Source organism: Vibrio sp. 2033 (assembly GCF_033339735.1).
In genome coordinates, this window is sequence record NZ_JAWOVC010000015.1 from 1 (window position 1) to 57,671 (window position 57,671).

Annotated in this window: 52 protein-coding genes (1 of these 52 running past the window's edge); 21 read left to right on the plus strand and 31 right to left on the minus strand. The window is 39.2% G+C overall.

Features of this window, described 5'->3' with window-relative positions:
- Positions 1 to 46: 46 nt before the first annotated feature.
- The 9 genes from R7P74_RS17610 to R7P74_RS17650 form a co-directional block, all read right to left on the minus strand.
- Complete coding sequence (locus R7P74_RS17610) at positions 47 to 562, minus strand: SMI1/KNR4 family protein (protein WP_203347280.1); 516 nt, start codon at positions 560 to 562, stop codon at positions 47 to 49.
- Positions 563 to 913: 351 nt separating this feature from the next.
- On the minus strand, positions 914 to 1,321 hold the full coding sequence (locus R7P74_RS17615; RefSeq protein WP_025767067.1) for a hypothetical protein: 408 nt from the start codon (positions 1,319 to 1,321) through the stop codon (positions 914 to 916).
- A gap of 75 nt (positions 1,322 to 1,396) precedes the next feature.
- Complete coding sequence (locus R7P74_RS17620; protein ID WP_025634012.1) at positions 1,397 to 1,783, minus strand: hypothetical protein; 387 nt, start codon at positions 1,781 to 1,783, stop codon at positions 1,397 to 1,399.
- Between the two features lie 2 nt (positions 1,784 to 1,785).
- On the minus strand, positions 1,786 to 2,193 hold the full coding sequence (locus tag R7P74_RS17625) for a hypothetical protein (protein ID WP_025634011.1): 408 nt from the start codon (positions 2,191 to 2,193) through the stop codon (positions 1,786 to 1,788).
- Positions 2,190 to 3,545: a hypothetical protein gene (locus R7P74_RS17630; RefSeq protein WP_025767068.1), complete on the minus strand. Its 1,356-nt coding sequence runs from the start codon at positions 3,543 to 3,545 to the stop codon at positions 2,190 to 2,192. The genes R7P74_RS17625 and R7P74_RS17630 overlap by 4 nt, the downstream gene beginning before the upstream one ends.
- Positions 3,546 to 3,597: 52 nt before the next feature.
- Complete coding sequence (locus R7P74_RS17635; RefSeq protein WP_203347292.1) at positions 3,598 to 5,238, minus strand: DotG/IcmE/VirB10 family protein; 1,641 nt, start codon at positions 5,236 to 5,238, stop codon at positions 3,598 to 3,600.
- A gap of 12 nt (positions 5,239 to 5,250) precedes the next feature.
- The gene (locus tag R7P74_RS17640; RefSeq protein WP_025634007.1) at positions 5,251 to 6,327 is read right to left on the minus strand and encodes a DotH/IcmK family type IV secretion protein; all 1,077 of its coding nucleotides are present in this window, start codon (positions 6,325 to 6,327) and stop codon (positions 5,251 to 5,253) included.
- A gap of 59 nt (positions 6,328 to 6,386) precedes the next feature.
- Entirely contained in the window at positions 6,387 to 9,101 is a 2,715-nt protein-coding gene (locus tag R7P74_RS17645; protein ID WP_025634006.1) for a type IV secretion system DNA-binding domain-containing protein, read from the minus strand.
- Position 9,102: 1 nt separating this feature from the next.
- Positions 9,103 to 10,725: a secretion/conjugation apparatus DotM-related subunit gene (locus R7P74_RS17650; protein WP_025634005.1), complete on the minus strand. Its 1,623-nt coding sequence runs from the start codon at positions 10,723 to 10,725 to the stop codon at positions 9,103 to 9,105.
- 708 nt (positions 10,726 to 11,433) lie between these two features.
- On the opposite strand from R7P74_RS17650, the gene R7P74_RS17655 reads away from it, so the two are divergent.
- Genes R7P74_RS17655 through R7P74_RS17680 form a run of 6 tightly spaced genes read left to right on the plus strand, consistent with a single transcriptional unit; the run spans position 11,434 to position 15,153 of the window.
- Positions 11,434 to 11,796, plus strand: coding sequence for a hypothetical protein (locus tag R7P74_RS17655; RefSeq protein WP_025634000.1), 363 nt, complete (start codon positions 11,434 to 11,436; stop codon positions 11,794 to 11,796).
- Between the two features lie 5 nt (positions 11,797 to 11,801).
- The gene (locus R7P74_RS17660; RefSeq protein WP_025633999.1) at positions 11,802 to 12,179 is read left to right on the plus strand and encodes a hypothetical protein; all 378 of its coding nucleotides are present in this window, start codon (positions 11,802 to 11,804) and stop codon (positions 12,177 to 12,179) included.
- A 9-nt stretch (positions 12,180 to 12,188) separates the two neighbouring features.
- Positions 12,189 to 12,878 carry a DotI/IcmL family type IV secretion protein gene (locus tag R7P74_RS17665; RefSeq protein WP_025633997.1) on the plus strand — a complete coding sequence of 230 codons (690 nt, stop codon included), beginning with the start codon at positions 12,189 to 12,191 and terminating at the stop codon, positions 12,876 to 12,878.
- On the plus strand, positions 12,875 to 13,495 hold the full coding sequence (locus tag R7P74_RS17670; protein ID WP_025633995.1) for a DotI/IcmL/TraM family protein: 621 nt from the start codon (positions 12,875 to 12,877) through the stop codon (positions 13,493 to 13,495). The genes R7P74_RS17665 and R7P74_RS17670 overlap by 4 nt, the downstream gene beginning before the upstream one ends.
- Positions 13,492 to 14,370, plus strand: a complete 879-nt coding sequence (locus R7P74_RS17675) for a hypothetical protein (RefSeq protein WP_025633994.1) — start codon at positions 13,492 to 13,494, stop codon at positions 14,368 to 14,370. Before R7P74_RS17670 ends, R7P74_RS17675 begins: the two co-directional genes overlap by 4 nt.
- Positions 14,371 to 14,376: 6 nt before the next feature.
- Positions 14,377 to 15,153 (plus strand): TfoX/Sxy family DNA transformation protein, encoded by a 777-nt coding sequence (locus R7P74_RS17680; RefSeq protein ID WP_025633992.1) that lies wholly within the window; start codon positions 14,377 to 14,379, stop codon positions 15,151 to 15,153.
- A gap of 199 nt (positions 15,154 to 15,352) precedes the next feature.
- On the opposite strand, the gene R7P74_RS17685 is transcribed toward R7P74_RS17680, so the two are convergent.
- A complete protein-coding gene (locus tag R7P74_RS17685) occupies positions 15,353 to 17,596 on the minus strand; it encodes an ATP-dependent helicase (RefSeq protein WP_025633991.1) in 2,244 nt (747 codons plus the stop codon).
- 118 nt (positions 17,597 to 17,714) lie between these two features.
- On the opposite strand from R7P74_RS17685, the gene R7P74_RS17690 reads away from it, so the two are divergent.
- The 4 genes from R7P74_RS17690 (at position 17,715) to R7P74_RS17705 (ending at position 21,861) form a co-directional block, all read left to right on the plus strand.
- Entirely contained in the window at positions 17,715 to 18,320 is a 606-nt protein-coding gene (locus R7P74_RS17690) for a transglycosylase SLT domain-containing protein (protein ID WP_025633990.1), read from the plus strand.
- Between the two features lie 2 nt (positions 18,321 to 18,322).
- On the plus strand, positions 18,323 to 20,938 hold the full coding sequence (locus R7P74_RS17695) for a DNA topoisomerase (protein WP_025633988.1): 2,616 nt from the start codon (positions 18,323 to 18,325) through the stop codon (positions 20,936 to 20,938).
- 15 nt (positions 20,939 to 20,953) lie between these two features.
- On the plus strand, positions 20,954 to 21,475 hold the full coding sequence (locus tag R7P74_RS17700) for a hypothetical protein (RefSeq protein ID WP_025633985.1): 522 nt from the start codon (positions 20,954 to 20,956) through the stop codon (positions 21,473 to 21,475).
- 74 nt (positions 21,476 to 21,549) lie between these two features.
- Positions 21,550 to 21,861, plus strand: coding sequence for a hypothetical protein (locus R7P74_RS17705; RefSeq protein ID WP_025633984.1), 312 nt, complete (start codon positions 21,550 to 21,552; stop codon positions 21,859 to 21,861).
- A gap of 635 nt (positions 21,862 to 22,496) precedes the next feature.
- On the opposite strand, the gene R7P74_RS17710 is transcribed toward R7P74_RS17705, so the two are convergent.
- The 3 genes from R7P74_RS17710 to R7P74_RS17720 form a co-directional block, all read right to left on the minus strand.
- A complete protein-coding gene (locus tag R7P74_RS17710; protein WP_025633983.1) occupies positions 22,497 to 23,381 on the minus strand; it encodes a hypothetical protein in 885 nt (294 codons plus the stop codon).
- Between the two features lie 235 nt (positions 23,382 to 23,616).
- Entirely contained in the window at positions 23,617 to 24,048 is a 432-nt protein-coding gene (locus R7P74_RS17715; RefSeq protein ID WP_025633982.1) for a hypothetical protein, read from the minus strand.
- The gene (locus R7P74_RS17720) at positions 24,038 to 24,970 is read right to left on the minus strand and encodes a hypothetical protein (RefSeq protein WP_025633980.1); all 933 of its coding nucleotides are present in this window, start codon (positions 24,968 to 24,970) and stop codon (positions 24,038 to 24,040) included. Before R7P74_RS17720 ends, R7P74_RS17715 begins: the two co-directional genes overlap by 11 nt.
- 669 nt (positions 24,971 to 25,639) lie before the next feature.
- On the opposite strand from R7P74_RS17720, the gene R7P74_RS17725 reads away from it, so the two are divergent.
- Both R7P74_RS17725 and R7P74_RS17730 read left to right on the plus strand, forming a co-directional pair.
- A complete protein-coding gene (locus R7P74_RS17725) occupies positions 25,640 to 26,344 on the plus strand; it encodes a S24 family peptidase (RefSeq protein WP_054574980.1) in 705 nt (234 codons plus the stop codon).
- Positions 26,334 to 27,623, plus strand: coding sequence for a Y-family DNA polymerase (locus tag R7P74_RS17730; protein WP_025633977.1), 1,290 nt, complete (start codon positions 26,334 to 26,336; stop codon positions 27,621 to 27,623). Before R7P74_RS17725 ends, R7P74_RS17730 begins: the two co-directional genes overlap by 11 nt.
- Positions 27,624 to 27,730: 107 nt before the next feature.
- On the opposite strand, the gene R7P74_RS17735 is transcribed toward R7P74_RS17730, so the two are convergent.
- The gene (locus R7P74_RS17735) at positions 27,731 to 28,981 is read right to left on the minus strand and encodes a hypothetical protein (protein WP_025633975.1); all 1,251 of its coding nucleotides are present in this window, start codon (positions 28,979 to 28,981) and stop codon (positions 27,731 to 27,733) included.
- Between the two features lie 474 nt (positions 28,982 to 29,455).
- Here R7P74_RS17735 and R7P74_RS17740 point away from each other — a divergent pair, with 474 nt between their 5' ends.
- On the plus strand, positions 29,456 to 29,710 hold the full coding sequence (locus R7P74_RS17740) for a hypothetical protein (protein WP_203347291.1): 255 nt from the start codon (positions 29,456 to 29,458) through the stop codon (positions 29,708 to 29,710).
- Between the two features lie 214 nt (positions 29,711 to 29,924).
- On the opposite strand, the gene R7P74_RS17745 is transcribed toward R7P74_RS17740, so the two are convergent.
- The 10 genes from R7P74_RS17745 to R7P74_RS17790 all read right to left on the minus strand — a co-directional run bounded on the left by R7P74_RS17745 (position 29,925) and on the right by R7P74_RS17790 (position 41,358).
- Positions 29,925 to 30,722, minus strand: coding sequence for a hypothetical protein (locus R7P74_RS17745; RefSeq protein ID WP_025633971.1), 798 nt, complete (start codon positions 30,720 to 30,722; stop codon positions 29,925 to 29,927).
- A gap of 36 nt (positions 30,723 to 30,758) precedes the next feature.
- Positions 30,759 to 32,264, minus strand: a complete 1,506-nt coding sequence (locus R7P74_RS17750) for a 3'-5' exonuclease (protein ID WP_025633969.1) — start codon at positions 32,262 to 32,264, stop codon at positions 30,759 to 30,761.
- A 121-nt stretch (positions 32,265 to 32,385) separates the two neighbouring features.
- Complete coding sequence (locus R7P74_RS17755) at positions 32,386 to 33,858, minus strand: S8 family peptidase (protein WP_077202322.1); 1,473 nt, start codon at positions 33,856 to 33,858, stop codon at positions 32,386 to 32,388.
- A gap of 11 nt (positions 33,859 to 33,869) precedes the next feature.
- On the minus strand, positions 33,870 to 34,772 hold the full coding sequence (locus tag R7P74_RS17760) for a hypothetical protein (protein ID WP_025633967.1): 903 nt from the start codon (positions 34,770 to 34,772) through the stop codon (positions 33,870 to 33,872).
- Positions 34,773 to 34,908: 136 nt separating this feature from the next.
- On the minus strand, positions 34,909 to 35,529 hold the full coding sequence (locus R7P74_RS17765) for a hypothetical protein (protein ID WP_148299822.1): 621 nt from the start codon (positions 35,527 to 35,529) through the stop codon (positions 34,909 to 34,911).
- Entirely contained in the window at positions 35,501 to 36,499 is a 999-nt protein-coding gene (gene recA / locus R7P74_RS17770; protein ID WP_044129452.1) for a recombinase RecA, read from the minus strand. The genes R7P74_RS17765 and recA overlap by 29 nt, the downstream gene beginning before the upstream one ends.
- 366 nt (positions 36,500 to 36,865) lie before the next feature.
- The gene (locus tag R7P74_RS17775; RefSeq protein WP_138058891.1) at positions 36,866 to 37,741 is read right to left on the minus strand and encodes a hypothetical protein; all 876 of its coding nucleotides are present in this window, start codon (positions 37,739 to 37,741) and stop codon (positions 36,866 to 36,868) included.
- Positions 37,690 to 38,142, minus strand: coding sequence for a hypothetical protein (locus tag R7P74_RS17780; protein WP_138058892.1), 453 nt, complete (start codon positions 38,140 to 38,142; stop codon positions 37,690 to 37,692). Before R7P74_RS17780 ends, R7P74_RS17775 begins: the two co-directional genes overlap by 52 nt.
- Positions 38,132 to 38,452 carry a hypothetical protein gene (locus tag R7P74_RS17785; protein ID WP_025633960.1) on the minus strand — a complete coding sequence of 107 codons (321 nt, stop codon included), beginning with the start codon at positions 38,450 to 38,452 and terminating at the stop codon, positions 38,132 to 38,134. The genes R7P74_RS17780 and R7P74_RS17785 overlap by 11 nt, the downstream gene beginning before the upstream one ends.
- A gap of 44 nt (positions 38,453 to 38,496) precedes the next feature.
- Entirely contained in the window at positions 38,497 to 41,358 is a 2,862-nt protein-coding gene (locus R7P74_RS17790; protein ID WP_203347290.1) for a hypothetical protein, read from the minus strand.
- 189 nt (positions 41,359 to 41,547) lie between these two features.
- Between R7P74_RS17790 and R7P74_RS17795 the strand changes: the two genes are divergently transcribed.
- Positions 41,548 to 42,228, plus strand: a complete 681-nt coding sequence (locus tag R7P74_RS17795) for a hypothetical protein (protein ID WP_025633958.1) — start codon at positions 41,548 to 41,550, stop codon at positions 42,226 to 42,228.
- A 281-nt stretch (positions 42,229 to 42,509) separates the two neighbouring features.
- Here the strand turns inward: R7P74_RS17795 and R7P74_RS17800 are convergent, their stop codons facing one another.
- Positions 42,510 to 42,761, minus strand: a complete 252-nt coding sequence (locus tag R7P74_RS17800) for a hypothetical protein (RefSeq protein WP_025633956.1) — start codon at positions 42,759 to 42,761, stop codon at positions 42,510 to 42,512.
- Positions 42,762 to 43,057: 296 nt separating this feature from the next.
- Positions 43,058 to 43,351, minus strand: a complete 294-nt coding sequence (locus R7P74_RS17805; RefSeq protein WP_025633953.1) for a hypothetical protein — start codon at positions 43,349 to 43,351, stop codon at positions 43,058 to 43,060.
- A gap of 254 nt (positions 43,352 to 43,605) precedes the next feature.
- Between R7P74_RS17805 and R7P74_RS17810 the strand changes: the two genes are divergently transcribed.
- The 3 genes from R7P74_RS17810 to R7P74_RS17820 all read left to right on the plus strand — a co-directional run bounded on the left by R7P74_RS17810 (position 43,606) and on the right by R7P74_RS17820 (position 47,531).
- On the plus strand, positions 43,606 to 44,850 hold the full coding sequence (locus R7P74_RS17810; protein WP_025633952.1) for a ParA family protein: 1,245 nt from the start codon (positions 43,606 to 43,608) through the stop codon (positions 44,848 to 44,850).
- Between the two features lie 10 nt (positions 44,851 to 44,860).
- A complete protein-coding gene (locus R7P74_RS17815; protein ID WP_025633951.1) occupies positions 44,861 to 45,907 on the plus strand; it encodes a ParB N-terminal domain-containing protein in 1,047 nt (348 codons plus the stop codon).
- Between the two features lie 352 nt (positions 45,908 to 46,259).
- Positions 46,260 to 47,531: a phospholipase D family protein gene (locus tag R7P74_RS17820; protein WP_025633950.1), complete on the plus strand. Its 1,272-nt coding sequence runs from the start codon at positions 46,260 to 46,262 to the stop codon at positions 47,529 to 47,531.
- Between the two features lie 62 nt (positions 47,532 to 47,593).
- On the opposite strand, the gene R7P74_RS17825 is transcribed toward R7P74_RS17820, so the two are convergent.
- The 3 genes from R7P74_RS17825 to R7P74_RS17835 all read right to left on the minus strand — a co-directional run bounded on the left by R7P74_RS17825 (position 47,594) and on the right by R7P74_RS17835 (position 50,399).
- On the minus strand, positions 47,594 to 48,487 hold the full coding sequence (locus tag R7P74_RS17825; protein WP_025633948.1) for a DUF4435 domain-containing protein: 894 nt from the start codon (positions 48,485 to 48,487) through the stop codon (positions 47,594 to 47,596).
- A gap of 2 nt (positions 48,488 to 48,489) precedes the next feature.
- Positions 48,490 to 49,608 (minus strand): AAA family ATPase, encoded by a 1,119-nt coding sequence (locus R7P74_RS17830; protein WP_025633946.1) that lies wholly within the window; start codon positions 49,606 to 49,608, stop codon positions 48,490 to 48,492.
- 155 nt (positions 49,609 to 49,763) lie between these two features.
- Entirely contained in the window at positions 49,764 to 50,399 is a 636-nt protein-coding gene (locus tag R7P74_RS17835; protein ID WP_025633944.1) for a hypothetical protein, read from the minus strand.
- Between the two features lie 210 nt (positions 50,400 to 50,609).
- Here R7P74_RS17835 and R7P74_RS17840 point away from each other — a divergent pair, with 210 nt between their 5' ends.
- Positions 50,610 to 51,305, plus strand: coding sequence for a hypothetical protein (locus R7P74_RS17840; protein ID WP_025633943.1), 696 nt, complete (start codon positions 50,610 to 50,612; stop codon positions 51,303 to 51,305).
- A gap of 243 nt (positions 51,306 to 51,548) precedes the next feature.
- Here the strand turns inward: R7P74_RS17840 and R7P74_RS17845 are convergent, their stop codons facing one another.
- Both R7P74_RS17845 and R7P74_RS17850 read right to left on the minus strand, forming a co-directional pair.
- Positions 51,549 to 52,019 carry a hypothetical protein gene (locus R7P74_RS17845; protein WP_025633942.1) on the minus strand — a complete coding sequence of 157 codons (471 nt, stop codon included), beginning with the start codon at positions 52,017 to 52,019 and terminating at the stop codon, positions 51,549 to 51,551.
- Positions 52,020 to 52,026: 7 nt separating this feature from the next.
- Positions 52,027 to 55,734 carry a hypothetical protein gene (locus tag R7P74_RS17850; RefSeq protein ID WP_139351517.1) on the minus strand — a complete coding sequence of 1,236 codons (3,708 nt, stop codon included), beginning with the start codon at positions 55,732 to 55,734 and terminating at the stop codon, positions 52,027 to 52,029.
- Between the two features lie 147 nt (positions 55,735 to 55,881).
- Between R7P74_RS17850 and R7P74_RS17855 the strand changes: the two genes are divergently transcribed.
- The 3 genes from R7P74_RS17855 to R7P74_RS17865 form a co-directional block, all read left to right on the plus strand.
- Entirely contained in the window at positions 55,882 to 57,033 is a 1,152-nt protein-coding gene (locus tag R7P74_RS17855) for a DGQHR domain-containing protein (protein ID WP_077202323.1), read from the plus strand.
- A complete protein-coding gene (locus tag R7P74_RS17860; protein WP_042776211.1) occupies positions 57,030 to 57,371 on the plus strand; it encodes a hypothetical protein in 342 nt (113 codons plus the stop codon). Before R7P74_RS17855 ends, R7P74_RS17860 begins: the two co-directional genes overlap by 4 nt.
- A 116-nt stretch (positions 57,372 to 57,487) precedes the next feature.
- Positions 57,488 to 57,671 carry the beginning of a hypothetical protein gene (locus tag R7P74_RS17865; protein ID WP_025633937.1) on the plus strand. 581 nt of this gene lie beyond the right edge of the window, so only the first 184 of its 765 coding nucleotides appear in the window; it begins with the start codon at positions 57,488 to 57,490; its stop codon lies off the right edge, out of view.

The window sequence follows — 57,671 nt, forward strand, 5'->3', positions numbered from 1 at the left end:
GTTGCCTGCCATACGTTGCCCTCAGAAATTATCGTTATTCATTATATTATACGATAATTCCTTTTGGGATAGGCTCTAAATCCTTCTTGAAGTTAGAAATTAATTCAGCTAGAGAATCGGCAAGCTTTAAAGCGACCTTGTAGTCATAATCTATGAGAATTACCTGTCCGAAACTACCTTCCTCTGTTGGACTTAAATCAACGCAAATTAAACAAGATGAACAGTCATCCGCAATTGGGATTCTACTTTTGCCGAAGGTATACTCTTTATCTATACCTTTATCGGTATAACTGAGTACGTTTCCATCACCATCATGGCTATAGTTTTCTACAAGGCTTGAGGTCTGTCCGATAGAGAGTAAAGCGACGCCATAAGCAAAATTTGCTTGCTTCTCGGGGTCCTGCCCTTTAGATGTTTTGTACAGTTCAACTAAATCTTGTGGTAGCTCTCTACCCACATTACAGCGAAGCAAATTTATTTCTTCTTCCGACGCTGGCTCTAAGAACGCATCAGCAACTAGTGGTGCTTTATTAAGTATTTCTTTTCTTACTTGCTCGAACATTAATTTTCCCTCGTTTTCATTGTAATCTTCGGGTTTGAAAGAATAAGCTTCAAAATCGAAGCGATGGTATTAATCTATTTCTTCTGCACTGCTCCAACTCAAATACCAGAAGTCTTAGTTAGAATGAGTACTAGTTATGCGGAACATAGGAAACTCGTATTACCCCTATTAATTAGAGGTAATGCGAAATGCGGTTAACTTGAGCGAGTATGAGCAAAGAAAGAGCCGTTTCCTAACTTCTAAATTTCTCTGTTTCATGGGCATATTTGGGTCGGAGAGTTTTGACTGCTCATCACCGTGTTGCGCGCATTAGTGTAAAACTGGTAGATTAGAATTTTAATAAAATAAATGTTACATCTCTAGATTTTGAACGAATAACCCTTCACGATTCTTATACTTGTTAACGGCTCTTATATCAGTAGAAACGTAATCACCACCTTTATTATCAACTTGTCTAATCTCGTATCCTCCGCAATGAACAGAAATATTCGCTTCTATTGAATGCTCATTTTTTGTTTCACCATTTACTTTCTTTGCTGACGAAACCCATTGGAAGCAAAACCTATCTTGATTATCTAAATATTCCGTAAGAGCAACTGATGTCCCTTTATCCACTTCGAAATAATCAATTGATAATATCTTGGATATGCCAGGATATTGGTAAGATGGGTTCTCTACTGTTGGTTCACTTAGTTCGGTTTGATTAGCACAGCCAGCAATAACTGATAATGTCGATGCCATAAGTAGTATTTTCTTCATTTTTGTTCCTTGTAGATGATAAAATTAGCCCCACGATCTATTAACGCTTTCGATAGTGGGGTTGTGTATGTTTATCTAATTGTTTACGTTTTGAAGGTCACGATAATCAACAGACTCATCAGCACTTGAGATGCTTGCTGCCTCACCGAACATTGCTATGTAAGCACTTGGGAAAGTCAAAGCGGCCCCTGCTATACCACAGATTAGAACGAATTTTCCTACGCCCTTACTTTGTGGTGAGCTTTCTCGGCTATTCCATGCCCAGGTTGCAAGGCTAATGACAATCATTGCAATACCAATCCATAAGCCTATGGTATATGTAGCACTACCACCTGCAGCTGAAATTGCATCCACGTTTTTTGCAGCTTGCTCTAGCTTTGTTTCATTGGCTGCCATCGTAGTTACAGAGGTTAGTGCTAGAGCGATACCCAGGGCACCGGACCATTTCGTTAGTTTATTCATAGTTACTCCGTGCTATCTCCTTCATCGAAGATATAAGTTGTGTTAGAAGAGAGGTTTGCCCGACCAGATGAGTCGAGTGTTATTGGGTCCACTGTGTCACTAAAGGTAAATACCTCACCCACTAGATCTAAACCACCGTGGAAAGTTAATAATGCGCCAGCTATTGAGAAGGATATTGGCCATAGAACAGAAACATCATTATCCGCTTTGTTTGCTTTGTACCAACCGATGAAACCAAACACGACAAGACCGAGGCCAAGTACTGCTCTCAAATTCCAGAGAACTGCAATCCAAAGTCGAACATGTTTAATTACATTTATTCCGCCATCTGCAATGGTGGAGTTATGCGTTTCTGAAGCGAATGAACTACTGGATAATGTGTAAACAAACATCCAATACCACTTTTTCATCGAAGCGCTCCAATACAGTAAGTATCTGAACAGATTGTTCCGTCAGCCGAGATTTCTCTAACAGTTCCAATGAAGTCGTAGTATTTTCCTTTTTCTACGGAAATAGTTCTTTCGCCAGAGGTCTTGGTAAGATTTACGACTAGCGCACTGTTTAGGTCCTGCGACTTAGTGATCATTGCGTAGTCAGGAAGAAGAATTCGCCCATCCTTGTATGTTACTCCCGTACTTGGAACTACCATTTTTGGCGCTTCTATTGGCTGTACTACAGTCGAGCTAGATGCTATTGCCATCGTTGGCTGTACTACTTTGCTATTTACTTCTGTATTTTTACCAATATGTTGGGTGGTAGTCTTAGCAACCTGTACTGCCGTTGGCTTTGTAATCGATTCTTTAGCAGGTTTTACAACTTTCTTTTTAGACTGCTGAGAGCGTCGAAGGTTGGCTAGTTCAGTCGGCGTGTACTCCTGGCGTTCTTTATCAATAAAGTATTTGCTGCCAATAAGTAAAACTCCGTCTTCTCCCTCACCTTTAATGTTGGTGACTTTATGGTTGCCAATTTTTGATTTGAACGGCTCACTTTTGTAAAGAGTGATGTAATGTGGAGAGTTATCGGATCTATCTGGTGCACGTACAGCAAAAACCCCCTCAGCAATCTCATCCACAACGTTGAATTCTTTTAAGCGTTTACGCTCACTACTTCGCGCTGCTTTCGTATGTCCGTTTGAAAGGCTATTGTTTAATTTAGCAAACTCGCCTTCAAATGAATTTACATCGCTTTCCAATTTATCCAATCTATTGGTTAAACTAACGTTAAAAGTTTCTTGAGCAGAATTAAATTGATGATATGGCTTCAATCTCATTGTAATTGAGTCATCAATTTGTTGCTGTAAGGTCGAACTGATCGTCTGTGTAATATTCTGTGACGCAGCTTTCGAGGTTGACTTCACAATCTCACTTTTTTGCTTACCAAATTCATCCTTTACTTTGCTAGGAATGTCTATTTTAGTAATGATTGATTGAGCGATTTCTTGTCTTTGTAATTCAGTGATAGCACCAAACTCTTCAGACTTAGTAATCACATCTATTTCAGTCTTAATGAGTTCAGGCAATGATTGCCTGAGAGCGGTGATCTCACGCTCAAGATTTCTCTCTAGCTTTTGTATTTCTTCTACTTTGGAAGGGCCTCCAAAATCTGGTATCAAACCCATTTTATGTGCAGCTAAACTAGCACCACCAACAAGCAAAGTAGCTCCTACGACATAAACGAGTAACTTTACTTTTGGCTTTGCTGAGCTGCTTTGGCTTTTATTCGCTTTGCCAGCATTTGCGTCTTGAGCTTCGTTATCGCTCATGATGATCGCTCCTTGTTTTTAATTGAATAATGTATTATATAAAAGATCTAAATTAATTCCATAAACGAGTTTTGTTGTCACTCGGGATTGATACATTTTGCCCAATATTCGATTTGCGAATTTCAGAGCTTAGGTCAGTTTCTTCGGAATTAACTTCTGTTAGTCTATTTTGCTCCGCCATCATCTTGAGAAGATCGCTCTGATTCGGAGTTTGAATTTCATCCGTTTCTTGTACTTGATTCTCAAACAATAAGTACATAGTTTGACCTTTCGGTATCTCTACCTGAACAGGTCTTCTCGCATTATCGTATAGGATAGGTAAAAAGCCTTGTGCAGCTTTGGCGATACTATAAACAATTCTGTCTCTCGTATTATCAATCGCACCTGTCGAAGTTGTTGTTTCCCCATTTGATGTTGTCACTGTCGTATCAATGAGTGAATCCAAAAAACCTGTCATAAACAAACCAGCAAACATGCCACCAAACCTCTGGATGTAATGGTGGTCTACTTCACCTTCTATAAGCGCCTTTTCAGTTTCAGCAGATAATACCCAAGCTTTTACAGGGATTTGTTTCCCATCTCTAATAACAGACGTTACAGTTAAGGCAACACCTGGAGCTTGTTCTATAAGCTCCATTTCACCGAACGCAATACTACCTTCTGCTTTTCCGGTTAATAAACGAATTCTGATTGGGCCAGGAATGTCTGAGTCGATAGGCAAGGTGGTACGGGCATAAACCAACTCACCTGCATCAAATACTATAGACTCTTGGTCTACTTCAACTGGTGGCTGTCTATATTTTTCATTAGAGGTTTCTTTTTCATTGTCCGTATACCCAACTGTGTTTTCTTTCTTATAATAATTAGGATGAATCCCCATTTGAGTCTGACCTCCATCAGAACGATACAATGCTGAGGCCACTTCTTGTTCTGCATCACTCGGGTCAAAAACGAACTGTGATGTTTTACTATAAATGTCAGCCTTCTTACTATAAGTGATTTTGTACTTTTCGCCTGTATCTGGTGCGTAAGGGAGACCTGAAAATAATGCTTGTGCACCTTCTGATATCTTTTTTTGTCGCTCAGCTTCTAATTGTATCAACCGCTGTCGCTCAGCATCGGCTTTGTCGTTTCGATTCTTTATTTCTTGAGCCTTTAAACTCATTTTAGTCGTTGCTAGTTCGTTTCGGAGATCTTCTAGCTGGCTTGAAGTTTCTATATCTTGTTTAGGCAACGGTAATTTTACGTCTCTACCTGCACTATTCTCTTCTGTATCTGAATTTGTCTTTTTAGACTCAGCATCTTTGCCAGACTTAACTTCTTGCCCCAGGGGATCAACCTCCTGCGACTTAGGCTTGTCAACTTCGGTTTTTGTATCTGGTCCCGTTGCTGATTCTTGTACGCGAGTTTTACTGATATGGCTCTCGCCATTAGTAGCAGCCTGTTTACGCGCGTTCTTCTCCCTTTCTTCGGTTTCTTTAGCGATAGGTGAATTTTCAGGAACACTGATTGTCCCATCAGTTGAGTTCTTAATCACATCGTCAGTTTTAACGACAGGTCTACCCGCTGTTTTATCACCTTTGCCCGAAAGGTCTTCTGTAACTTGATTGGAAGCCATATAGATTGCGTATCCAATCCCTCCGGCGGCTACTACAAACAAACCTACAACGATTGCTATTTTTTTTAATTTCATCGGTGAGAAGCCTTATAGTTCACTTGTATCCACAAACGCTTTTACTTTCTGTCGACCATCGCTAAACCAATAGAATGAACGGGGGTAAAGCTTGTAAAGGTTGTAATCACCGACACTTCCCTCTCTTACCAAAGAGCTACCTTTGCTTCTTAAAATGGCTGTTGTTCTGATATAAACAAATTCATTATATAAATAGGCTTGGCCATTGATTCCTTGCAATTTAGTTTCTTTGGCACCAGGCACACCTGTTGTCGTACCTGAAAGAAAAGAAAAGAATTCTGGACCAGCTTTATCAAGATCTACACTTGAAGTAGAACGGTATTGTATTGGCTTGGCGTTCGGGCCAATTAGTGGAATGATCACTTGTCTTCGAGAATTGTAGTAATCTGTTTTTTCAGAACTAATCATGAAAGGAATAGTTGTATCTAAACCCTTCAGCTGAAACCAGCCCGAATGAGTTACTCCAGGTAAACGAGCTTCCAAGCTATATGCGTTACCGGGTGTTTTTCCAGCCTCGAAGGCTCCCTGAGCTCCTAGCTTAACATATACAATAGGCCAAGGAGCTCCTGTCTGGTCGAAAAATGAAATAGACCCAGGGAAGCCAGGGTACACCTGCAAAATTAACTCCTGAGGTAGTGAAGGATCGAATTTAATCGTATCAATTAGACTTTCCGGGGGCCTTACTAAAAGTTTATTTTCTGCAATTAGCCTCTGCCTTTCTATTTTACGCATCCTTTCAATAAAAGCAGGGTCGGAGTTCATTTTCTCACTTTTAATGATGTCATTCTTTTTATTCTCAGCCCTCAGTATCTCAAGTCTGTCTCTATTTTGGTAATTACTCTGGAGTTTCGAGTATTCTAGATCTGTTATGTACGTCTGAATTGCATTTTGTTCATACACCTCAAGTTCACGCATGTTAATCAATATATTTTCTATACTTCCATATTTCTTTAACAATGCATCCGCAATTGCAGCATGACTAACTTGGTTAGTTTGATTAGCTTGAGAAAACGCCGACAATGACAACACCACCGCACTTACTGTTAAGCGGAAATAGGCTTTCAGAGAGGAGATGTTTCTTGAGTGCATTGGTAATCCTTGAAGTTTAACAAGCGTAAATATATTTCATTTGTGTATTAAAAACAACCCTACTCAGACAAACCTAACGATTGTAGTGTTTTCTCTACAATATCACTGACTTCTTCGTCGCCGAGAGGCTCTGATTGGAGTTCTTCTTTAGGATATTCCAATATGTCCTTGACTTGATTGATCGCCGCCTCTGTGGCTCTTTCAGCATTAGGCTCATCTAAACCAGCTAACAAATTTATATCTATAGTAGTACCAGAGATAGTGCCTTTATTGTTCTCCTGAGCGCTTTCAAGAAATGGATCTGATAGGTTAGATGAAACATATCTACTGTTATAAGCGATATCCAACTCGCCGTATGCATCATTGTCAAAATTAGCAAGGTCTACTTCGGAGGTCTCTTCGTTCGTACCTAAATCTTGAGTGGATAAATATGCTGGTGGCGAAACAACTTCTTCGCTAGTACTGTGCTCAAAGGGACCTTCGGCATAGAAGTTGTTGTACTGCATAATTGAATCAAAATCGTGTTCTTCTTCTGGCCAATCCTCATCACTATAGGTGTTTTCAAAGTCATTAAAATCGAGCTCATCATTAAAGGCTGAAACTTCTTCATTATAAGCCTCCATAGAGCCCATAATCTGTACTTCAGCATCTGTTTGTGCAAGACCAACAAGCTCTTCATCGAATACATCTACTGATGATTCTTCAGGTCGTATTTCTTCGACTTCTTCAATGGCGCTCTCCGTTATCAACGTTGCGTCTTCTTTAATTATCCCTAAACCAATAGCCATCATCATTTGTTTAGAGATGTTTTCAGTGAGGTTTAATGCTCTTACTTCAGTTAGATTATTTTTTAGCTCTAAGAACTCCAACATTTCGACATTGCTATCGATATAATCGTTGGCCTGTTGAACATATTCATTGGATTTTACTAACTGCTGCCTCTTAGCCGTTTCTACCTCATCGTCAGAAGGCTCAAGCACCTGAGCAAAATAGTTCAAACGAGAAGTTTCTACATCTGGGAAGTCGAGTTTTAATGCTCGGAATGGGTATACATCACCACCAAAAATGTATAAGCCTTCTCCAGGTTCAGCACTAGCAAGCATCTTAGCGTTTACAGTATCTTTTTCTTCTACTCGGACATCATCGTTATCATGGACCGCCCCAGCCAAATTATTCTCTATTCTATCCTGACGGGAACCAAATACCTTGCCAGTTCGACCAAGCGCCAACTGTAACGATTCACCATGGTCTTCATTTTTAAGAATGAATTTATTGTTTAAGTTGCCCATTAGTGCTTCATATTCATCCCGGCCGCAAACCTTCTGGAACATTCCGGCTGTCTGAGCTCCAAAAAGAACGTGAAAACCATATGAACGAACCAAGGCAACAATCATGTAAAAACCTTTAACCGCATACATTCCGTACTCATCAAAGAAAAGTCGTACAGGATATCTAGCACTGGAAGGTCTATTGTCTACTGTAGTAATTCGAGAACCTTGTAGCTTATAGCCAGCAGCTCTCATTAAAATAGGCCGTAATCCCTGCAATAGAAGCCTACCCAATGCTGCAACGGAATCTGGGTTTTTGGCAATGGAAGGAAGCAGAACTAATAATACTCGCCCCCCTAAGCATACATCCGTCATATTTACTTCCGAAAGTTTTGTCACGAATATATGCCCCATGGTTTCACTCAAGTCAGCCATGGTTTCACTAATCATCATCACACAATATGTGTGCTGTTCATCTGCTTTACTATTAAGATCAAGGTTGTCTATCTGTTCCTCAGTCATATCAAATATGGCATCACTAATAGAAGGCAAGGTTTTTAAATACTGCTGGAGTGGTTGTCGGTACTTTAAAGGCACATCTTTTCGCGCTGCCTTTTTGAGCATAGTTTTAATGACAAGAAAGTTTCGAACCACTTCGATGTTTAAATCTAAGCCTTCCACATCCCTTTCGTAAGCAAGATACTGATATGCTCCCCCAATCATAGTAGAACTACGACCTTCCCAAAAAGAGCTATCCCCTCCATCCGTTTCACGCCCTAACCCCATGGTTATAGTCTTCATCTGGTCAGGGGTTCCCGCATTTAGAATATTCATGTTATTCGAAATGCGATCGTCGTCGTGCATGTTAGTAGTATCTAAGGAGTCCATGGGAGTCAGAAAATTGAGAACCAACAAATCGTGGAGTCTATCTAATCGTTTCAAGATAGCGAAAATTGTCCAAAACAATTTTATATCCGCCTTACCATCAACTATGACTGCTGATGTTCCTCCTGGCTGGAGAAGTGCTTGAAATAGCAATGTCAGTATAAGTACAGTTTTACCCGAGCCCGTACTGCCCATGACGAGTGTATGTCTTGTTTCCATATCCGGGTTGGATACGAGTAACCTACGTAGAAAAAATTCAAACCCGAATATTAATGTACCGTTTCCTCTTTTACGCTGGGGAATAAGATGGCCAGCTTTAACTGCGTCTTTTAACGACTCCTTTTTTGAAATAAACTGCTCCCACTCCGGCGCGTCAAAAGGATATTCATGCTTCTCTCTTGAGTTTGTAAGCTTCAGACAAATTGCAAATGCAAAAATAAAGTCCCCATTTTGAGGGAACATAAACAAAGCAATCCCGCATGCAGCAATTAATAAAGGAAATGACACATTTACTGCTGACTGTATTCGCATCCACATAGTGCGAGAATCACGATGAAAGAGCTCTGGGTTATTCAGTTCAGGGTTTGTGTTTAGAACCGACTGCTTCTTAAAACTGGCCATACTAATCAACTTCCTTGTACTGCTTCATTAACTCAGGAATATCCTCATAAGGGTCATTGAAGACTTTCTCATCCTTTTCTATATCGACACCTAGTGACTTTAGAATCTGTTTTGCCTCATTCTCTCGGCCATCAGCCTTTTTCTCTATCTCGCTGAGATCAAATAATCTACTAAATTCATCCTCATCCATGTTCAGGAGGTCTTCTCCTTTCTTACCTGCTGTTAATATTCTCTCTGCATTAATGTGAAGGTCTTGCACTGCTCCTAGGACACTTGGAATTGTCATTCGAAATCCGGCTTTTCTTTCCATAAGAAAATGCGAGCGAGTACCACTTGCTTCTAAGAAAGGTGTTTCTCTGCCGATAGACTGCAATACCATTCCTAAATTTCGGTCATGCTTAGTTACCCAAGTAAACTCGTTTCCTGCAATACGGTTTACATCTTTAAAGAGAAGCATCAACGCCCAGATTACAGTAGTAGAATAAGCATGCTTCTTTGTTACCATTGCATAGAGGATTTCTTCGAATGTACGGGTTGTCTTTCCATCCATTTTTTCCTTAAGCTGTGTAAGAACCTTTCTTTCAATACCGTTAAATAAAAGTATTGTGTCTTCGATACTGCCAGCGTAAGGGACGCCATCATTCAATAAAGTTGTTGGACGAAAGCCACCTATTATCGCTCCTCCTCTCTTAAACTTATCCGCTTCATTACCCTGTTTATCTACATATTCAATTGGAATGGTTTTCCCATTATCATCAAACAACCGTGCTAGTTTATCTTCCGAATGTAGTTGTTGCGGTAAAGGACAGAGGAGAAGCCTCTCTAAGCTGATAGTCGCTGTTCGAGAGCAAAACTCTATTGTTGAGTCTTTCGGGTTCTCGCAGTAATAGAAGTAACAAATAGGCCTAAAATTGCTAACAAACCCCGTTTCTTTTTGCATTTCTTTGTCACGTTCTATTTCATCTAATGTGACACCCAAAGGAGGATTTGCTGTGAGCATTTCGTAAGGAGATACACCCATAGCGTATCGGTTTTCATAGTCAGAGCGATTTTCGAAATTGTAATCATGTGAATAGTCACAAGGGTTTTCACCCTCTAAACGTTCTTTATATTTAGGAAACATCCAGCCAATGGAATATCCCATCAATTTATCGTAGAAGTTGGGCGGTACTATACGTTTTAAATGAGGATGAACCTTGGAAGCAGCCCGTATCATTGATTCAACGTTGTGTTCTTTTCTGGTTTTAGAGCGTATTGAATATTCTTTACAACCTAAGTAGATCAGAGCTAAAGCGAAGGGCCATTTAAGTATATTTCCGAAAATAGAGTCGTAAGCTCCAATATACTCGGGTGTAATCATCGTATAATGCAATTCTAATATTTGATATAGCCCCTCCTTAAACCCCCATCCTTGAAATCCTGTTAGCCAAGAGGTAGTTACAACCACGAGGTTCTCAAAAGCAAAAAATGTAAACATCTGAGCTATCTTTAGCATTCTCCACACAAAAGCAAGTATGTGGAAAAAGTGCGCGTAAACCCCGTAACCCATACCTATTGCTAATGCTAGAGCTAGGGCGACTGAAGCATTCAACTCTGATTCTTTTTCTGGCGTACGCTGACTCATAACTTAGGAATCCTTAAAAATTATGTTTGTGTCATCAATACGTCGCTCTTTAAGAATCATTTTTAGAGAATCATACTTTCCTTTGGTCAATGGAATGGGTAACACAAGCCGTGCCCTTAGACCTTTTCGATGAAGTATAAAGTTTACGGTTATGACGAAGTAGTAATAGAGGAAGACAACACATCCGAAAGTCGTTAAAACTTTTGCCGAAAAGTTCTTGTCGGAAGCTGTTAACGATTGCATAGCTTGAGTTATTTCGAAGGTTAAGACGATACTGATCACACAAAATATGACCGAAGCTCCGACAATCGCTTGCCCTACTAAATGTGACTTAAGTACTGGATGTATCGTTCTGAACTGTTTCCACATTCCGATATATGTGACGAATAAACTAAGTACCGGAGCAAGAAGAGAAACTCCACCTGAAACAGGCATTAAGAGTAATGAAAGATACTGTAGAAATATTAAAGTTAACATTTTTGCACCGTTGCTTTTAATCCATTTAAGGCATATATTTTTCACATCATAGCAAATTTATCAACGGATGGAATGGTTTTAGCTAAACGAAAACAACCAAATCTAACATCTCGGTCAACCCTCAAAATCAAATCAACCAAACAACCAAACAACCAAAAATATGGCATTGCTTTTCATCCGTAAAAGACATATATTTTTGTGATTATAAAATATGTCATAGGTAGTAGTAGTTTGGAGTCACTGTTAGGAAGCAACGTCATTTTGTTTTCTCAAAAAGAAAAAGAAACTTTATGCATTATCTCGAATGTCGAATATGGACGCCGTGTTGCTGAGTTACAACTATCTTCGGCTGATAGCTACAAACCTGTTTTGAGTATTCTTGTCTCTATTGTCGATAGTAACCATCCAGAGTTGGACACCCTCGATCGCTGCTTCCTTGTTAACTCATCAATCTCTACAGATTCCATTGAATTAACAGAGCTTTTAGAAAAGTTTAAAAGCTCAACCCAGTCATACCAACAAACGATAGAGATTGATGGTGTTGAATTTTCCTATCTGCGCAAGGAAATAGAAAGGTTACAACTAATAGGATAAATGTAATGGAAAACGAAGAGTCTGTTGGCTTTAAATCAGTTACCCAATCTGCCGAGTTAATTATCCATGCAGGGTCTTCTCCCATCCCAGGAGAAGTCAGAAGCCGCCTAGAAAAGATACCAAGTATAAAGCCAAGACCAGCGCGCAGAATAATGGGTGTGAAATTGGCTGAATTGGGTGTCAATAGAAACCCTTATGTTGCAAATAGAGCAACTAAGGCTTTACTTGCACTGACTTCAATTACGTGGGGCCTCACCCTGCTTTTATTGACTGGTTCGCTGGTTAATTTTTACCTGCTTGAAAGAATAAATATCAGCGCTACCTCCCATGACGCAAGGATTGAGCCTACTGGCAAGCCTGTACGCATCGGTAACTTGGATTAGAGGAAGGATATGTTTCGCTCATCCGTAATTAAGAATCATCGAGGGCTCCTATCTGGTTTCGTAGTGCTGGTGGTCATTATCTATTTCTTAGAGTTTGCACTAAACACTCTTACAACAAATAAATCTGGTTACTACAAGATCCCCACTTACAACGATAAGGGCATTACCCGAATAGTTCCTCAGGTCCCATTAAGTGACCGTCTTTTTTCTGACTCTGAAGTTATGGATTTTGTAACTGAAGCTATGTACAACACACTCTCTCTATCTTTCGATAGTTATGAATTGTCTATGACAGAATCAGCATTACTATTCTTTACTACTTCTGGCTGGAAGTCATTCTCAAGCGCAGTTCAAGAAGCAGAAATTTTATCAACCATTTTCTCTAATAAAGAAATTATTGAGTTTTACCCTACCCGAGCGCCTTTTATGGAATACAGTGGCACAGTTGACGGGAAAATTGATGGAAGATTCACAAAAGATGCCTACTGGGTATGGCGAGTTAAAGTTCAGGGCAAGATTATGAAAAAATCTTTGAAGGTTAAAGACGCAACTGAAACTGAGCTCGAGGCTATTCAGAATCAAAGGCACCAGGCCGCTAATGTAACTTTCTGGCTTGATTTACAACGTGTGCCAAAGGGTAAGGGGGCAAGTGCAGTTAAGATCATAAGTTCTTCTAATTGGGATGTTGATTGGTTATGAATATTCCACGACTTATTCGCATACTTAAATTCGACTGGCCATTTGTGCTTGCTATCGTTTTATCTGTTTTAGCTATTTTTAAACTTTCCGAATTCAATGAAGAACTATTAGGGAACCCGGATAGAGTTTTTCTTTATTCTGATGGTAATGGTGGTTACACAAGGGCCTTTGTATCACGTGACCCACGCTATACAGACGAGAAGGTTGTCAGGTTTCTTCGTCGTATGGTGAGCTCATGCTATACCGTCGATTATAAAACCGCTCAACACCTAATGAACGGTGAACGCGATAACGATTATGCCAACTGTATTGAAAAGCACTTTGCGCCAATAGCCGCCACATCACTGTTCAATGTTTATCCTACTGACCCTATGATTGAGGCGATTCTTATGTCAGAAGGTAAGGCTAACGTTGTTGTTCCTTACGATCCTATCGTTACCTTAAAGAACAAACCTGGTAAGCCTTTAGTTTGGGTAGTTGAGGTTCCGATAATGGTAACAGTCCAATCGGTATCAGGAGACCAAACAACCTCATTCATTGCTCACTACACAGTTCTACCTGAACCTAGAGCGGATAACGCAAGTTCATTACTCATCGACAGGGTGGTTTTTAGATGAACGTTAAAGACCTATTCAATTTTATTAGTACAGCTTTGGGGAAGACTCCGTTAACAGGAAGACAAAGTTCGAAGTCTACTGAGGATAGCTTTGTTAAAGGGGATACCTTTAGTTGCCAATCAATACCCTCCAGCGAGGTTAACCGTAACCACGATGCCGTGTTTGAAACAGATAAACGTCATAATTTAATCTATGACAATTTTAAGTCTGTCCAGCGATCTCCATACTACGCTCTGGTTTTATTTTTCTTAGCTATTGTTGCATTTTTATACGCCTTGAACCTGTTCATAGATACCACAAAGATTACTTCAACAAACTACTTTATTGCATCAACGACAAGTGATACTGCTGTATACCCAATACCCACAGATAAGCATATCTTGCCGACTAAGGACCAAGAAAGAAACCCTGGCGAAACTTACTCTGAAGAAGAGTCAGAAGTATTAGTTCGTGAATATCTAGTTGATAGCCTTAAAGACTGTTTTTCAATGAACTACTTAAATGCAGCAACAGTACTGTCTAGGTGCAAGTCCAACCATTTGGACTCTGAAACAGACACCCAAGACATATTTATTGAGCTTCTAAGAGCAAGTAACTATATAAATATAATGAAGAAATACCAGACTTCTGCATTACTCCACGTAGACACAAGCTCTATTAAACTTTTGAACAAAGCAATAGCTCAGCGTGAAGCCGTACCTGGCAGCGGCGTTATGCGTAGCCGCGCTGTCTGGATTTACCAACTTAAGATGCATTATACGATGGAGAAAGTTTCTGTCTCTTCTCCCACCTTGTGGCAAGTTGAGATGATCAGAGAATCTGCTTTCAACAAAGAGTTCCCTGTTTCTATCTTCAAAATACGCGATATCGAGTGAGTGAACATGAAAAGTCAAAATAAAGAGCTTCAAGTTAACCCGAGAAACTTTCAACCGTCTTTGTTGCAAAAAAATTTACATAAATCACGCAAAGGAAAGTCAAAAACTAAAAAAGCGTTGGCAAAAGCTCCAAACTACTATAGAGACCTTTTTCAGCCAATTGAAGGGGTCTTTAGCCGACCTTCATTTGGCGAGTTTCAATTCACTTACTGTGGATACATGATAGCTAACCAGCGTGAGGGTGTTCTCAATATCTATGTACCACAAGAAACAGACTCCCCATTACTAGAGTCACTCGAATCATACGGGTTTTATCTATGTAAAAAGTACCCTATTTCTGTACCCAATAGCTCTAGATCCTCAAGACTTCTTATGAAGCGCTATCTTTCAGAAAAAGTATCAGATCAGCAAGCTGTGGAGACAATAATGCAGTTAAAGATCATGCTAAATGCAGCAATAAAAAAACAACAACAAAGTGAGGATTTAGATATATCGGCAATGCCTAGCCTCAGTCCTACAATATTTAAGTCACTAAAAGATATCGGTATAAATAAGCAATCAGAGTTAAGGAAGGCAGACTTAAATGTTTTGTTCCATAAGATCAAAAGTGGAAACTCGAAGAGCTATAAAGGGGTACGCTTGTTATTTCAGCTACATTGCTTAAGAGAGGATACTCAAGTTCCTTACTTATCTAACGATACCAAACAACGCTTAGTTGATTCTTATAATTTTTTCGCCAAAATTAGAGGATACGCCCCTCTGACTTATATGTTTTACAGCTAGAAAATAACCTTGCATTAGTTTCTTTCGACATGCAATTAAACCATCAGTTACAAGGTAACCAGTCGCTCATTAGGCCTCTATTTATTAGTTAGTTTCAAACAGCAATAGATGTTGAATGTATGTAATTCTCCACAAAACATATGGTGACGTTAGCTAGGTATCGTTCACCATACTACAAGTGCTGATTCCCTCATTAACCCTATATTTTAAATCCTTCGATTCTAGTTTCCTTTACCTCTACTGTTAGCTTGGGGTGTGGTAACTGTCCTCTAGCCAGCATTTGAATAGGATTTCCTGTTCGTTTTGTAGTGGTTTCTTTATTACTTTTTTCATACGCTACTTTGGGTGATATTGAAGACTCCCAGTAAAGAAGGTCTACTGGAAGAGCGCATAGAAATTGTAGAGGTTTCCGTGTCTTGAACTCACCGTGAACTAAGCGCCTTTGTGCATATGAGTAAATTAGATCCTTTTCTGCACGAGTGGTGGCCACATAGAATAGCCTAAGCTCTTCATGAACATTGTCTTTCTCATTACCTTTGAAGTGTGCTTCTTCTTCGCAGCCAATGACATATACACGCTTAAACTCTAAGCCCTTACTAGCGTGTTCTGTCATTAACTGAACCGCACTAGCCCCTTGCTCACCAGAATCCACCAGCATGTTAAGTTCTTTGATACAATCATGTAAGTGTCCATGAACCTCAGTGAAAGCAAAAAGGCGCTTTGTTAAGGTAATGACGTTTTGCTCTCTTTTATTAACTTCTGAGATTACTTCTGCTGTCATCTCTTGAGTTTTATACTTCTTCTTAGCGTTATCTATAATTTTGGGTTTGAACAGCTCGACCCAGATTTGATGCAAACCTTCCTCTAAGCCAGAAAGTACTTCTCCCCACTTATTTCTCAGTTCAGAATCACTAAGTTCATAGTTATTTATTTTTGCTAAGTCAGTGATTGAACCGCATTCGAACAATGCTTCTTTGATAATTGAGTGGCACTCCAACAAAGAGGCAAATCCAAGCTTTCTATCTTGAGATTTTACAGTTCCATACGTGGTCATGTACTTACAGTATTCAATAACTGTTAGGTTTTTATCAATGAGCTTTTGGCGCATAGTTACGCCCTTAGTTTTAAGGCTTGCTGCATCAATGACACGTGAAGCAGCCATAACATCCTTCTCATTAGCACAGAAACGTAGGAATGCACTCCAGTCCTTTACTTCTTTACTATCAAAGAAATCCTTGTCGCCAACAACTCGGTATTCTACCCCATGCTCAATAAGTTGAGCTTCAATTGGGTCTTTGATTACTTTTGAACGATACAGAATGGCAATTTCTTCTGGTTTTAATTCACCAGATTCGATAGCCTGTTTAATCTCATTGGCTGTCGTAATTGCCTCATCCTTGTCATTGGCAAATTGTCGGGCAATTGGCTTATCACCCTGAATATTTGCCATTGCTATCATATGTCCGTCTGTAACCTTTTGGTCTTCATGCATTAAGTCAGCAATAGCATTGGCCACATTTACAACTTGTTCAGTTGATCGAAAGTTCTCTCCCATCTGAACAATCTTCATGTCTCCGAATTCTTTTTGAGCATTTAGTAACTGACCGACATCTGCAGCCCTGAAAGCATAAATACTTTGTTTTTCATCACCAACCATAGTTAGGTTATTGCCTTGACCAACAATAAGTTTTAACAATAAGCCTTGGACTGGGTTAGCATCCTGATGCTCATCGGCAAGTACTGCTTTAAACTGGTTTTGCAACCAGGTTCTAAAACCTACATCATGTGTGAGAATTTTTACCGCATGGACGAGAATGTGGTCGTAATCAATAGCATTCAGCTCAATCATTCGTCTGTAGTAGACCTTCCAGATACAAACGCAATGGCTTAACAAGGCTTTCTCATCAAAAGTCAGATTTGGGTTGGTTTTGGACTGGTGCTCGAACTCAGACTTAGGACCACGACCATAGGACAAGGATAGCCCCATGAAGTTTTGAACATACTTTGCACCACCGTGCTCTTTTAAGAACTCATAGTCTGAGTTCGATAATGTTTTCTTAGCTGACTCATTTATTAGTGTAAGGGACTCAGTTTCATCCAAGATAACTAAGTCACTCGATGTATAACCGCACTTTACAAAATATGGGTGTTGCTTTTTGATGGCAGGTTTTATGACTTGGTTTAGTGCAAAGGAGTGCCAGTTACAGATAACAGCTTGATAAGCTTTGATACCTATACGTAAGTAAAGACGCTCTAACATTTCCGCAGCAGCTTTCTTGGTAAAGGTTATGGCACAAAGTCGACAGGGTTCCAAGCCTGACTCAATGAATGTCGCGGCCTTCTCCACAATAACGCGAGTCTTACCACTACCTGCCCCCGCATTAATCATGCAAGGTACTCCAGTCGTGTTGACTCCTTCATACTGACTCGCGGTTAATTTCATTCTCATCCCTCCCATTTAAGTGTTTATATATGGTATTTTAATTCAACCTCAAAGTCAACTTTAGTCTATTGTTTTTTGTTGCTAAATGATATATTTCATTTAACGGAGGATTGCGTCTATGTTTGAATTTTTGGGTGTAACAGCAGCTGACGGTCTTGAGCAACTTAAAGAACCGGAAAGGTCTTATTACGAATATGTAATAGAGCATGGCGACACGGGGCTGTACAAAGCCATGCCGTGGAAAAGTAAACGAGATTTACTTCTTACTTACAAAGGTGAGATTGAAGAGTGTACTTTAATCTCTAGCAAGCTAAACAATATACATCCTAAATACATACGTACAATCATGAGAAGCGAGAATGGTTGGCCAGGAGCTGACCAGAAAGCCAAGAACGGTTCTGGTGATTTAGGAATAATACAAGTTAACCCTAAGGTTTGGGATCAAGAGTTTCGTAAGCTTGGTGTGACTATAAACTGGGAAGACGTCAGAGATGATGTATGTGCAAATCTATTTATTGGTGGTGTCATTCTGGCCAGAAGATTAAACGCAACGAATGACATTTTTAAAGGCCTCGCTAACTACCATCGATATGCAACTTCAGACAATAAATATTTTCATTACTCGTACCGCCTGAAAGCAATGAAGCACTTTGCTGATATTGAATCTGAGTATGGTCGTTGGATTTCTCACCGAATACACGCAGTCAATAAACTAGGAGAATAGCCATGTGGGTCGCTATTGCAGAGAAGTCTTCTCAAGCTGAAAAGATCGCATCAGCTTTGAATCTTAGAAAGCAAGGTGGATTATATTCAGGCTTCTACAAAGGGCAAGAACTGATCCTTTGGTATGCCGCAGGTCACTTCCTCGAACTGTCTCCCCCTACAGAGCAAATACAGAACTTCAGTTGGAACGATCCACGTACTCACGAACGCATCCCTCGCAAGGTTCCTTATAAAGTTTGTCCGGACATACCAGCTCGTGACGGATACCCGGCAAGAAAACCAGGAGAGCGAATCCAATTACTTAAACAGTATGTCGACAAAGCGACTTTAGTCATTGGTGCTACAGACCCAGACCGAGAAGGTGAAGTCATATACCGTAGCATTTTAGATTTCCTTAAATACGATGGCCCATTAAAACGAGTTTGGTTAACAAAGGGGTTATCCAAGGATGCAATACAAACCTCTTTCGATGAAATGGTCGATGCATCTCAATACTACGGCGAATATTTAGCTGGGTCTAGTCGTCGTATGGCAGATTACGCAGCCATGGTTCTAACTGCCACCTACACTTATTACTCAAGAAGGGGAATGCTTGGAAAGTACCTAGGCTCAGGGGATAAGAAAAGCTCAACGACATCTGTTGGTCGAGTTCAGTCGACTGTTGTAGGTTTTACTTACCATCGTCATCAAGAAAGAGCAAACTTTAAATCTGTAACTCACTTTCGTCCGGTACCGCTGATCAGGTGTAACGGCGCTGTAAGTTTTGAAGGCCGATACCTTCCAGAGATAAAAGACTCCGACTATGACTCCCCTATCCCTGGCGTAAAGTGGGATGAAAAAAATCTAGCATCCAAAATATCGCCTGATATGTCTGAGGAAGAAGTCGAGGAGTTAACCATAAACAATAGACCTAAACCTCTTTATATCGACAAATCTATTATGATGGATTTTACGGAAAGGCTTAAGCAAGCGTGCATATTGGATTTAGATATAAATGAAAGTATGGCGACTTCTGCCCCACCAAAGCCTTTATCACTGACCAAACTACAGAGTCTGATTAGCAACGCTAGTGCCACTGATGTCCTCAATGCAGCACAACGCCTATACGATTCTGGTTTTATCACTTACCCAAGAGGTGAAGAACAAGAGATTTCTGACAAAGATTACAACCCTAGGGATATTGCGGACAAATGTACTCAACTAGCAAAATGGGACCAATTTGGCCAAGCCGCCCTTAAAATCGCTGCCATTCAAACGGGACAAGACGATACCTGCGCAAGTTTCAAACCAAGCTGCTATACGCCAGGAGATAAAATACACGATGCTCTAGCTCCTGTTGTTATACCTAAACCAGGAGAGCTACAGGGGCTAGATCTTCAGGTCTTTGAAGAAATTACGTCGCATTACTTGCAAGCACATTTACCTCCATCAAAATATTTAGTTCAAGAAGGGGTTTTAAAATTCGATACCCATGGGCTTTTTGGAGAACCGGTATCTAGTTTCAAGATCACAAAGCGATCTTGTATAGAAACTGGGTGGGAACATTACTTTAAAGGTAAAGAGACCGTCCAAACTATCAGCTTAAACGATTTAGACAAAAGCAATGTTTCAATTCCAGATGTTGAGCTAAAGGAGTCTACTACAACTAAGCCCCCTCTCTTCACTGAGGCCTCACTACTTTTTGCGATGTACCATGCGGCAAAATTCGAGCCTAATCCTATTCTTAGGAATTCACTCAAAGAATCAAAAGGCATTGGGACACCAGCTACTAGGCCAACTCAAATCGCAACTATCTTAATGCGTGAGTTCGTAGCGTATACTAGCAAGGGTAAAAACCCTTCGATTGATATCACCCCAAAAGGGATTGAATTGTATAAGGCACTACCTGATTCATATAAAAGCCCTGGTACTACTGCCAAATGGGAACTCAAACTTTCTGACATGAGTAAACTCCCTCAACGAGAAGCAGAAGCAGCGTCTCTGGAATTTATAAACACTCAAATTGAAAATACTGAAAAGCTAATAGGTTTCCTGAATAAAAACCTGTTTGATAAAACACCAAGAGACGGTGTGAATCCTAACATGCCACTTTCAAACCAAACCAAAGATAAACTTCAGAAGCGTTGTAAAGGGCTCGGACTACCAATGCCCAGACAGGCCTTAGCAAGTGAGGCTAAAGCGAGGCAATGGCTACGAGAGCACCCTTGGTTGGTAACTGACGCTATGCGAAGAAAGATTTCACAAATATGCTCTTTCAAAAAGATCCAGCCGCCAGCGCTTAAAATGACTGACTTTGGTAAAGCTCTAGAATTTATAAAAGTTCACGAAGATGATGTCCCAAGTACTCCATCTAAAAAGTTTCTTGATTACGCAAAACAGTTGGAATCGAAGACTGGCCTGAAAATTCCTTCTCAAGCGATTAGTAACGCCAAATTACTATCTAAATATGTAGAAGAGGCAAAACGTATTAAGAAACCAAGTAAAAAGACTATTGCTGCTATTAACGAGCTGGCTAAAAAGCTAAACGTTAGGGTTCCTGCTAGTGAATTAGAAAATGACGAAAGAGCAAAAAACATACTTAGCCGTATGAAAGCAATGATTGCTACAGCATCAAAATAAGGGGTTCAAGTAGATATGATGAATGATATTCTCAAAAGGTATAATATTCTCGAAAAGTATAAACAGGCGTTCCTAACTTCTGACTTTTATAATGACCAAAAAGTTTTAGCACCGGATGATTTAGTCCCGATGATAAGAGGGTTTCTCCATGCTAATGGGGAAGATTTATTAGTGGACAATCACACTAATATCTCTGCGTTCGCCAAGTCAGTCTTTGCGGAGACCAACCAGGAAAAGTTCGAAAGCTTCTTAACCGAACTAAAGTTACTTGTAGACGAGCTTAATTTAGACTTTAGAGGTTCTGCCGACATACCTAACTATGACAATCTCTCTATTACGCTTAGCTTCGACACAGCAAGCGAAGACCAGATTGATAGATTGATCCGTTTCGTCAGAAATAACCTCACGAATAATTTCCGAGCATCAGGCCAATACCCTTTAGCTGTATGGAAAGCTTTCATTATCTCCTCAGATTGCTGGTCGGTAGAGTTCCGATTCTCACCGAGATGGGAATTTAAAGAAGATATCCAAGGATAGAAGATTTAGAGTTAATGGTGTTAAATGCTGGAGGACATTATCAGTATTGGCAAATCAACTAACTAGGAAGATCTATGCACAAGGTGACTACGATATTAAAAACAAACATTGGGAACGTGGAAGGTTACTTAGATGAGAGCGGTAGCCTGTTTATTCTGAACCCGCCTAAGATTGAAAATCGCAAGCTTGCTCACTTCCTCCCAACACCTTCACAACGTTCAAAAGATGATGTGGAACAAAACCCGAATAACTACCTAAAGGTCGAGGAACCGAGTGAGTTCGAAGGGGTTTGGGAAGTGAGTGGACCAAATGTAGGAAAAGGGGATGCGTTCACACCTTATCCTTTTATGTTTAAGAGAGTAAGCCCCCCATCTGAAGGTAGTTAATACGGCACAACTATATTTTGGGTGGTTTCTTAATTGTCAAGATAAATATTTTTAGGTGCGGTTATTTCTAAATCGAATTAACAAACCGTAATTTGGACTTATAGACAGGGTCTTATTCAGTTAGTTAGTGTTCACTGACTGATATTTTGAATTTTGCTATTTATCCACAAATGATCCTCGAACTGCACCTTGATAAACTTTTTTTATCGCACTATCTTGATACCCGTGAGCTCAAGTAGTTCAGTGCATGGAAGCAAATAGTAGCTGTGCTTAGTTTCTTTCGTGATATTAAACTGGAGCTCAAAATCACTTAAACCCCACCATAGGCAGGGTTTAAGAGAGAAGCCAAATCGAGTAGCTGCAACTACTCATTATGGCTGCTGGGTATCATTCTCGACACCTGACACACGAGACTATAGATCACCAGTAGCCTATTTGGCAATTTTCTTGTTCAATAGTTAATGGTGATTAATATGTACCCACAAAGGTTTATCTATCTGATTATGAGAGTATGGAAAGCAATGGTCTCGGTATTCAAACTCAATCCACACATATGTATCAAAGGGTTAATGTATCTAGTCGAGTTTTTTAGAGACTAATCCATTTGTATGTACACACTTCTTAAGGTGTGTACATTATTTAGACAAAAATGTTAAGTCCGTGTGCTCTAACTTCTTATACACATTTGGGTATTGGGCTCGAGAAATCTTTAAGTTTAAAAGACCTTGGGCTATTTCATCACTTTTAAATTCGGAGAGGTCAAGTTTACTTTGCAAATATCTACCATAATCAAACATTCTATTTACCTTAGCTTGTAATACTCCCAGCTCAACTAGTTGATATTCCGCATCTTCTCTCCAACTAGGCCTACGGCTCGACTGCTTATTCTCATATTCATTTTCTACTCTAGCGGATAAGTACTGAGTCTTACTTAGTATTTTTGCCATTACCAGAACAACATCTATGTCTGCGTTTTCCATGCATTTTGTGAATATGGCTGTTGTATTGGCCAAATCTAGTTTCGGTGGTACAGGCTTCTTACCTGTTCTTTTCGGCATACCTTTCCAAAATTCAATTGATTCGGTGTAGAAGCTAGCCATCTCAGTTGTGTATTTAGTTAAGTCAGACAGAGTTTGAGGTAACAATGCTCTTGCTGCTAAAAGTTGGCTCTCTCGATTCTGTTCTTCGTGATATTTAGCTGCATAAACCGCCAATAAGCTTGCTGTAAAAGCAATCATTGCTGCATTCAGAGTTTGCCAATGAGACCAAACTTCTTGGACATATGACCAATTTCCACCACCATCAAACCATGGCTTTAATATCATCATCACGAAATACACCCCGATCAAAATACAACCAAAGGTAGAAAAGTATACTCTTACAAAAGTATCCAAGAGAGTTTTGGGAGACCCCATTCTTTTCTGTATTGAGCTAAGAAATTCAGTACTGATACCGATAACTTTGCGAAGATAATTGGCCCCATCACGAAGCTTCTCTACCCCAGATAGTTCTTTATCCATGTTGTACCACTCCTAGTAAACAATTTTTTAAAGCTTAAGGTTACCAAATTGTACTCGTTTCTATGCATAATGAGCGCGATACTCAACCACAGTCAACTAAGAGGTTCATAGTTTCGTGTCTATGCTCTAGATAGCCGATTAGGTTGAGGAGCTCTCGGAAGGAATTAGACCAAGCGTAAGTAGTAAGCTTACGCTTGTTAGAAGAGTTCTTAGTGAGGATTAGAGACGTTCTTGGTCAATGAGTTGCTCTAACGTATTTCAAATGTATTCCCGTAGGAGTGATATTGGTTAAATCTCGACTGTATACATACCCATACTTTTGTAAGAGGTCAATTGAGTGATACGTCCAGCCAGCGGCAAAGGCTACACCAGCCAAGGCAAAATAAACACAGATTTTATTAGCTAGCTGCATTGCGCTTTGAGAGTAAACTTCATTAATTTTTTTTCCGCACAACATAGCTTTTGGGGCCATAAAAAAAATACAACCTAACGCCCCTAATAATCCAATCGGCACCCACAGAGTTAGAACGGATAGCTGAACAGTGTCAGCTTTATTCAATAGTTCAAGATAGTCTCTATAGACTACATAAGATGGATAGCCCCAACAAATTATCCCAAACAAAAGAACAAAGATACCAGCCAAACGTAATCTTGTTTTATGTGACATTCTCAAGCATCCTTACGACTTGATTAGAAACTTTGTATTCACCCCAAACAACCTCAATTAAGACATATGTTGCTGTAACAAATAGCGCACCAACCATTACGGGAGCTCCCAGAGCTGCCGTAGCAAATAACAGAACTTCACCAGCTGCTGTTTGCAACATGAATTTGAACATATCGGCACCTACATTGCCAAACCAATCCACTAAGTGATAGTCGTCTTTAAAAACTAAGTCGCTGGTGGCTAGACTAGCGGACACCACAAAGGTTAAGGCACCCGCACCCTTGAAGTTTGCAGTTCTAGATTGAGGACTAAAGCCTGCTTGCACCGACTTAAATGAATTTAGAGGGTACTTCTTACCATTCATATTAAGCCGAGTACCATTGACAAACGCATGCCGTAGCACTTTGCCATTCTCGTTTGTCCCTGAAAATGCGACAAATAATTTACCTCGACTTTCTACCAAATCAGCTTTAACGCCTAGATCGCCAAACTGTTTAGCAATTGATATCGCATTAAACATAGGCTCTGTGTGATTGAACCAAGACTTAGCGGTGTTAATGCTCAAGGCGATAGCAGCGACATCCTTACCAGACTCCAGCCAAACGTTATGTAATATTTTATGTGCATCCTCTAAATCTGTAATTAACACATGCTGGTGGTTTTTAGCCATTTCATCCCCAAGTGAACACTGTAATCCTATTGAGTCACTGAGAAGCTGAGGAGCATTCAATCCTAGAGAAGTAGGTCCTAACCCTGCTTTTTCTCTATCTCTAAGAACCCTCTCACGATTTTCTGCCCATCTTTTTTCATCGCTTGCTGAAGGAGTTAATTCAGCTCTACGCTCTCGTTGCTGACGAGCGAAGAGCTCTTTTGTGGTTTCTCGTCTTTCTTCTGGGGTAACAGGGGCAGATTCATATCTCATAGGATCATACTTACACTATAAAAATATGATTATATCAATATTTTCAATACGTTATCATTATCAACAATGCCGATTTACGCTTTAACTGCCAGAAAAGCCATTATGGCTAGTTAAATGTTCACATTGAAACCTAAATCACATCAACTTGAACTCAAGTAGAAAGCTTTTAAAGAATAGTTCCCAAATTGGTATGTAATTTATGATATCGATACTATTCATCTCAGACCACTGAGTTGCTTTAATGTGTATGGTAACCGATCGCTGATGGATAGTAGTCCTTCCATAATGGCACATTCTCGTGTTGAACAACTTTCCTATAGTGGAATACCTTACCCTGCTCGTTGCACCAATTTTTTAGATACATCTCAGGTAAAAAGTGATTGTCTTTTTTTACGCTCAATGAAGCCTCCATTTTCTCTTTTAACGCTGCATTATGGTGCTACAAAACCTTACCATACCACCGGGCTTATACCTTACTACTCGAATCTATAGTGCAATTACAGTGTCTCTCCTTGCTCATGAATCGTATACTCAAAAACCTATGGTTCACAGATGTGCACCAGGCCATCTAACCATCCCAATAGCTCATGCTCTTCCTTACATTGCACCAGTACATAGCTGGATATATAATTACTGTATATACATACAGCAGTCAGACGTGTTTTTAAAATGGGTGTTTTACAAATATTTGATCAGTCAATAAATTGCGGCATAACAGGCTTTGAAGACCCAACAAGCGGGAGTGTCCGTAAATCCCTGTCATTGTCAAAACAGCTAGTTCATCATCCTAGCGCAACCAAATTAACTGTTGCTCATCAAGATGTACCTTACTTCGGTATTTCAGATGGCGATTACCTGCTTGTTGACTCAAGCCTACAACCTGAAGCAAACGACTGTATTTTGGTTGAATACCTTGGCGAAAACGCTCTTGTGTCATTTCAAGAGATACAAAAGCAAGAAGATATTGTAGTTCAAGGCGTTGTATCTGCTCGTTTTCATTGGTACAGAAAAGGCCATTCGATACCTATACATAACTCATTGAAAGAGTTCGACCTTCATGAGTTATTAATACCTCCTGAGCAACAACATACATGTGTATTGATGCGTGCAAACGGTAAGTCTATGTTACCAATCATTGATAACGGAGATTTGCTACTCCTTAACCGCAGCCTCTCATTTAAAGAAGATCATCCCGTTATCATGGCTTTAAATGGTGAATTGGTATGTAAGAGGTTGAACAAAAGACTGAAAAAAGCATACAGCGACAACCCAAAGTTCAGATCTGTTTATCTATCATCAAGTGACGAAATTCGCATTTACGGCTGTGTCTCTATGGCTATCCGAATTTACCGGAGAGAACTTCGTGGCCGTTAAATCATTCGCACTAATAGACGGAACGGGATTTTATGCGCACAGTAGTGCTCAATTTCATCCTGGTTTAAAAGGGAAACCAGTACTCGTGTCAGCAGGCCAAGGTATTAGTATTGCCGGAGCAAATATAAAGGAATTTGGGATACCCAAGTTCTCTCCTATTTGGGAAATCGACTCTAAAGTTGCCATGCATCATGGCGCAATATTTAAGTGTAATTTTAATACCTTAGGGCAGATATCTAGGAACTTTAAGCAATCACTTATAGATGTTTCCGAGGGGCTACCCATTTTTCATTACAGCGTCGATGAATCTTGGGTGGAGACTACGGAGCTACTGAAGAATGGCATTGACCTGGAAAGCGAAGCTTGGCGTTGGCGTGAACACATTTGGAAAACAACGGGGGTTCCTACAGGAGTCGGGATTGGTCCTAGTTTAACTCTTTCAAAACTGGCTTCGTTTGCAGCCAAAAAACTTCAGGGTAGTAACGGTGTATTTGTCATTAGTAAAGACAATTTGATTCAGACATTAGAAAAGGTACCTGTTTCAGAGGTTTGGAACGTAGGCAGGAAGCTATCTAAACACTTTTCTCATATGGGCATTTATAGCGCGTTAGATTTAGCTCGCCAAGATCCTAAAAAAATGCAAAAAGCCTTTTCGATTTCCGTCGCCAACACGGTCCATGAGTTAAATGGCACACCTGTCTACAATTGGAACGACACACGACCTAAGAAGCAACAAATTTGGTCCACCAGCTCATACCGGGACCGCTTACAATCAAGGGAGTCCATAATGTCGGAATTATCTCTTCACCTTGCAGAAGCATTTTTTAAGTTACGAGCGCAAAAATCAGAAGCCCTGGCTATAACAGCATTTGTGTCCACATCCATACATGACGATCCTCAGGAGCAGTTTAAGGCTAGCCGGAGCATACACTTAAGTTACGGTGTATGCGATACCTCTGTAGGTCTAAAGACGTTGAGAGCTATTCAGGGTGACCTTATTCCTACTCAACCGACAAAAACGCGCATTTATAAAGTTGGAGTTGGCCTTACTAGTTTAATCGACGCAGAGCACAAGCAAGCAGATCTATTTGAACATGATGTTAATAACCATAAATTAAGCAAAGCAATCGACTGCATTAATACGCGCTTTGGGAAAGGAACAATAGAATTTGGAGCACGTACAAAGCGGTACTCAGAGCGACCAGGGAATGTAAAGTTGCTAGAGCTGGAGAATTATTTCAGCGATTTTAATGAGCTACTTGAGGTTAAGTGTATCTGAATGTATTGGGTTGTGTGAATTAGTGAGAATGCAATCTGTCAGTTTGGTCTCCTGAGGGTGATAAAATCTGACAGGTTGTTCTATATTGCTTCTGCCCTATTACGAGTTTAAGCATTAAGGTAACGCTTTTTCTGCTTTTCAATCATTTCTTTATACAGTTTAAATCCGCGACGAATGCTCTCATCGGAAAAGCCAATGCCATACCCTAGGTCAGAAAGTTCAGCAGCGAGGTTTTGTTCCAACTCCGTGTAGGTTAGTTTTTTAGGGTTGATTGAACGGTCTTGGTGTAAAATCATTCCACAAAGGTAGTTTTTAATCTTACTGCGTGGAGGAGAATTAAGGTTGTTGGACTGATACAAACTTATTGTTTCATCTATTTTCCTGCCCCCGATAGATTCTAGCAGCTTGTTTAGATTAATAATCTCTTCTATTGAAGTAGCGCATTGTATTTCAGCTCGGATATTATTTGCTTGAGAGGCATATAGGGATTGTTTAAACCATGCCGTTACCCACTTTATCTCATTGTCGGAAAGAGGCCTAGAAACATCAACACTCATATTGACCCAATCAATAAGTTCCACTTTGTCTGATGAACCGCAAAACTCAAGAGCCATCCAAGCAGAGAGGTGCTCTTCTTCAACTGTAAATTGTCTTTCCTCATTTGCTAACGTCCGAGATAAAGCTTCCTTTGGAACCAGTTTTTTTCTGGTAGAGTTATCCAAACCAAAAGACTCACGATAGAACTGATGAAGCGTATATGGCGCACTGTAAAAACAAAGCCCTTCACTCTTTTTCTCAAAAGGGAGGTGGAAGTAGTGCAAGGCTTCTCTATAATCATAAATACTAAAGAAAAGTGTTGGCGAATACCTGTGATAAAAGGTGTTTTTATATTCTCGAATAGGAGACAATGCGGTGACAAATTGCTCATCAATCATCTGAGCAATGCTAACCAAATCAGGTGATATTGTTTGCAGCTCTTGCTCTAAATTCTCACCCTCCCAATTCTCAGCCTCTAATGCCCTTTCTACTTCATGCTGTAAACACAGAGTGATATCTTTAACCCAAAATCGATCGGAATGGTTTAGATCAAAATAATAGTCGCTAAACACAAATGCATGAAAAGGACCATCGATGATCTTGTCTGGTTCTATGTCACTTACTGAGAATGCAGTTTCAAGCTCAACCCTTTCTAAACATGTTTTAGATGCATCCAGAAGAAGACCGTATGCTTGTTTATAAATTGCTACATCTTCAGGATAAAGCTCGCATATTGCTTCTCTGTAAGCCTCTTGGCAAATAAAGTCACAACAACTGCTTTCTGAACTTCTTTTAAATCCGGCAATTAGCTCTCTAGACACAACCTACACTTCCAACAAAAAAACAAGTTCAAACCTAATCTAATTTACCTTTTTTTTCAATGACTCCTATCGAGTTACTGATCCGTTAGGTTATGACTTTTCTAACACCAAACTGGAAATTAATTCTTTATATTCAATATGTTCTGTTTAATGGAATCTATGTATATCACAGACACATTTCACACCCATAATCTCAACGAATTGTCAAGGTCAAGAATTAATGCGTTTGTGCTACTGTCCACGGCTTTTCCATAAGATAAATTGGTTTCATTCATTCAAGGTAAATCATTGCAATTTAAGGAGAACTAATGAAATCAAATGTGCTCCCCTTTAAGGGAAAGCGAACGTCTAAACTTGAGACAGGTCAAGAACCACAAGTTACTGTACAAGAGCTCGCGCCCAGAGAGTTGTTTGATATGGCTTTTGGCGATGAGCAAGGGCGAACAAGGCTAAGAGAAATGAAGCGGAGGGAATATGGGTTTAGTAAATAATCAAAGTACTGAGTATGAGAAGTACATCGACGAACAAGAAAAGCTAGTCGGTTTAATCAGAGTGACTGGGGCAAGGATGTACGGCTATGGGTATGACGATGCTGTAGAAGACTGCCAAGACAGAATCAACATGCTTGAAAATGAACGTGAGTTGTTGGAAATCACGGTACATGAACAAGAGGAAAAGTTAAGACAAGTAGGCTCTCATTTAGGTGCCGGGCTCAGTAAGCTTAGGTAATCAGGTCTAACGCTGAACGCACCCCAAAAGCTATGCCATCCAGTCCATATTATTTTTTAGTCAGTTGGTCATTAAGTGAGAAGACCAACTGACTAATTTGGAAAAGTTCGAATTACACTTTGCGAGTCTACTTAACTAATTGAGGGAATTTCAATCATTATGCTCTTGTTATAGCAATCACCTAAGATAAAAAAACCAAGTAATAAATCAGCACTTACTGCCTACCAGTGCTCTCTTTATAGTCTGGGAACCTTTCCTGATATTGTTTTGCAATAGAATGATAGCTATCTTTTTCTGTGACAGCCCGGCCCCCTTCTAAAAACAAAATATGCCTCACAGGTATACGTTCACTGAGTAATTCTTCTAGTTTACTAACATCGAAACTTTTGCCCAATTTGCATTTGCAAACCGTATTTACTAGGCCCCCCATTGTGGATACCTTTTGCCACTCACGAGCAAGGGTATCAATATCATTATCAGTCCAAACTTTCGGATTAGGAGGTGTACCATTATGGTAGAATGCAAGATGATGGAGAATACAGGTAGACCCCTTAGGATTTCGGTCACCTATAGGTGTACCATTTGGTTTGCTGGAATAAAACTGCTCCCATACAACAAATCCTTGTTTGTTAGGTGCTACCTGACGGGCTATCTGAGATGAAAAGTGAGAGATAGGTGGTTGATAATTAGGTTTCAGATAGTCCCAATTTGGCCGATCACTTTTTGCTTCAAACAAACATAGTTTCCCGACTCCCTTGTCATAATCAATCAATAAAACACAAGCATCAACGCCCCATGCTTGCTCTTCATTTGATTTCAACTTCTGTGAAAATGCAGCTGATTTTAACGGTAGCCTAGCATTAATCCTATTACGAATTTCTGCAGTTAGGACAGATGTATATTCATTTTCACTAGAAATGATACCTATACTAAAATCGGTTCGAAGATCAACATCAACCTGATTGATCAACTTTTCTATCAACTCTCTCGTTTCTCTGTCAAATAGTGCCATTTACTTACTTCTCCTAATTTACTCATCTCGATAGAATTATGATTGGCGTCTCTTTTTAAAACGGCCTGAGCTACTTCTTTTGTTCTTTTGAAACTCTCTTGCCAGTTCAAAAATGTTTTGTGAGCAACGTTGTACAGAATGAAACGGATGGGATTCTACGAATCGTAACTTGGCTCTTGTGATGGCGACATACATTAGATTCAACTCATCTCGAATTTCGTCTTCTGTACGCTCGATTAATTTCAATTGGTCACAAAAATCATCCCCTAGCACCACCTGGTCAAACTCTAGGCCTTTCGTTCTGTGGCAAGTTCCTACGACAACTTCAGCAGCCTCAATATTATCCACTTTAGAACGCTTCAAGTTCTCATAAATATCAAACAAACCAGTATCATATTTAGAGACAAGTCTGAGGATTCTAGCCATATCGATGTTTTTCGTTTTTTTTGCAACTTCTACGAAATCTTCGAATGTAGTAAAATCACGCTTAAAGTCACGTGAGCGTATTTTATCGTACTGCTCTAGCTTCAAGTAGAGTAAATCAAAGAGCTCGTTAAATGGATAGTTATTAAAACCTCCAGTCCAGTAAATGCTCTTGCCACGTTCGTCAGCTTCTATCGCGACTTCAATCGTTAATACGATCGTACGGTTGATATAGGCTATCTGGAGATTTTCATCTAAATCGTTTTCTGAAGTTAAAACAGACTCGATAATGCCATTATCGGTCCCCTTAAGCCGTTCATGAACACCAAGTTGGTTCAGAAAGGCATTGGCATATGTAGCAACCTGTTCATTGAAGCGAAATGACTGGGTTAATGAGAAAACTTCGGCTCCACTATTTTCTTGAACTTTCAGTGCATCTTCGGCACCGCGATAACGATAAATTTGTTGCGACTCATCGCCACATACATAGACTCTCATATTAGTTTGAGCTTTCATAAAAGCTCTCACTGCAGGGTTAAGGTCTTGCCCCTCATCTACAAGTAGCACATCAAAATGCTCGCTCAAATCTACTTGGGCAATAGAGAAACCTTTTAGGTAACCATCGTGCGTCATGGGAACCGGACTTTCCAATAACTGCATTTCATTCCAGATTTGCTTGGCACTAGAAACTAGCTGCTCTTGAATATCCAATGATTTTTTATTTTTGGGGTTGTATGGAGCGTGTTTTTTTTCTATTTCTTGGTCTTCACTACAAAAATAGTTTTCTAAAGTAACCATAGTCCCGTTTGCGATGGACCAGTCGCACCTGAGGTGCTTTCTAATCAGCCCCATGCTGAGGTTTTCTGCAAACTTGTGGCGGTAGTATTTTCCTACGAATTGATATGCTAACTGATGGCCAGTGAGTGATAGACAATTGGGAGGTAAATTAGCGGCATCTGCGATCGGACGATTATAAGTAATATAGAGCATTCTTAGCTCTGGATATGCATTCGCGAACAATCTAAATAATGTAGTTTTACCAGTTCCTGCAAGCGCTTTGATCACAGCAAGCCTAACAGGTTTGTATATGACGTTTTGTTGTTCTAACGTTGGTTTCATTCTGCCCCCAAAGCCGTTTTAATATGGTATATTGTGACAGCAAAACAAAAAGCAGTCAACTATCATATATAATAAACCCCGGAAAATATCCAGGGTTTATCAATTAGTTAGATTTCAGTTTCTAGAGATTACATTGGTGAGGTTTTTCGAGATTAGAAACCGTTAGTGGCGTTAATTCATCGCTAAAGCAATGGTACTCATCAACGAAGTTCTTTTCACACATACGGTAGGCAAAGAGCTCATTACCCACATTTGGAAGCATAAGTTTTCCATTTGTAGTGTCTGTAACTAATTCAGCACCTGCCACATCTAATGAATCAAGGCTTGAAACTTTATAAACTTCTATTTTGGTGTTATCGCTAGTGACATGATCATTTAACTTAAACTCCCCCATTGAACAAACATCAATAGAACCACCGAGAGTATCTAAGTAAAACTCTACATCACACTCACCAGCTAGTGGACTTTTTAACGCTACCCCTTCCTCTGACAACTTTCTCATTTGAAGCATTGCCTCATATGCATTCAAAACACCATAGCCGCAATATCCATTGTCACAAGAATAATTAAGAAAACCACTTCCCGCTTCACCGACCATTGGTTTGCCTGTCGATTGTTTAAGAATGGTAATGATTTCTGTAGGAGTTAAATCGGGACTTTCGTTGAGCATTAGTGCAATTGTGCCCGTTACTAGAGGTGTCGAAAGACTCGTTCCAGCCGTTTCGGTGTAGTCCAAAGCTCCATCATTATTCGAATCAACGATTGTCGGCAATGAGAGGCGGTCACCATAAGCAACAATGTCTACGTTAACATCAAAGTTAGAAAACCCAGACTTATATCCATCTAATTGGTTTGAGCCTACTCCGATCACACCGGGACAATCTTTTGGTAACCCTGTTTCATAATTAACGCCTCGATTCCCTTGCGCTGCCACAAAAGTAATCCCCTTATCTTGCGCTACTCGAATCGCGTCTTGAACGTCACCACCACACATTGTGTTCCGCAACGTTAACGACATATTTATAACATCAACTGGCTCTGAAATTAGCGGTACACCAGGAACCTCTTGTCCACTCAGCCACTTGATTGCAGCAGTTAAGTCTTCAACTTTTGCTTCACTACATTTCAGTGCTCGAGCTGCAACCAATTCAACATCAGCTACACCTTTTACGCCATCCCCTTGAGGGTTGGCACCAATTAGTGATGCAACCATATTGCCATGACCTATATCGCAGTGTTCACCACGGTCAGATATCGGTGTGTCAAAATTTGCTGTGTAACCTTCAGTTCCGATAAAACTATATCCATCAACAAAAGGAAGCTCTGGAGTATTTAAAAAGCCTCCATCTATAACACCCACACGTGTCACGTTATTGGTTTTTGCAGTATCTCTGGCCTTAGAAATACTATTCGCCCCTTTAAGTAAGTCTTGGTCTGCCCAATAGGTATTTAACTGTGACTGGTGGTAACCAGTTGAGTCTGACATCGCTAAAGGATCGACTCCTTTAAATAAGATAGGTTCTGCAATGTTCGCATGAGCATAACCGTTAAAAACTGCAGCGCTAATTAGTAGAGATAGGGTGATTTTGTTCATTCTATTTGTCCTTAAATGCTGCAATTGCCGTAAGTAGGGTCAGTTAAATTTTCAACAAACTGAAATTCAGGGTTGAACTTGAAAACTGACAGTTCAGTAAACTGACCGTAGTTCACATTACCTTTAAAGAATGAATAGCCTGTCGAAGAGGCATTGAAATCCACTGCTGGGAGTACACTCAGGCTATTCTCTTTTGCGGCAATCTTGTTCAGATGATCTATGTATTGTTTAGCGCTTGCGTTTAGTTCAGATTCAAAACTTGATAATGGATTAACAAGTAGAGTCTCTATACCACCATTATGCACCTTGCTTACTGCCAACTTGATGTCGTTTAGTTTGTCCAGGTATACCTGCTCATCAAATTCGGGTGTAAATGGGAGCTGACCATGACCCATCAATAAAAAAACCTTTTCATAAGCATGTTGGAGTGATTGTAGCTCCGAAAACTGCTTAATCTCTTCACTGTTATCGATGTACGTTGAAGCGACTTCAAGACGCTCATTAAGACTTGTGTTAACAATATCAAGGCTAAAGTTCGTAGATATTTGCTCGCTGCCATCTTCAAGTGTCAGTGTGAGGCTCAAATCACCTGAAGACTTAAGTAATTCATCTGCTGAAAGAATTAAATTCGATTTATTTACAGACCAATGAATATTTTTTTCATATTCACTTAGAGGAATTTGATTGAGAACCGACTGTGGATCTCTTACAGTAAGAGTGTAGTTATCTGATTTTGAGTTTGTTTCTAATTGGACGGTTATTGACTCCCCATTCTCCACTAGTGATTGAGTTGGATCTGTTACAGTAAGTACAAGTGACTTATCGCCACTACTGCTATTGGTGCCACCACCTTCTCCGCCACCACCACAGCCAGATAGGACTACTAAAATCGAGAGTGCTAAGTAGTTTTTCACTTCAAATCCTTTTTTTTATACGTAAATGACATAGATTAGTTTTCTAAATAAACCAGCGATTTCGCTAGTTTATTGATTGCTCTCAGATTATCCTTATCCAGATTCACGTTTTGAGCTTGCAGTTCAACTTTTGTCGTTAAGTTGAGGACTTAGAATGCTTTTTCATAAGCTTTTCTTTCAAAGCGGGCAATTTTCGCTCAGATGTCTCGTATTCGACAGCTAGTTCCAAGAGCTCATCATTACTAAATCGACTCGTTAACCCAACGATCGCTGCCAAGCCTTTTGACATGGCGCCTTTTTTTCGTGCGTTATCCACAACGCTATTACGAGTACCCAATAATGAATACACCCCTAACTTCGACATACCCAGCTTCAGGAGACGACTCTCCAGAGCATCATAATGCTTCACTTTACAGCGCTGTGACTCTGTAACGCTTAAGATAGGATTGTTTACACTCTGAGATAGAATGTGGATCTGTTGCTCTTTTGGCATTTTCAAAAGAAAATCAACGCATCGAATATGCGATTCCTTTACAGGTTCGTCGGGATTATTTTTGTACTTTTGAATCGCGACTTCATTTGAGCCAAGAAAATAAGCTAATGAGCGTACAGACTGCCCCTTTCTCCGTGATTGCAATTCATCAAAAGGTAATTTGTCTAGATTTTTCTGAAAGTCACTAAATAACATTATGCCTTTATGTTGCGGTTTTCCCGCAACATACCTTAATCTAATTAATCCGAGATAATATCTCTTCAAGAAGGACTTTGTCGTTTTCTAAGGCCTCTGTCGCTGACAATCTGCCCTGCCCAAGCTTAAGGTTTTTGTAAAGGTACCAAGTACCACGTTTGTCTATAATTCGAGCATCTAAGCCTAAATCAAGAACTTCACCGTAGTAATCGAAACCCTTACCAAACAATATTTTGGTTTCAGCTTGTTTAAATGGAGGGGCAAGTTTGTTTTTGACAACCTTAATCCTGGTTTCATTACCCATTGTACAATCGGTGACTTTATAGCTCCCCGTTCTGCGAATATCAATTCGCGTTGTAGCGTAGAACTTTAAAGCATTTCCACCTGTTGTTGTCTCAGGGTTTCCAAAACCACCAATTTTAAAACGAATTTGGTTTATGAAAATAGCCATGGTATTCGTTTTCTTTAGAATACCTGTTAGCTTCCGGCATGCTTGCGACATTAACCTCGAATGAAGGCCCATACTAGCTGCCCCCATCTCTCCTTCTAACTCCATTTTAGGACACATTGCTGCGACACTATCGATAACAATAATGTCTACTGCTCCCGATAGAGCAAGAGTTTCTGCAATAGACAGAGCTTCCTCCGCACTATTGGGCTGCGAAACATACAATTCTTCGCTATTAACGCCAATTAATTTGGCATATCCAGGATCAAGCGCATGCTCAACATCAATGAAGGCACAAATACTTTCTTTCTTTTGTGCTTCAGCAATGACTTCCAATGCCAATGTCGACTTTCCGGAGCTCTCCGGGCCAAAAATTTCATGAATACGACCTCGCGCTAACCCGCCCACTCCTAAAGCTTTATCAAGCTTAGGTGAGCCTGTAGATACGATGTCAAGATTGTTAGTTGTTGCTTCGCCCCCAAGGCTTTGCACAGCACCCTTGCCAAATTGTTTTTCAATTTGCCCTAAAGCAGCAGCAAGAGCCACGCTTTTAGGTGAAGGATTGCTGTTATTGCTAGCTATTGTAACCATAACTACCTCGCTCTGTTTTGTTATATATTATAGTTGAGCAAAGTGTTTGTCAATGGTATTTAATACCATATTAAATCATTTTATAGCTACTGTTTATTTCTGGAATGAGGTACTTCGGTAGGCATATAGGTAAGAATTGTATCCAGATTGATCAGGCTGTCATCTGGCTCCAGATTTCCGGCTTTTGACTCTATCTGACTTGCACTTGCATTATCAATTGGGCTAGGTAATAGCTGAATCCCAAGTACAATGCTAGAACACAGAAACCAAACAATGAGTATCGTCTTTTGCAAATTATCTCTACGCTTGTGCATCTCTAACCCTCCAATTTAATATCATATATTATAGATTGGTTTGTAAATTTTTCTATCTATATTCGGGCTTATATCGATATAGACGCAAAGTTGAGATATAGGGTTGCTCTTCAAACTTACTACGAGCTTTACTAGACCCCAGTCTTTTAGACTTTGGGGTAGACTCAATCGAAACCATAGAACCAATGAGTACCGTTCTCGCTGAATCCATATCGGTAGTTACAACAAATATTGGTAACGAAGCAACTCTTGAATGACTTTTCTCTCCCACTCCTGGTACATATCTAGTGATGTTCGCTTTAATACTTGTTGGACTTGGCGTCCGGTGCACAAGAAACTCCGAATCAGAAATCTCTGCAATTTTCTTAGAAACGATGTCAAAGCTATCAGAACCGTTATCAATGATTTCTTTAGCTAACTCAAGCGCTTCTTCTTTTGAGTATTTCTTTTGGTTACCCCACCCTTTTGATTCGTTATAAAAAACTATTTTTTTAGGTAGCGCCTCTTCTACCACCAGCAAGCGTTCACATTGTTTAAAGTGAACCCTTTGCATGCCTATCTCTGTTAATAATTTTCTTACATAATTCAATGCGGCAGTATTGCTTTTGCATTTACTCGAGGCCTTAGCTTCTTTTACAGCGTCTGAAAATGCCTTTTTGGCATGATTTACTTCTAGTAATTTGGGAACTACATCTTCAGGAATGAAGACCACTCCAGGTAACTGGTTTAACTCTCGTCCTGATTGGTATTCATCGTAAGTGATCGCCGTTATAGCTCTAATGACCGCTTTAATTGGTTTGATGTCAGAGGGATTGTTTAACTGAACGTTAAAGTACGTTTGCTCTAAGGAGTGAGCAAACGCATGAAGTGAGGATTCTAATGACTGAAGTTTTCGTATGACTGGCACACTGTGTAGTGACTTGGACACTCTTCTTCTCTCTCTATCATTTTGGATTGATTTGTTTCAACCCGCTTAGAGCCCCTTTGAGAATAGGTTGCCACCTTATCAAGGAAACCTCTATCGTTAAAAACAAAGTCAACATACTCTTCATACATCGGCAACCCAATTTTATTTTCCCAATATCTATAAGTAACTACTCTACCCCATGGGAAACTTTGGGTTAGTTGGGGCTCACCGAATATCTTAAATAGTTCAGTTTCAGTAGTTAACCCAGGATCAACTAAGTATGCTGGATTATTAGGGATTCTTGTACCACCAGCACCATATTCACCAGTAAAACCAAATACTGGATCAAGACTATCATTTTGAGCACAACCGAAAAGGGAGGCGCTCAACATTACAGCTAACATTAATTTCTTATTCATCATCTTTTCGTTTCGTCATGATATTGAGGGTTTGTTTTACAAAACTAAAATCAGGTACAACTGGCATAAATGCCGCTCTCATATACTGTCGAACTGTTCGATGTATTGAGAACAAGAACCGCCCAATAAAACTATCTATTTCCGATTCATTTAGTTCTTTGTATGTCACCTTAATTTGGAATATTGAGGCGACTACCACGACGCACACTACTGGAATTAACCAGTTAGGAACGAGTGTGTAGTACATATTCAACCCCCAAAAAATAGCCGCTATAACACCAAGTAATGGAAGAAGAGCAATTGCAGCAACCATAGGAAGCCTCCTGTTGTTTTATAATAGGTTACAGCATATACAATTTAAAATCCAATTCCTAAATTCATATCAGTGTCAACCTCTTGTTTAACTTTTTCGTCTACTTGTTTGCACTTGTCTTTTACTGGTCCAGAAAGCTTATTGAGAATTTCATTATTCACAGATGTATCTATAGTGAACTCATTAACTATATTACCAAGCTTGGCTTTAACAACTGCTGGTGGAGTTGCTTCAGCCCTGTCAACAGCTTCTATTTCAGTACTTATGTTAGAATGCAAAGATGGTTTACCTGTCCACGAACTTACCTCAACCTGCCTTAATATCTCAAGAAGGTCCTTGGGGTTTGCAGAGTACGGTAGGCTTAACTGACTACCTTCAAGTTTGGGTTCATTATTATTATCGAAAGTGATATTTAAGAGTTTAATGTGCCCATTGTTCGAGTACTTATGGATAAAGTCTTGTTTAGCTGCAATCTGCACCTCTGTAGATAAATTTCTACCAGCGTCTAAATTCGCTTTATAACCACGATACAGGTCAAACGACTGATGCTCATGTTCAACATAACCTGTTTTTCTAACGACCAAACCTTGATCAATTACTTTACCATCAATGAACTGGTTGAACTCTCCAGCCTTTTTAATCGCGTTTACCAGGAGCTCATCCACATTTAAAGAGGTCTCGGTAACCTTGCCTAATTTCTTGAGAACAGAATCCCTAAACCCTTGGAGCTTGTTAACCAATGAAACCTTAATAACTGGCTGTATACGATCAATATCTCTTAGATCAATACTTTCAGCCTTCATAGCTAACCATTCTTCCGCAAGGCTACGTCTATCTAGAGGCTTGTTTTCATCAAGGTGCCCATAGTTTTGTTTTATTGTAGCCTTGTCTTCAGTGGAAATGTTTTGCCAAACAGTCTCCATAAGGTCCACATACTCGGAGTTTGTGAACATCTTCTTAAATCCCAAGTGTACCGCTTCATGTGCAATAGTCTTTCGAAGTCCTGACTCATATGCGTTATGTTCACTTTGTAGATTCACATGCATTTCACCATTGTGGGCAACCCCAGCGAGTGTAGAGCTGTAACTTTTCAGATCATTACTAAGAAAGTTCATTGAATCTATCGTTTCATGTACACGAATCTTTAAGTAAGGGTGATTAGCCTGAATCTCTTCAAGAATCTTTATTGATTTGGGGATATCCAGCTCAGGATCTACTTGGGAAGTGGGAGCAGCACCTATTGTTCTTAACGTGTCAGGATTATGTTTTATAAAAGAATGTACAGCTTGAGCTTTACCATCACGCTCGAGCTCACTGTAAAGAATAGTTTTACCTTTAAAGCCTTCCTCCCTCAGCTTCTCTATTGCCAACATTTGATCGATAATTTCAGGCTCAGTTACTGCTTCAGGTAAAATGATTGCTCGAACATCTTTTATGGTCAGTTTTTGAATGGGGTCAGCTTTCTCAGAACCTATTGGCGAAAACCTTGTAGCCTCAGCTAGCTGGTATAATTCATTCGATAAACTATCGCTCAAAGCTTCTTGCGAAACAGGTTTGTTTAGCGATAAAGATTCCACTATTCTACTGAATACATCTTCCTTTGCTTTTGATACATCAATACCTTGGTCCACCGATAACTGGGATACTATCCCTTCAAATTTTTTAATAAGGTCCGCATAATACTCAGATGTATGGTTAGTTGGCCCAACAAGCTCACCATCCAGGGTCGCTTGTATTTTACTAAGGTCTTGGTTAGATAAATGTACTAATGCTGCCATCATCTGCGGAATAGTGACATTATTGGAGTTTTCAAGGAAGGCCATAGCTTCATGTTTACTTTTTAGTTCTACACTCGGCTCTAACTTGCATTCTAAGATGTTGTTTAATAACCAAGTATTGAAAGCATCCCTCTCACTGTACTCATCCAACTGCAAATTTAATTGTAATGATAGAGCTTCATGGTCTACTTCTGATTCTTTTGTATATACGTCTAGTAATTTTTCAAGGTGGTACCTTAAGCCCATTAATTCGTTTCGCGGATCTAATTGTTTGTATAGTGTTGTTGCAGTTTCGTCTAGTAACTCAATACTTTCTTTGGAGTCATCGAGCTGCATCTCATTCATAAACGATAAAACTTGTGATTTAACGGCGCTATCAATTTTGTCATTTAATGATTCCCCTTGCTCTAACAAAAACTGTTTAAAGTCTGGTTCAACGCCCTCAAGCTTTTGAGCAGTAGTGAACTTCAAGTACTCTTCAGCAATTTCTACTAAATCTAAATTCTGAATAAATCTTGCACCGGGTAGATTCTTCTTTGGCAAGTCTGCAAATCTTCCCTGGCTATATTGATAAGCTAAAAGTACTTCTGGTCTTTTACAAAGCTCCAGAGCAGACTCTAAACCAATTTCACTAATAGCGTTTTCTAAATTTGTTGAATCAATACCTAGATTATTTAGTGCTTCGAGCATGCCGGGCCACTCTGAAAGACGCTCCATATCCACAGTGAAGTTCGATATTAATGGGTTGTTTAATTTTCCTTGGGGTGTCCAACAATCAGACTGAGTGATCGTATTTTGAAAATCTACGATTAAATCGATACCTTGATTCGATTCAATGAACTCCTGGAAGGTATTCGTTTCTACCTTAAACCCCTCTCCACTTTTGACTTTATCTAAAAGTGAACTTAGGTTTCCATTTAAACTAAAGCTCGCAATGAGAGAGTTCTCATAACCATTTTCATGAGTCACATCCCAATCTTGCTGTTTCAAATGGTGAAGGGTGTAATAGGTATTGGCCATGCCTTGAGGCACTAGTTTTAAGGTATCTACCATCTCATTTGCTAATGGATGATCAAGGCTTAACTCTTTACCTTTAATTGAACCATTAGAAAACTCACCGTGTTCCATTAGGTTGTCTACAATACGCTCTCTATCTCGGGTAATGATATAGCTATAAACCATAATTTTAGACCTTGTTATTTATCCTCAAATGACATATTTACTATATTCCATAATCTTTATAAATTCGATTTATTTCAACTCGCGCGTGTGTTAATGTGGTATTTATACTGTGTAATTATCCTTCAGGTACAGCTCATGAAAATCTCAAATTGGCCATCACTCATTAAATGGATTATCTCTGTTGGACCAAAATCAGCCTCTACAAGTCAGCAATATATTACTTCACTGCAAAGTCGTGACCGAGACGCTTGGCGAAAACGAGTATCAAAGTTTAGCCCCAAATGTACTTTTGCTGGTGTTATTAGTGATGCAATGCACGAAAAAAGAGGCGGACTTGTAATTGGTATCGAGACTAAATGTGAAGGCAAGATAAATTTGTTGATCCCTAAAAACAAATGCAACGAAATGGATTTAGCGAAGTCGATACTATCTAATGCATCTATAGTTTCTATCACTTTCACTCCATACATTCATTTTGAGTACGGTCTAATTGGGCTAGTAGAAAGCATAAGTTCTTTATGCCACAACACAGAGAACCAAATATCAATTAAACCTAAACAATTGCCGAAAAATGCAACCTCGACCAACACTACTATCACTCAAAGTGTTCCTCGTTCCACCAATAGCTGGAACAGTTCGAGTGACGAGCAATTGATGAATTACTTGAGTCAAGATATTGGTTTGAGGCAGATAGCTTTACAGATGAACGTAACACCAAAATTCATTACAAATAGAATGCTGCAACTAAGCATAATTGACATTGACCAGTTCGCTGAAATAAAAAGGCAACTGTTAGATTTAGGGTGCTTTCAATAAATGGCTAATGCCACTTGATACCGAAGAGGATTAAACAAGTGGTAGTTTTGTAGAAATATCTATCGTAGAAGCAGCGATCAAGAAGTGCTTTGCTTGGTCAAAAACCTCAGGCAAAAACACTATCAAATGAACCAAACAAAGAGGAGCACCAACTTAGTAAATGGTCTCCGAACGGAGCACGGCTTTGAATGTCATATCACGTTTGACCTTGTTTTGACTCACAGCGTTCCGGCGACGGAACGCGATTCAATTCTTGTATAGCGCCAAATGAAAAATTTATATTAGTATCCCCGATGATGATCGTTCAGGCCTTGATATATAGCACTAGCGATTAAATAACCTGTCAATCCAAATACAGACAGAGCATTAGTATGTAGTGCACCATTGAAGTAAGTAGTGATTAGAGATGAAATAAACACCACTACAAAAATTAAAAGCGCTATCTTGAAGCCCCAGTCAACAAAGAAGTCTATTGCAGGACCAAAGCTCAAAGCTAGGTTGTTATTCTCCATTACATTCTCAAGCCTTTTCACAAGCTTCTCCTAGTTTTCTTTATAGGGTTTTCGAATAGATTTTGGCGCTTTGGGTAGCCCGTTAAGCATATCTATATGAGCTTGTTTCTTACTATGCCCTAGCTCAACTTCCTCTGCAATTTGGTAGACTCTTACCTTGCTAAACCCCCACCGATTGGCTAGGTGTGCTGTAGTCCAACCTTTTCGTTTATAGCACTCAATGTATTCGTCTTTAGTCACGGTAACAAGAAACCTATCTTTGTAAAGTATGCTTAACTATATACGTTAAGCATACTTTACTCAACAACTCAAGATTTTTAGTCTTCGCGTTTCACTAATAACATACTAGAATCTGAGTATTCGTTTAGTTTGCACATAGGCCAGCTCTTAATAATTTCGTAATTTTTTCTGTTGATTTCTAAAGGTACTTCTATCATCACATCAATGAAATGTTTACTGTTATATGGAGTAGACTGCCGATGTAATACAATTTCTAACTTATCTTCGCGTGGGATTGCAGTACTTTTTACATAAACACTCGGAGACACAACAGCCTCTACCGCGGTCCGTTCTCTCAAAAATACTAGCAATTGCTCTTTAATGTCGCTCATTATTTTTTCTCTATTTATTAATAGCTTAGCTTATACATTGTGTTTCTGTACACTCAGATATCTGACCATATACAGCGACAAAATCAACCTATAGATTCTGTTCGCACTGTATTTGACTTTTTTCATTAGGATTCTGTGATGAAAGCCTCAAATAAAAATGATAGCCTCAACATATCATTGATACCCATTAATTATCATTGACAGTCATCACCTGTTAATTGACAATGTGACTGTCAATTTTATGGAGAGTCACAATGTCATCAGTCACTGAATCCGTTTTGCAGAATTTGGAAAAAGCAAACGAGAGCGTAAGTCGTACCGAGTCAGAACGTCGAGCAAACATCCTTCAGCAATCGAAGGTTGTACTCGATGAACAGTTTGAAGTCAGCAAGGTCATTCTTAATCACTCAGTTCCACAAACCAAAATGAGCAAAATGTGTGGCTGGGACTCTGTCAACACGTTTAAGAAAAAGGAAGAAGATTGGGTGGAGCAAGGCTATCAACCACCTGAAATGATCCGTGGTAAGTATGCGTATTCGCCAGACTATATTCATGAAATTCTCGATTTAGCTGGTAAGCCAAAATGGTCTGATTTTAATCGTGGTACTCATATTATCAATGTACAGAACCAGAAAGGTGGTACAGGTAAGTCCATGACGACTATTAACCTGGCTCAGGCATTAGGTTTACAGCACCTTGAACGTATCCGCATTCTAATCATTGATTTAGATCCACAGGGTTCACTTAAATTGTTCGCTCAATCTAAGGAATACAAACAAAATGATCTGGACCAACTCACTGCCGTTGACATTATGACAGCGGATCTTGAGGGTAAAGATTCTCTATATCAAAATTTCGTGAATTATGGTTTAAGTCATGAGGATATTATTGATGAAGCAATCCTTAATACCTTCTTACCTAATGTTCGAATCATGCCAGCGTTTCCTGAGGATGAGCGATTTTCGTCTTTACATTGGCTCGGAGAAGAAAACCTAATTCCAAGATTAAAAGAACGAGTTATCGACCCTATTCGTAACCAATACGACTTAATCTTTATTGATACAGGACCTCAAATCAACCCGCTTACTTGGAGTGCACTGTACGCTTGTAATGGTTTGTTGGTACCAGTATCTCCAAAGGCTCTCGACTGGAGCTCCACAACTCAATTCTTGGATAATTTACCTAACCAGGTTCGAGCTTTGCCAGAAGGTTCAGAAGGTATTCGTTGGATTAAAATTGCCCGTACCAACGTCGAAGAAGAGAAAGACCGAGATACTGAGCTATCAAATCGTATCAAAGATGAGTACCGTTCCATGGTATTCAATAACTACATCATTCGCTCAAATGCTTTTGATACCGCAGCCAAAAATTATCGAACAGTACTAGATGTCGCTTCTAGCGAAGGTATTTGTATCCCTCGACAGCTACGTGACTCTAAGGACTCAGTAATTGATTTAGCAAATGAGCTTAAAGATCACTTAAAAGATATCGATTTATAAAGAGGGCACCATGTCAAGTCATAGAAGAAATGTCCAAGCTTATACACCAGGTGGTAATCGTACCTCGAAGTTATCATCAGATAGTGTTGCAATCACAACGAAAGAGGAGCAACTCCTTAACGAGGCAGCTCAAGCAGGAGTATCCGAACTAGAAATTGCGGTTGATGGCCAAGAAGTCTTGTTTCAACTGGTCGAAATTCCTTTTGATAAAATTGAAGCCGAAACATTCGTATCAGAGGATAATGTTCGAGATCAATCAATTATGTCTCGGCTGTCAGTTATAGATATTACCAACAAGATCTCTGATAAGGGTCAACTCTATCCCGGTCTTGCTATAAAACACACTGATTCACAAGGGGGTGTCACTTATGAAGTTATTGATGGCTCTCAACGCAGAAGCGGTTGTTTCTACAGTAAGCGCGGTTTTAAGATCTATGCTACAAGTCAAAATATTACACGCGAAAGTAAGCAGTCTTTATCTGAAGTAAGTAATACACATAGACCCATGTCTCTCTATGAGTTAGGTAAGCAATGGCTGAACCTCAAGAAAGAACAAGGTTTGAACAATATTCAGATTGCCACCGAGAAAGGCTATGACAAAAACTTAGTCTCAGCTGGTATAAAAGCGGCAGAGCTACCAAAATGGCTAATAGATGTCATTCCTAGTGTTCCTGATCTAGGAAGACCTTCAATAATTGAATTAGACAAGAAAATAACTAGCCTTTCTGATAAAGAAAAATCAGGCTTTGAAAATTTTTGCTCATCTTTATTAGAAGAGACAGAAAACCTAAGGCTTACAGCATTAAGTGCTAAACACGCCAACGCTCAAATCGTAAAAAAGATTCTGTCATACAGCTATGCCGAGCATGATGAGGATCAAGGGCAAGATGCATTGACAAAGCCAAAGAAACTTAAGAAGAAACTTGATAACGGCTCTGAAGTTCACGTAAAACATGACTCCTTGAAAGGTGAGTTCAGTTTCACAGTTAAAAATATAAGCGATGAGCAAAAGCAGCAGCTTGATCAGCTTTTAGGAGATTGGGGATTATCCATATAGTGTGGCGTTTATCTATCATGCTGAAAAATTGGGCATTTAACTGTTTATAGTGTCATTTTCTTTGAACTAAGCTGTAAACCTGTATATAATTCGCTTCGGAGTTAAATTGCCCCCAAGCGTTTATCTCTGTCCCCCTCTTACGCTTTTGCGTAGGAGGGGGTTCTTTTTTTCAAACCAGAAAATATACAACTCCCCCTCCCCTAATATCTTTACTTGATCAACTCCAAACTTGCGAAAATAAGCTTGTAGCCACAGAATTCTTTAGGCCAGTGTATCCTTTTACTGATATAAGTTACTCTTTTATCAACCTCAATGGCTTGTACTATTTTAAGAGAGTGATGAGAGCAAACCAATGGACTTGTATACTAATCGAACTTCAAAAAATGATTTCATTAAACATGGCATCACAGATCATATAGAAGATGGAATGGACTTATTCATTGCTTCAGCTTTTTTCACAGAGTTTGATGTTATAGATGAGGTCCTTGGAAAAGGATGTAATTTAAAAATCATTGTGCGACTTGGTTTTCCAACCTCACCATCTGCACTAGATAGATTACTAAACAATAATAAGGTTGAAGCTAGGTTCTTCACGACCAACTCATTCCATCCTAAGCTTTACATTTTTGGTGATAAGTCCATCTTGTTGGGTTCAGCGAATCTAACTCGATCCGCCATATATTCTAATCAAGAAGTTATGATTGGCATCCACCCGGAAGATCATAGATTTATAGAACTGCAAGAGTTATTCAGTGAATACTGGCGTGACGCAAAAGTGCTCAATAGAGATGCAGTCAAATGCTATCGGAGTATCTATAACAAGTACTATCATGCAAATAAACTATTAAATGACATGGAACACGATGTCATCGACACCATGGGGGATGTGAACTTCTCGAACATCAATCGCGGTAAAAAGAAAGCATCACAGAAGTCTATTTTCCAAGATACATACCAGCGTTCATATCAAGAATCAGTTAGTGCTTTTAATCGAATAGTAGAAATCTACAAAACCTTCGATAGAAAAGTTAACGGTGACTTAATACCATTAAGATTAGAAATTGACTCATTCTTCAGCTTTGTTCGCGACTTCTATGCCACTCAAGACACTTGGAAGCACCAACCTCTTGGATGGGATGAACAACAACGGTCTAAAACGGCAAAACTTATTAATGAATGGATGAATACAAAATGGGAACATTTTGAGGATCGCATTGTTCCGCATAATTATCCCCTTATAAAAAAAGTCCTCGGTTCAAAGGAAGCAATCATATCAGCTTCAATGATTGATATAGTTGAGGCACTTTGCGTTCTGCACTCTTTCCATGACCGGTTTCGCTTCTACAAAGGTGGCCTCAATACATTAAAGGAGAGCTTTATGGGAAGTAATGAAGAACAGAGGGTAAAAAAGACTCTGATATACCTACTATACGGCACTGGAGACCCTGTAACACGTATGGCAAACTGCATATACGATAGTGAGTATAAGTTGAACCAATTCGGAAAATCTAATGTTCAGGAGCTAATTGGATGGATTAACAAAGAAGATTTGCCAGTCATCAACGGTAGGACAACTAAAGTACTAAGATACTTCGGCAACAAAGTTGTTCAAGTAAGTGAGTAACGAAAGTTATAGTTATTGACGCCTCACTTCTGTTGAAATGAGGCAATATGATATCCTAAAAACTACGCTACTTCTTCTACCTCTGCATCGGTCTCAATAAGTCTAATCATTTGCTCATATAAATTAGTCCGCTCAAAGTTCTCCTTTGTATATTTGCTTCGAAGATACTTCTCTACCCCTTTGACAGTTACATTTCTATCTGATGATAATGGTTGCTTAAACACTTGAGCCAGCAACTGGCAAAAGTCATGCCCATTCGCGGTCTGATATATACAATAACCAGCTTGATTTAACTCTACGTATTTATTGTATATGTCGATACAATGAGTTTGTTCTACTCTCGGACTTCTTCTGATTGCAGCTTCGATTAAGATTTGAATGTTTATTGACACATTAAAATCGTTAACCGTCACAGCTTCGCTAGTAAAGTAGTTCATACCTTTGAATCTCACATTCAAATTCAGCAACCTACAAGCGAGTTTTACAAGACCGATTTCATTACAGACGCTCATCAGATTACTCATTAATCTCTGACCAACTTCATCGATCTGCATCGGACCCAGAATATGATTTTGTGTATGTTCAGTTATAAAATCTGTGATAAATTCATCATGAAGCATCATAATTTCTGCATCATGCACGTCCGTCATAAATGTATCGTTGTAAGTCTTTTCTAGTACGTGGTCGAAGTCTGCATCGACTATACCGTAAACTTGATTAGAAATACGAGTCCTCAGCCTATCAACAGCTTCTATGACATCCGCCTTTCCACTTGCTGGAGTGCAGTAAAAGAACTCTGTATTTCTCAACACCATGTTAAACAGAGTAATATCGGAGTCGCCTTCAACAACAAATATAATCCTATTGCCTACGTGGTCAGTTTGGACCTGTAAAAGCAGAGCGCTAAATTTAGTTTCATCGCTACGTTCTCTGGTAGCATCTCTTAAACTCGACATAACTAGTTACTCTTTGCAATCACATGCTTGTCAAAGAGGTCAATTGAACTTTCCCATTCATCACCAATCACATCCGGTGAATGCGTTGTTACTATAAGCTGTGAGTAGTGATTAAACTTTGATATTTGAGAGAACTCATTAAGGAGGTCTTTCTGCCATGAAATGTGTAGAGATACCTCAGGTTCGTCTATCAAAATGATTGCACCATTTTCTGCTTTGAAAATTAGATCAAAGAAAATAGATACTTGGTTCTTCTCGCCTGAAGACAACTTTTCTAAAGGTATATTAGCACCAACATGATTGAAGAATGCGAAGCCGTATTCCGGGTTAACTGCTATAGTTTTAAATGAAAACTTTTTCTTCTCAATTAGCTTCGAGAACTCGCTCAAACGTCCTACAAAGTCTTCATGCAAAGATTCTTCATAGAATATTTCATCCAATTTATCACTCAAGTTAATGGTGTAGTCTGATACAAGGTTTAAGTCATTCAATTCGAGATACTTACTCGACTTTGGTAGCAATCCGAAACGAGTGTAAGGTGCTAACAGGTCTTGTAGGCCAACTATCCTCTCTTTCTGCATGTACGGTAATGCGTTATTTTGAACTTCGTGTGATTCTATTGAAATGCATGAAAATAAGTCATAAACCAACTGGTCAAGCTTGTGCAATTTACTTAGCGCAAACTTCATTTTATCTTCTAGAAACGCTCTTTGCTTTGTAATGATGCTATATGCTTCAGTTTCGTCATTCAGATGTACAGAATGGATAAGAATAGAAAAAGCTTTTCTGTAATCAAATACCTTTTCTTCAGACAAGTTTTGGGTTGAAGGAATGATGATCTTTTTTGCGTCATTAAGAAATGACTCGATCTGCATACCAGATTCTGAGTTGAAGTAACGGACAAGACCAAGATTGGTTTTCAGTTCGAATGTATCAAAACTTATTTTAGATAATTCTTTGTAGTTATTTGAGATAGCATTATGAATCAATTTGAGAAGCATAGTCTTACCATAGCCATTGGGGCCTGTAATAACCACATGATCGGACTCTGGAAGTTCAATGTCATAGTTTAAAAAACCAAACAGATTCTTAACTGTAATTTTTTCTATTCTTAGGAACATTTTGTAGTATTTTTATTGAAAATTATGTCGCATTGTACCATTAGAGGTAATGTCGTAAAGTGCATATTGATTCTGGGTATTTCTGTTTCTGTGGGTTATTCAGTGATTTATGGGTAATGACCAAAGACCAACGTAGCTTGAATAGTAAAGATTTATTAGTCTGAACTCTTTACTTTATCTAGACGATTTATATCCACATTCTTAACCAAAGCATCTGCATCAAATATCAATTGATTTTTTTCATTAACTTTTGGTCTGAATAAAACTAGTACTTTACCAAACTCCCCTTCTGCCTCAGCTGTTAAGGTCGTATTTCCTGAACTATCAACCAAGTAGTTTGTTGAGTCTGAATCCAACCTTCCAATTCGGCCATTCACGTGAATAATTCCAACGTCATAGTCTCTTGATGACAAACTCTCGGAAAAATACTTTTTTAACTCTTCAGGGTTATCCAATATAGATTCAGGGTCATCAACGTACGCACTTGCAACCTTAAGTTCTATATTCTGTTTATTATGAATTGATGTATAATCCGGCCCATTTGGAGTATTTGAAATGCCAGGGCTAACATATAAGCCCACAATTGCCCAAATTGCTGAACATGATGTAACTATTGCTCCTCCACCTTTTGATGAAACCTTGAGATTGTTCCATTCGATTAGTTGCTCCTCTTCCTTTAACGAGGCGCCTCTTTTGAAAATTTTATAACCAAAGTACGCAACGAAAGAACCAATAGAGAAACACAGAAGCATCCCTATACCGTTAAAGACAATAATACCCAATCCTTCCATGGATCTCCCTTATCTTAATTTTACTATTATTTTGTTAATTCATCTAAACAAGCTTAGATCATTCTTGTATCAACAGAGCTCAAACTTAGATTCTTTTTTCTTAGGCTCACCTTACATTCTGTTTACTTATGAACTATTAGTTATTCCGAAAGTATTTATCTGTATTCATTAATTCGTATCGGCAAGTGAGCTTTTTCTAAGGAGTATTTTGTGGCTACCATTCATTCAAACGCATTTGAATTTAATCTCGATGGCTTAACTAATATCAATTTCATAGAACAATCCCATTGTATCACCCATGGTCAACCTTATGATGGAGTCCGTTGCTACAACGCTTGTCACAAGGAGCCAGCAAAATTGGTTGTACTTGCTGGCAGGAAGGGGTCACATGAAGTTTCTAACTGGCTAGTGTCAAATGTAAATTGGCCCAAAGAAAACGGCCTAGGAGGTGCAATAGCAGATACCTATATGGATGACATTCCACGTAAACTCAATTTTGCCATTCGTGGTTGTATCATACTCACCATTTTCGGTATTGAGTACACAATCGAAGACATTGTCCTCGCACAAGGTAAGTCTGGTGCTTACAACAACTGGTGGCTTGGTTCGAGCTCAATGATAAAGATAAAGGCAGAAAACATGACAGATTCATATGCTCAGGAGCTGTCCGAAATGGCCAACAAGTTGATTATGGCAGGACTATCTAAGAGTTTCGCTAGAGCAATCAATGCTATCGGCATTGGAATATACAAATTAACAAAACCACATAAAGTGGGTCGTTGTCTAATTGGGTGCACGAATGACCAATTCGATAAAAGTAAGTCCGTGGTTTTCATAAGTATGAAAAACAGTTCGGCTGATGCAACTATGATGGGTACTTACGCGCTTGATTCTGAAAAATTGTAGTATTTAAAACACTTTAGATTAAGAATATACATTGTATATTCTAATACTTTTTTTTGAACAACCATGTTGATTAATAGTTAATCAAGAGTTCTGGAACACTATGCCAGATGGATATCTGAGTAATATACACTGTATACTATTTTAACAAATAGCTCCCTTTAAAATATACAGTGTATATTTACAATGTGACATCAATACTGGTCCCATTAGAATATACACTGTATATCACCCCAAAAATTCACATCACTTAAGCGTATTGATTAACTTAATTAAACTATCTGGGTCAGAGGTGTAGAGCGATACCAGCTCCTTTTTACTTAGGTTAGTTAGTATCTTGGCTATCAAATCCTGGTTAGTATTGGTTACTAGGTTCTGAACCTTAAACTCTGAATACCCCATAACCATCGCAACATACAAGTGCCTGTTTTCCTTAAACCACTTCCAATAGGCAGACTTAGAGAAGCCTTCATCTACAAGTCGATCTGGAGCACTAGGCAATCCTAGTTCGGCGTTAACCTCTTTTATGGTTTCCAATTCCACCAGCCTGTTGACAAATAGCTTTAGTTCATCGTAATCATTACAGTAGTTGAATGCATTATCCAACATGAAAGCCTGTTTCGGCTTTGATTTCTGCCACAGTTTTATTGTGCTTTCACTCTGTTTAAACGCTTCAGCTAAGAGAGATAAATCGTTTTTATAGTCATAAGTAAACATAATTGTTTTATAGATTTAATAGTGATTCGAGTAAGGGTTTTGGCGTTACATTTCTTGTAGAACGTTTAGTTACTTTTGTCGTATGCATATTACTATCGACTCGATCAGGAGAAATTGTAACATTCGTATTTACTGGCATTGTACATAAATCCGTTGATAGAGATAGACGCTGTTCGAGTGAAAACTTTGATATTGTTTCACGAAGAGAAAATCTCTTTATATCTTCAATTTGAGCTTTAAACCACTCGAGGGTGATAAGAGCCTCAGATAGGTTTGACTCATATTCTCCCAACCGAGTTAAGTAGTTTTCTACGCTTGGGTTAAATGAAGCTAGAAAATCTTGTTTGTCTAAGTTAATCACATTTGAGGCTGGTGTTTCGATATTACTTAGTCGCGTGTATAGAGCTGCATTCAGATTTCTCAATTCAGTTTTTAGACAAAGATATTCCTCTGAACTTTTATACTTAAAAACATCGTCAAATTTCAAGTTAGATAGGTCTTTAGATACCTTAGCGATTTTTGAAACTGTTTCACTATCAATACTATTAATGGCATTTGAATACACTCCTTTAAGTGCCCAGTTCATCGCAATAGATTGCTCTAGTACTGAAACAACTGAGTTTAGCTGTTCGATTGTAAAGTGTGTAATTTCCTTCTTAATAGATGGCTTAGCATTCAGTTCTGTTAGTTGGTTAGTAGAGAGAGAACTTTTGTAGAACTCTTCAATCGATTTGAACGAGTCTGAGCTTAATAAAGACCAGCACTTTAATGTTCGATGAATCTGAGGCTGATTATCGGTCAAGAATAGTGTGGGATTGTTTAGCTTGACAGTTGATTCACCAAATCGAGCCAGGTATTTCTTCAATCTATCACAGTGATTCCTTAATCTACTCTCACAGCCTTCCAACGGCCTAGACAGTTGCAGCTTTATTTTGTGTCTTATTGCGTTTCTACGCTCCCGAACATGAAGTAATAGCTTAGCTTTATCGATCCTATGCTTTTGCATAGAAACCATAAAAGGCAATTGTTTTAGTTCTGATGCATTCATGTCTTGGTAGTCGAAACAACCAAGTTCTGACAGTAACTCTGTTCTCTTGGCTATGTCGAGGAATGTCGGGTAGTACTTTAACGATATCCTAACGGCCCCTGTCTCTACCATAGAACGTGCCACAGCTCCTAATTGCGTGGACCGTACTGATTGTTTTCTATTAGAGAGAGACAATCTACGTCTTCTTATGTTCTGAATGAGTGCAAGATCATGTTCAGCTTTAATTCTTTCGTAAGGTTGGGTTAAGTGCCACTGACTGAGAGTTCTTTCATTAACTACAATATTTAACTTGTCGCCTAGAGCGGCATTAGGGTCAATATAATGTGCTGGTGTAAAAACATCTTTAACTTCTTCGCCCAAGAGATCGATGTCAGGGTGAAGCACTCTATGATTATCTGCATGCGCATAGTGAAGTCTTGGATTTGTTTCAAGATTATAGAAAGAGAGTCTTGTTGTTCCCTTAGTAAGTTTACCTGATCTAATTTTTGCTACACGTTTTGTGAAATCTAATGAAGGTTTAACTTTTCGAGCCTTTTCCTGGTATTGGATATCAGTAACATGCGATAGATAGGGTATAGAAAGCTTGGTGTTTATCTTTCCACCGCCAAACATAGAACTAAAGGATGCATAAATCACTTTCGTAGCTTCTTGGATAGAACTAAATTCAATGCTACTAATTTGCTCATCAATTTCGTTATACCAATTTAGTGCTTTTTTGTTTGCATAACCCTTAAGTAGACTAGTTTTAAAGTACTCTGAAAATGCACTAGAAGCTTTACGTCCATTACACTCCAACTTGATTACCTTATCAGAGTTACTTGAAATCAAATCAAAGAGTTCAACTCTCTCAGCATTGACCATCACTGAAATCCTTCCTAAGAGATCACAATGTTTAGATCGAGAAGTGTCCTGGCTGATTGGTTCCAGCTTTAAATTATGAGCAATACTCACTTTTACAGGTAACTGTGTTTTAGGGAGGATCTTCGTGGTGCAGTTAAAATCGCTTTCATTCAAATCGCTCGCATCTATTGGACGCTCCCAGTAGCTAAGAAAGGACTTATGATTATCAATAAACCGCACTGGGTCATTGTCAACATTAAGAGTTTTCATTAATACGGCTTCAGGTAATTTCGATGAGTTAATGCTGATTTTTCCATGAATAGATTCGTACTCTGCATTACTTTTAGGATAAGGAATCCAGCCATTACCTCTCAAAAGTTCATTCCAGATAACCAAAGGTCTATAGGGAAGGGCATTTACTCCATCTAGACTCCATCTAAACGAAAGATAAGCAGCATGCTTTTCAGAAAAAATGTTTATTAAGGGTTTCTGGGCCTCTTGAATGTACATATCAAGAAATGCTCTTCTGGCTTTAGCGTTCAAGCTTCTATCATTTTTGATGTCTATAACGCCTTCATGTTGGTCGACGTACCCACTTTTATATAGTCGTTTGAACTCTTCAGCTTTTTTAGATGACTCAATTGAAATTTGAGCAAAATACCTAACCAACTTTTCTAAATACTTTACTTTTAGAACGTTCGGCTGAAATGCTACTCGTTGATATGCTGCAAAATCGATAGCTTTGGCATGCATCATTCTCGCATCCATATTGCAACTCAGCTGAAACATGAAATCTCTAATGCGCAGAACCTCTTCCTGTAAAAACACTTTCCATCGAGTATGTTTAGCTAGTGAGTTTTGGGTTTTATCGTGTTGAACCATTGTGCATAGTGTGCATCCAAATCGACTAGATCCATTGCAACCATTTGAATTCTTTTGTCCTACTGCAATCTCACAGACATCAGAAGAAGCATTCCCATAAATGGCCAAAAGCAGGGCGAAATCAGAAAGGAAGCCGGGAAGGGGAGGGAGCCCAGCTAAACTACGAGTAAGAGGCTTAGCTCCAGAAAGTTCTAAGGAAGTGAAAACCTCTTGGGTAGACCAGTCACGTATTGGAGCGTATAGAAACAGTGGGTAGCCTGTATTTAAGTCAGACTCTTTCATCTCTTTCAATAAATCACTTATAGACTTATCACTGGTTCCCTGAATAACCATATTACCTTTTCGCTTTGTACTCTCGTTGTTTCTTTGCCCTGTAGCGCAAATCACATCAAAACGGGTGTATTGCTGTAGTTCTTCGTCTGATTTAAAGCGGTCCAATAGGTTTTTTAAATATCTTTCGCTAGGAACAATTTTGAGAATAGAGCTGCAGTCACTATTACGTTGTGCATTTGGTATTAGCTTATTACTAGTCAGGTATTTGTTCGCGTACTCTTCATGAAATGACGGAGTGACAATATCGTAGTAAACGTTAATATCGTTATCTTTTGCATAGTCAATAAACTTAGATTTAACCCACCTGGTGTACATAACCATTGGAAGTGATTCCGAAAGAGTGTCAACCGTTGAAACAATTAAGGGGCGAGTTTTTTCGATCCAACCATTTTGAATACAAACTCGATAAGCTTCAGAAGCAGCATTCAAAACTGTGCTGGAGTCTTTACCCATACTGCAAGGAACAAACACTAGCGAATCACTAGATCGCAAAATCGTTATAAACTCTTCTACAACCGCATTGAACTTGAAGCTAACACTCTCGTGCAAAGCCACCAATTCGTTTTCTATTAGGTTTGTTGTTTCAAAAATATTAACCATTGGCTGAACCATTACTAAAGACCGACAACTATATAATACCATATTTAAACACACTTTATAGACTTAAATATACTTAGTGCACTTTTTTGTGCACATATATTGAAGGAGGTGTATTTATATGGTATTTTACTTCTATTCTTTTAGTCATCGGGTCAAGACATGTACACACCAATTTATTCTGAACAAGACCTTCAATTAGTACTCTTCAGAGCTAACGAGGGTATTTGCACGAATGGCATTTCTGTATTTGAGGGGGTAATAACAGGCAAAGAATTTGCTGAGAACTTCACTGAAGAAGAGAGCTCAGATAGTTTAAATGAGTATCAAAAAAGACAGAGAGACCTTGAGAAAGGTCGTGCACAAGGTTTGATTAAGTATTTCGACAATAGGGAGGATACAGTACTCCCTAGCATTACTGTCTTTGTTTCTTCATTAAAACTCCATGAGGAAATATCTATTGGTAACAAAGAAGTCGTCACAGCCACATTAGAAAGTTCATCTGACCGTCTTGTATGTGATGGTCAGAACCGTTTGAATTTGTTTAAGGACAGAGTTACGAATGCTAGTCCTACTCAGTACCATACGCTGGGAGTTAAATTCATTGTTACAAACACGGACACCTTAGAGCCAGTCACTCAAAAGATTAGACAGGTATTTTCTGACTACCACTTACACCTTCGTAAACCAACATCAGCACAAAACTTATTCTTTGACAGCTCGCAAAGCTTTTCCAGATTAATTAGGGACCAGATACTCGATAATGTATTAGTTGATGGTCATTCACTAAAGCGGTTTATAAGTACCACAGGAAAACCCAAGAAATCCCAGTTAATGGACTTGAAGCAGTTAGGCGATTTCATTTGTACCGCATTAGGTACAACTCCTGTAAAAATGAACAAATTGCTTGAAGGTTCAAGCGATACCGAAGCTGAAATAATTCGCTTAACAACTCCATTCCTCACCAAGTTTTTTTCTCTTATACCTATGAGGTTTCTTTCAGACTCAGGGCCAAATGTTATGTACACGAAAAGTATATTTTGGAAAGGGACTGCGATAGTAATTCGATCTATCTTTGAAGAGCATTTGTCTCGAATGCATAAAGCCCCCATTGATTGGTCAGTACTAGATGGGATAGTTCGATTGCCTGTGAAAGATATTACACATGACTTTTGGCTAGAGAATAATGTAGTACAGAAATCTATTTCAAGAAATGGAAGTATTAAATACAGAATGATCCGCAGCTCAGAGAGAAGCTGTGCTACTGCTATTTGTAAAGAACTAGAACTACCCTCAGTGGGAGAAGAAGTATGAAGTCACCAGAGAGTAATGACTTAGACCTGAAAGCACATCGATGCCCTAATGCGATGACAATGGCGAGAATGGGTCTATCTCGAGCAATTAAGGAAGGTGTTAATGAGTACAACATATACAGCATAGAACCACTGTTAGGAAAGCACATATCTGCTTACTTAAATGATGTCCAATGTAAATTTGAAATTCACATTGAATCGGTAAGGATACGTGACGAACATAAAAAGTTATGGTGTAACGAAAGCACAATCTTTGATGAAGATGATTTCGAGTTTGCAGAGCACTACTGTCGGTACCGTATCGCCTTCACCAACAAATCAAATTATGGTGAAAGTTGAGTACAACCCTTAAAAGAAACCGTGAACCAATTTCCTTAGTTCGAAAACTAAAGTTGATTGTAATTCGCTCAAGGCCTATATTGCTTTTTATCCATAAATGACAATGGTAGATTGCAATGAATAACATTAATCTCATTACAGTGGGGATTGCTTTAGCGGTTTCCGCCCCCTCTGTAATTGCTTCAATCAAAGCACCACACAATGCAGGGAGCTACAATAAAGTTATTAAGGTTCCTTCACACATGAACCAAACAAGTGCAGTTGGCTTGGATGATACTTTAGGCTCCAGAAACATCTCTG

Bases quoted from the DNA above. Each gene is read 5' to 3' on its own strand.
- R7P74_RS17755 (WP_077202322.1), bottom strand. From the start codon at position 33,858: ATGAACAAAATCACCCTATCTCTACTAATTAGCGCTGCAGTTTTTAAC.
- R7P74_RS17785 (WP_025633960.1), bottom strand. From the start codon at position 38,452: ATGGTTGCTGCAATTGCTCTTCTTCCATTACTTGGTGTTATAGCGGCT.
- R7P74_RS17810 (WP_025633952.1), top strand. From the start codon at position 43,606: ATGTCATCAGTCACTGAATCCGTTTTGCAGAATTTGGAAAAAGCAAAC.
- R7P74_RS17690 (WP_025633990.1), top strand. From the start codon at position 17,715: ATGTTTGAATTTTTGGGTGTAACAGCAGCTGACGGTCTTGAGCAACTT.
- R7P74_RS17795 (WP_025633958.1), top strand. From the start codon at position 41,548: ATGAAAATCTCAAATTGGCCATCACTCATTAAATGGATTATCTCTGTT.
- R7P74_RS17610 (WP_203347280.1), bottom strand. From the start codon at position 562: ATGTTCGAGCAAGTAAGAAAAGAAATACTTAATAAAGCACCACTAGTT.
- R7P74_RS17830 (WP_025633946.1), bottom strand. From the start codon at position 49,608: ATGTTCCTAAGAATAGAAAAAATTACAGTTAAGAATCTGTTTGGTTTT.
- R7P74_RS17780 (WP_138058892.1), bottom strand. From the start codon at position 38,142: ATGATGAATAAGAAATTAATGTTAGCTGTAATGTTGAGCGCCTCCCTT.
- R7P74_RS17620 (WP_025634012.1), bottom strand. From the start codon at position 1,783: ATGAATAAACTAACGAAATGGTCCGGTGCCCTGGGTATCGCTCTAGCA.
- R7P74_RS17700 (WP_025633985.1), top strand. From the start codon at position 20,954: ATGATGAATGATATTCTCAAAAGGTATAATATTCTCGAAAAGTATAAA.
- R7P74_RS17665 (WP_025633997.1), top strand. From the start codon at position 12,189: ATGTTTCGCTCATCCGTAATTAAGAATCATCGAGGGCTCCTATCTGGT.
- recA (WP_044129452.1), bottom strand. From the start codon at position 36,499: ATGGTTACAATAGCTAGCAATAACAGCAATCCTTCACCTAAAAGCGTG.
- R7P74_RS17805 (WP_025633953.1), bottom strand. From the start codon at position 43,351: ATGAGCGACATTAAAGAGCAATTGCTAGTATTTTTGAGAGAACGGACC.
- R7P74_RS17845 (WP_025633942.1), bottom strand. From the start codon at position 52,019: ATGTTTACTTATGACTATAAAAACGATTTATCTCTCTTAGCTGAAGCG.
- R7P74_RS17685 (WP_025633991.1), bottom strand. From the start codon at position 17,596: ATGAAATTAACCGCGAGTCAGTATGAAGGAGTCAACACGACTGGAGTA.
- R7P74_RS17725 (WP_054574980.1), top strand. From the start codon at position 25,640: ATGGGTGTTTTACAAATATTTGATCAGTCAATAAATTGCGGCATAACA.
- R7P74_RS17705 (WP_025633984.1), top strand. From the start codon at position 21,550: ATGCACAAGGTGACTACGATATTAAAAACAAACATTGGGAACGTGGAA.
- R7P74_RS17640 (WP_025634007.1), bottom strand. From the start codon at position 6,327: ATGCACTCAAGAAACATCTCCTCTCTGAAAGCCTATTTCCGCTTAACA.
- R7P74_RS17615 (WP_025767067.1), bottom strand. From the start codon at position 1,321: ATGAAGAAAATACTACTTATGGCATCGACATTATCAGTTATTGCTGGC.
- R7P74_RS17695 (WP_025633988.1), top strand. From the start codon at position 18,323: ATGTGGGTCGCTATTGCAGAGAAGTCTTCTCAAGCTGAAAAGATCGCA.
- R7P74_RS17860 (WP_042776211.1), top strand. From the start codon at position 57,030: ATGAAGTCACCAGAGAGTAATGACTTAGACCTGAAAGCACATCGATGC.
- R7P74_RS17850 (WP_139351517.1), bottom strand. From the start codon at position 55,734: ATGGTTCAGCCAATGGTTAATATTTTTGAAACAACAAACCTAATAGAA.
- R7P74_RS17855 (WP_077202323.1), top strand. From the start codon at position 55,882: ATGTACACACCAATTTATTCTGAACAAGACCTTCAATTAGTACTCTTC.
- R7P74_RS17645 (WP_025634006.1), bottom strand. From the start codon at position 9,101: ATGGCCAGTTTTAAGAAGCAGTCGGTTCTAAACACAAACCCTGAACTG.
- R7P74_RS17825 (WP_025633948.1), bottom strand. From the start codon at position 48,487: ATGTCGAGTTTAAGAGATGCTACCAGAGAACGTAGCGATGAAACTAAA.
- R7P74_RS17675 (WP_025633994.1), top strand. From the start codon at position 13,492: ATGAACGTTAAAGACCTATTCAATTTTATTAGTACAGCTTTGGGGAAG.
- R7P74_RS17650 (WP_025634005.1), bottom strand. From the start codon at position 10,725: ATGAGTCAGCGTACGCCAGAAAAAGAATCAGAGTTGAATGCTTCAGTC.
- R7P74_RS17630 (WP_025767068.1), bottom strand. From the start codon at position 3,545: ATGAGCGATAACGAAGCTCAAGACGCAAATGCTGGCAAAGCGAATAAA.
- R7P74_RS17715 (WP_025633982.1), bottom strand. From the start codon at position 24,048: ATGTCACATAAAACAAGATTACGTTTGGCTGGTATCTTTGTTCTTTTG.
- R7P74_RS17680 (WP_025633992.1), top strand. From the start codon at position 14,377: ATGAAAAGTCAAAATAAAGAGCTTCAAGTTAACCCGAGAAACTTTCAA.
- R7P74_RS17790 (WP_203347290.1), bottom strand. From the start codon at position 41,358: ATGGAACACGGTGAGTTTTCTAATGGTTCAATTAAAGGTAAAGAGTTA.
- R7P74_RS17745 (WP_025633971.1), bottom strand. From the start codon at position 30,722: ATGGCACTATTTGACAGAGAAACGAGAGAGTTGATAGAAAAGTTGATC.
- R7P74_RS17710 (WP_025633983.1), bottom strand. From the start codon at position 23,381: ATGGATAAAGAACTATCTGGGGTAGAGAAGCTTCGTGATGGGGCCAAT.
- R7P74_RS17625 (WP_025634011.1), bottom strand. From the start codon at position 2,193: ATGAAAAAGTGGTATTGGATGTTTGTTTACACATTATCCAGTAGTTCA.
- R7P74_RS17670 (WP_025633995.1), top strand. From the start codon at position 12,875: ATGAATATTCCACGACTTATTCGCATACTTAAATTCGACTGGCCATTT.
- R7P74_RS17815 (WP_025633951.1), top strand. From the start codon at position 44,861: ATGTCAAGTCATAGAAGAAATGTCCAAGCTTATACACCAGGTGGTAAT.
- R7P74_RS17660 (WP_025633999.1), top strand. From the start codon at position 11,802: ATGGAAAACGAAGAGTCTGTTGGCTTTAAATCAGTTACCCAATCTGCC.
- R7P74_RS17835 (WP_025633944.1), bottom strand. From the start codon at position 50,399: ATGGAAGGATTGGGTATTATTGTCTTTAACGGTATAGGGATGCTTCTG.
- R7P74_RS17740 (WP_203347291.1), top strand. From the start codon at position 29,456: ATGGGTTTAGTAAATAATCAAAGTACTGAGTATGAGAAGTACATCGAC.
- R7P74_RS17750 (WP_025633969.1), bottom strand. From the start codon at position 32,264: ATGAAACCAACGTTAGAACAACAAAACGTCATATACAAACCTGTTAGG.
- R7P74_RS17820 (WP_025633950.1), top strand. From the start codon at position 46,260: ATGGACTTGTATACTAATCGAACTTCAAAAAATGATTTCATTAAACAT.
- R7P74_RS17635 (WP_203347292.1), bottom strand. From the start codon at position 5,238: ATGAAATTAAAAAAAATAGCAATCGTTGTAGGTTTGTTTGTAGTAGCC.
- R7P74_RS17720 (WP_025633980.1), bottom strand. From the start codon at position 24,970: ATGAGATATGAATCTGCCCCTGTTACCCCAGAAGAAAGACGAGAAACC.